Raw genomic sequence first — 55,557 nt, forward strand, 5'->3', positions numbered from 1 at the left:
AAACCGGCGCACCCAATGACCAACCGCACAAACTGTCCGGGACTTAGCGAAATGCCTGTCCGGGACTTTCTGAAATCACTGTCCGCGACTTACCGGAATCGCTGTCCGGGACTTTCCGAAACACGCATCGATGAAATTAGACCGCCCAAACACCTCATCCATGATGACCTTGAGGTAGTGCCCCTCATTGTCGTCGATGGACACCCAGATACTGCCGTCTTCCGCCAGCAGCTCGCGCAGCAGCACAAGGCGCGGATAGATCATGGCGAGCCACTGCGAATGTTCCAGATTGTCGTCGTAATGCTCGAAGGCCGACTTCGTGTTGTACGGCGGGTCGATGTAGACGCATTTCACCAGCCCCGCGTAGTACGGCAGCAGTGCCTTCAGCGCCTCAAGGTTGTCCCCCTGAATAAGCATGTTGCCCGCATCGGGATCGCCCGCGCCCAGTTCGGGCACTTCTTCCAACAGCCGATAGGGCACCGCATCCGCCGCCTTCACATCATCATCGCGGGTCCACCATTGAAGTGTGGGCATCAGTCATCCAGCGCAGGAGTTCACAAGTCGCTGGGGAGATAGACAAGAACGTGGGGGAAGGGGAAGGGACCTCCCCCCGTATTTCCAGAGTCGTCGCTACCAGAGGCGGTAGGCGATGGCGATCAGGGCGAAGGCGCTCAGGTAGGCCGGGATAACGAGGCTCCCGACCGCTGCTCGAACCTCCCCGACCCTGACGCGAAGTTCTTCAATGTCTCCGCACAGGTCGCCCTCTATCGCCCGCTGAATGCCTTCCAGTTCGCTGCACAGTTCCCGTGAGGACTTCCGATCATCGTATCGCTTCATGGCTTACGCTCCCGCCTGACGGACTTCTGCGCCCCATTCTCGACCGGCCAGCTTGCGAGCCAGATCATCGGCCCTCAGGTGGGCATAGCGGAACAGCATCCGTGGGTCTTTATGACCGGAAATCACTGACAATTCGGGAACGGATAATCCCAGCTCGCAGAATCGGGAGAGGGCTTCGTGTCGCAGATCGTGGAAGCGAAGGTCTTCAAGGCCTGAACGCTTCTGTACCCGTTTCCAAGCCTGCTTGAAGGCATTGAGAGTGATAGGGAACAGCCGATCATCGTCACCTTGGGGCAGGGCTGCGACGACGGTGAGGGCGCGGTCGGTAAGGGGGATGGTGCGCGATTGGCCTGTCTTCGTCTGGGGAATGAAGGCAACTCTGCGTGTTGCGTCCACGTTGCTCCATGTCAGTTCCAGCACTTCGCGCCTGCGCAGACCCGTCTCGATCGCAAGTTCGACAATCGGTTGGATGAAAGGATTGCGGTTGGCCGAGAGCGCCTTGCGCAGGGCTTCCGCTTCGCCGTCCTCCAAGCGCCGGTCCCTAGCGTCATTGGCAATGGGGAGGCTGATTAGACGGACAGGATTGCTGCGGAAGGGATAGCCCCATTCCTTCGTCGCAATGTCGACGGCGTTGGCAAACAGGTAGAGTTCCCGCCTGACCGTTCCCGGCTTGACCTGCGCCAGTCGCCGGTCGCGGTAGGCCGCAAAGTCTCCCGGCTTCAGGTCGATCAGGAGGCGGTCCATGATCAAGTCGCCCATCATGCGACCTAGCCGCAGGCGTTCCGATTCCGCGCTGCGCTTGGTGGGGGTAATGGTCGACCGATATTGTTCAATGAGCTGCGCCAGCCTCGTCACCTTGAGTTGGGCTTCGGAGACTGGAAGCTGGCCCTTGTCGATCAAGGCTTCCTGCTCCCGGCCCCATGCAAGGGCCTCTGATTTTGTCTGGAAGGTATTGTTCCGCGCCGCGTATCCCTTGCGTCGCACTTGAACGCACCAGCCGTTCTTCCGCTTGGTGATAGTCGCCATTCCTTGCTCCGTGTGATCGAGTTGTGATCGGAGCGCCGAAGACGCAGAAGTTGTGGCGACCGCCCTGCAATGAGCGGTGCGCCAACAACTTGATTTTTCAAAGAAATAAATGGTCGGGGAGAGAGGATTCGAACCTCCGGCCCCTGCCTCCCGAAGACAGTGCTCTACCAGGCTGAGCTACTCCCCGACCGGAGGGCGTTCCGAAGACCGCCCTGGGCAGGAGCGCGCCTATATAGGGGGACTTTGGGGGTGGCAAGGGGGCTGAGCAAAAAAGTTCGCCGCCGGCAAAACGGGGCGGCTCTCGCCGGCAGGGCGCTCTCGGGCTTCAACTTTCGGCGCAAGGCCGATAAGCCCGTGCTCATGACGACGACACCGCTCAACGCCGCTTCGACCACCGTGCCGCACTGGGAATGGCAGTATCTCGACCTGATGCGCCACATCTGGGAACACGGAGACGAGCGCGTGGACCGCACAGGCGTCGGCACGCGATCGATTATGGGCGCGACGATCCGGTTCGACCTGTCCGGCGGCGCCATGCCGCTGCTTACCACCAAGCGCGTCTACTGGAAGACCGCCACGCGCGAGATGCTCTGGTTCCTGACAGGCGATACCAATATCCGCCAGCTCTGCGCGCAAGGCGTGGAGATTTGGACGGACTGGCCGCTCGACCGCTACCGCCGGGAAACGGGCGAGGACATCAGCCGTCCCGATTTCTCCGCCCGGATCGTGGCCGACGCGGCTTTTGCTGCGGCCTGGGGCGACCTCGGACCGGTGTACGGGAAGCAGTGGGTCGACTGGGCCACGTACGAGCCGGTGCAGGATGGTCTGTTCCGGCGGGGGCCGGGCGTGAACCAAGTCGCGCAGGTGATCGACAGCCTGCGCAGCAACCCGGGTAGCCGCCGGCACATCATCGAAGGGTGGAACGTCGCCGAACTGGACGCCATGGCGCTGCCCCCGTGCCACAAGACCTACCAGTTCCACGTCGCGGGCGGACGGCTCTCCTGCCTCCTCTATCAGCGCAGCTGTGACCTTGGTCTGGGCTTTGCCTTCAACATGTGGTCGCTCGCGCTTCTCACGCGCATGATGGCGCAGCAATGCAACCTTGAACCGGGGGAGGTCGTTTGGACGGGCGGTGATGTCCATCTGTACCTCAACCATGCGGCGCTCGTGGAAGAGCAGCTCTCACGGCGGCCGGAAGGGGAAGCCAGGATGACAATCCTGCGGCAGCCCGATTCGATCTTCGGCTACCGCATCGAGGACTTCGAAGTGACGGATTACGCACCCCAGGCTCATATCGCGGCACCGGTGGCGGTCTGATTGACATTACCAAGGTTTGAAATATTATGACTTAACCGTAGAATTTTGCTTCTCAAGGTTCTGACGGCCCGACCTTGGCGGGAGAGTGTCAAATGGCCGAGAATACGGCACGGAAAGGCGGCAACCTGCCGCCGCTTGAACTTTATGTCCCGGAGCCGCGTTACCGGCCCGGAGACCTTGTGGATTACTCGCACCTTCCGGTGCCCCCGGCCGGCCAGCTGTCGCGACCGGACGAGAATTGCCCGGCCAGCGACACCTGGCCGATGACCACCGACATGATCCGCGTCCTCGACGAAGAGGATCAGGCGGTAGGCCCGTGGAATCCCGGCCTCGATCCCGAGACGTTGCGACGGATGCTGAGGAACATGGCGCTGACCCGCGCCTTCGACGACCGGATGTATCGCGGCCAGAGGCAGGGCAAGACCAGCTTCTACATGAAGTGTACGGGCGAGGAGGCGATCTCCGTCGCTCACGCCCAGGCGCTGGCGCAAGACGACATGGTGTTCCCGACCTATCGCCAGCAGGGGGTTCTCATCTCCCGGGGCTATCCGCTGGTGGAGATGGTCAACCAGATCTACTCGAATCGCGGTGACGCCCTGAAGGGGCGTCAGCTTCCGATCATGTATTCGTCGCGTGATTACGGGTTCTTTACCATCTCCGGCAATCTGGCGACGCAGTTCCCGCAGGCCGTGGGCTGGGCCATGGCGAGCGCCATCAAGGGCGATACGCGCATCGCCTCGGCCTTCGTTGGCGAAGGGTCGAGCGCCGAGGGTGACTTCCACGCGGCCATGACATTCGCGGCCGTCTACAACGCGCCGGTCGTTCTCAATGTCGTCAACAACCAGTGGGCGATCTCCAGCTTCTCGGGCTTTGCCGGGGCTGAACGGACGACATTCGCCGCCCGAGCGGTTGGCTATGGCATTGCCGGTCTTCGCGTGGACGGAAACGACGCGCTGGCGGTCTACGCCGCCTCGCAATGGGCGGTGGACCGTGCCCGCGCGAACCAGGGCCCGACGCTGATCGAGCATTTCACCTATCGCGCAGAAGGGCATTCCACTTCCGACGATCCCAGCGCGTACCGCTCTGCGCAGGAGCGCGAGGAATGGCCGCTGGGCGATCCCATAATGCGCCTGAAGAAGCACCTGATCGCTCTTGGCGAGTGGTCGGAAGAGCAGCAGGACGCCATGGACCGCGAGCTGGTCGAGCATGTGAAGGCGGCCACAAAGGAGGCCGAGAAGAACGGCGTGCTGGGCCATGGTCTCCATCATCCGTTCCACACCATGTTCGAGGACGTGTTCGAGGAGCTTCCCTGGCATCTCGAGGAGCAGGCCGCCCAGGCCATCCGCGAGCGGCAGATAAAATGGCCCGAGTGGAAGGAGGAGGGGGATGTCTGAGAAAAACCCCATGAACATGCCCGAAACCCTGACTGACGCGCCCGCGCGCGAAATGAACATGATCGAGGCCATCAACGATGCTCTCGACATCATGATGGAGCGCGATCCGGACATCGTCATCCTGGGCGAGGACGTCGGCTATTTCGGCGGCGTGTTCCGCGCGACGGCGGGCCTGCAGAAGAAATTCGGTCGCAACCGCGTGTTCGATTCGCCCATCAACGAGTGCGGCATCATCGGCGCGGCGGTGGGCATGGCGGCCTACGGCCTTCGCCCGGTGCCCGAGATCCAGTTCGCGGACTACATCTACCCGAGCCTGGACCAGCTGATCAGCGAAGCGGCGCGCATGCGCTACCGCTCGGCCGGACAGTTCACCGCGCCGATCACGGTACGGTCGCCCTTCGGCGGCGGCATCTTCGGCGGGCAGACCCACAGTCAGAGCCCGGAGGCGCTGTTCACGCACGTGGCGGGTATCAAGACGGTGATCCCGGCCACGCCCTACGATGCCAAGGGCCTCCTGATCGCAGCGATCGAGGACAACGACCCTGTCATCGTCTTCGAGCCCAAGCGCATCTACAACGGGCCTTTCGACGGGTACTACGACAAGCCGTCGCGCACCTGGAAAGGCCATCCCGGTGGTCTCGTTCCCGAGGGCTATTACCGCACCCCTCTCGGCAAGGCGCGCATCGTGCGGGAAGGGTCGGCGCTGACGGTCCTCGCCTATGGCACGATGATCCATGTGGCCGAGGCGGTCCTGGCGGAGAAGGGGGTCGACGCCGAGATCATCGACCTGCGCACCCTTGTCCCGCTCGACATCGAGACTGTGGAAAAGTCCGTGGAGAAGACCGGGAAATGCCTGGTGATACACGAGGCTACCCGCACCTCCGGTTTCGGCGCCGAACTCGTCACGCTGGTGCAGGAGCGTTGCTTCTATCACCTCGAAGCGCCTGTCGAGCGCGTCACCGGCTTCGACACTCCGTATCCCCACAGCCTTGAGTGGGCCTATTTCCCCGGTCCCGTCCGCATCGGCGAGGCGGTGGACCGGCTCTTGAAGGATTGATTGCATGGGACGCTATATCTTCAGGCTCCCCGACATCGGTGAGGGCATTGCCGAGGCCGAGATTGTCGCCTGGCACGTGAAAGTCGGCGACACGGTCGAGGAAGACGGCCGCCTTGCGGACATGATGACCGACAAGGCCACGGTCGAGATGGAAAGCCCCGTGTCGGGCACCGTCGTCGAAGTCGCTGGCATGGCGGGTGATGTCATTGCAATCGGCTCGCCTCTCGTCGTCATCGAGGTGGAAGGCAGCGGCAACGAGGAGGGCAAGGCGCCTGCGCCCAAGGCGGAAGCGGTTGCAGAGCGGATCGAGGCCGAGACGTCGGATGCCGGCGATGTGGACCGCGCTGCCGCTGCGGCACCGGACTCTGCCGCCAAGCCGCCCGCCGACCTTGCGCCCGAACCTGTCGCCGCCAAGGAGACTACGGAGACGGCGGAGGGCAGGAGCAGTGCCGCCAAGGTGCAGGCCAGCCCCGCCGTGCGCAAGCGCGCGCAGGATCTCGGAATCGACCTCGCCGAAGTGCGGTCGGCCGAGGATGGCCGCGTGCGTCATGGCGATCTGGACGCGTTCCTCTCTTACAACACCGGGGGAGGCTTCCGTGCTGCAGCCGGGCGCGGCAAGGACGAGCAGGTCCGCGTCATCGGTCTTCGCCGCCGCATCGCGGAGAACATGGCTGCGTCGAAGCGCAACATCCCGCACTTCACCTATGTCGAGGAATTCGACGTGACGGCGCTGGAGGAAACGCGTGCCCAGCTGAACGCCGGGCGTGGCGAGCGGCCGAAGCTGACGATGCTGCCGTTCCTGATTACCGCCATCTGCAGGCTGCTTCCGCAGTATCCGATGCTGAACGCGCACTACGACGATCAGGCCGGCGTGGTGACGCGCCACGGTGCGGTGCATCTCGGCATGGCGGCGCAGACGCCCGCCGGCCTCATGGTTCCGGTGATCCGCGACGCACAGGACCGCAACCTGTGGCAGCTGGCGACCGAGATCGCCCGCCTTGCCAATGCGGCGCGCGATGGTTCGGCCAAGTCGTCCGAACTGTCCGGCTCGACGATCACCGTCACCTCACTAGGCCCCATGGGCGGCGTGGCGACCACGCCCGTCATCAACCGGCCGGAGGTCGCGATCATCGGCCCTAACCGGATCGTGGAGCGGCCTATGTTCGTCAAGGGCGCGGACGGCGTCGAGCGGATCGAGAAGCGCAAGCTCATGAACATCTCGATCAGCTGCGACCACCGGGTCGTCGATGGCTGGGACGCAGCCAGCTTCGCGCAGGACCTGAAGACGCTTATAGAGGCTCCCGCGCTCATTCTTGCAGGATAAGTTACGACTTGAGATCGGGCGGGATCCGCGTGTGGACGAATACATCGTTGCAGCGGCGGATTTCGCCGTCCGATTCTCGAGCACCTGGGCGGCATGGCTCACGCCGCGCTGCCGGATGCCGAGGAGACGGTGAAGTGAGTATGCCGCACTTCACCGTTGCCGGCAGAAATGTGGCGGACGTGGCCCCATTCACGGCGCACTGCACGTTCGTCATCCACGGCGAAGATCAGCAGGGCGAGGCCGTAGGCCAGTTCGGCCACGTGCGAACCGGGTCCGATCTGCCATTGAAGCGGAACTGCGCGACAGACTCGCGGGGCGGCAAGGGCGTGGATCCCTTCAGGCGGCCTACGCCCGCCGCGTGCTCCAAAGCCTGATATTCCTATCCCGGAGAACTCGCCGCCTTGGCCGAAAATTCGGGTGCACAGCGAACGCTCGACGGCTTCGCTCCTTCGCACAGACGCGATGTCCTGAAATGGATCGCCGGGCCAGGACGGCGGTCGCCCGGTGGAGACCGATCGCACGGTTGTCGAGTGGCTGTCAGCGGGCAAGCGGCGCAACTGGGAGTACGAGAGAGCCCGACCATCGGTTTCGTGTGTGAAAGGCCTGCTGCCGGAATGCCTTGCCTGGGGAGGAATACTCCGGTTCACCCTCTGAAAAGACGGCCGAATTTTGCTTTTTCAGAAAAAATCGAAAAGCGCTTCGCAAAGCCGTTGACAGCCCTGCGAGGCTGGCCTAGTGGCGGCGCTCCCAAGCGGACGCAACCGCAAGAACGCGGGTGTAGCTCAGTTGGTTAGAGTGCCGGCCTGTCACGCCGGAGGTCGCGGGTTCGAGCCCCGTCACTCGCGCCACTTGGGAAAAATACCGGCTGCTTAGGCAGTCGGGCCGGGAAACCGGTAAACATGATATCGCTGCGCGGGTGTAGCTCAGTTGGTTAGAGTGCCGGCCTGTCACGCCGGAGGTCGCGGGTTCGAGCCCCGTCACTCGCGCCACTTCTTCTTGAAGTGGTCCCACAGCGATGGAGATGAAAAGGCCGGGCTTTGCCCGGCCTTATTCGTATCTGCACGTCTGGCTTTTTGAAGTCTGCCTCTATTCGGCGGCGGCGGGGGCGCTCCAGCGTCCGGTTTCCATCCAGATCAGGAAGCGCTTGAGAGGGAGCAGCCAGATCACGCCAAAGAGGATGTAGACGGGGGTCTGCGCCAGTGCGTGCCAGGTGCCGATCAGCGGCGGGACGAACGTGGCGACGGCGATCGAATAGATGCCCAGCGCGAGGACCAGCAGGAGCACCCCGAACGGAATTCGCCATGTGGGTGCTTCGCGCATTGCAGGGCCCTCTCTGTCTCTCAATCGTGTGCTTTGTATATCCGTGTCGGAGTGACCACGGCTGCCAGAGGCTGGTCGTGTGCTTCGACAGGCAGTTCCTCGGCCAACTGGCAGTCCCATGCAAGTCCGATCGCGATGGCGTCCGGATTTGCCGCGAGCCAGCGGTCGTAATGCCCGCCGCCCTGTCCGAGCCTGTGGCAGTCGGCGGTGAAGGCCACGAGCGGGACGATGACCGCGTCGGGAATGACACGCTCTTCGGGGCTGGAAGGCTGGAGCGTCCGCCACGGGCCGACCTCCAGGGCCTCATCATCCCACGGATTGCTCCAGGTGCGAAACTCCATCGCAGCATCCCGCGCGGCAAAGAAGGGCAGGGCAATGGGCCGGCCGTTCTCCGACAGCCACCGCGCCCAGCCCAACGCGGGCGCCTCGGCCCCTGCCGGATGATAGAGGCCGACAGTCGACCCCTCGGGCAGCATCGTGGCGATCGGCGCGGGCGGGCGATTGAGGATCAGGGCGCGCAGCGTCTGCGGCAGCGCCTTCACATGCTCGCTCCTAAGCTGCCGGAAGTGCTGGCGCAGCGCGGCCTTTGCCGCGGCCGCATCACCGGCGCGCGCCTCGCCGGTTGCCGGATCGATGGGGGGTGACGGGTCCACCATGGGTCGTTTTCCTAGAAATCCTCTGACGCCTCGACGTCAGGTGGGAACCATGTGCATCGGACCAGGATCCGGGCAGGGACAGCTCCCAATGGATTGCTTATAGCCTCAGGGATGTTCGAACGGCTCGTGCCGGGCAGATCCCGTCGAAACCTAGTTAGGCGTTCGGCGCGTCACTCTCAAGAAGGTCGGCAAGATTTTCAACACGCGCGGCAAGCGCGGCCAGGCGTTCTCCCACTTCATCGGGGATGGCGCTGACAGCGGGGCGAACGCGCAGTTCGTGGAGTTCGTCGGCCAGCATGAGCGCTGCGAACAGCAGCATGCGCGATTCGGTCTGTCCGACAGCGCCGGCAGCAGCGACCTTGGCGTCCACGACCTCGCCGAGCCGCCGGATATGGCCTTCCTCGCCGTCGGAGCAGGCCAAGGTGAACTCGCGAGAGCCGATGGAAAGCGTGACGTTGCCCATCAGCCGCGCCCTTCCAGAAGCTGGTCGAGCCCGGCAAGCGAACGCGCGACGCTCTGCTTGAGATCGTCGTGACGGCGGCGCAGGTCTTCGTCGCGACCGAAGTTGCTCGACGCGGCTGCCTCGATCCGCGCCAGGGCGGCGTCGATCCGGTCGAGCGCCAGCAGGGCAGGGGCCTTTTCCATGGTTCAGCGCTGGCTGCATTGTGGTCGCCAGGCAAGCAGTTGAGCCGCGTTGTTCACAACCTTTTGGGCAAGCATCGCGCCACAAGTGCGCCGAGCGCGACGATCTGACCTCGAAAGCATGGTCGACCGGGCGCGAACGGGTACGATTCAGGGCGTCAGCCACGCGAATAGGGGAGCCGAACTTGACGGGAGGCGACCTCTCCCTAAAGGGGTTCGCAAAGTACGAATCGCCCTGCATTCCCGCGTACCCGGAGTTTTTCAATGACCCTCGCTTCCGACCGCCTTGCGCCGATGGCCAACGCCATTCGGGCGCTGTCGATGGATGCGGTTCAGGCCGCCAACAGCGGTCACCCCGGCATGCCCATGGGCATGGCCGATGTTGCAACGGTGCTCTTCGCGAAGTTCCTGAAGTTCGATCCCTCGCAGCCCAAGTGGGCGGACCGGGACCGCTTCGTGCTCTCCGCCGGCCACGGGTCGATGCTCATCTACTCGCTGCTGCACCTCGCAGGGTACGCCAGCCCGACGCTGGACGACATCCGCAACTTCCGCCAGCTGGGCTCTGTCTGCGCCGGTCACCCCGAGAATTTCCTGATCGAAGCCGTCGAATGCACGACCGGTCCGCTGGGGCAGGGCGTGGCGATGGCCGTGGGCATGGCCATGGCCGAGCGTCATCTCGCTGCCACCTTCGGGGACGATCTGGTGGATCACAACACCTGGGTGATCGCCGGTGACGGCTGCCTCATGGAAGGCGTCAACCACGAAGCGGTCGGGCTTGCCGGTACGCTGAAGCTGGGCCGTCTCAAGGTTCTGTGGGACGATAACAAGATCACGATCGATGGCGACGCTTCGCTCTCGACCTCCGAGGACATCCCCGCGCGCTACCGTGCGTCCGGCTGGGACGTGTTCGAGTGCGATGGACACGATTTCGCTGACATCGAGCGGGCGCTCGGCCAGGCTGCGGCTTCCGGCAAGCCGACGCTGGTGGCGTGCCGCACGGTCATCGGCAAGGGCGCGCCCAACAAGCAGGGGGGCCATGATGTCCATGGCGCGCCGCTTGGCGACGCCGAGATCGCCGCAGCACGCAGTCACCTTGGCTGGACCTCGGCTCCGTTCGAGATCCCGGCCGAAGTGCTGGCCGACTGGCGCTCGCTGGGCGAACGGGGTGCGAAGCTCCGGGCCGAGTGGGAGGCGCGGCTTTCTGCATCGGACAAGGCGGCGGAATTCACGCGTCGCATGAACGGCGAGTTGCCCTCCGGTGACGAGGCTGCAAAGGCCTTCGCGGGTTGGCTTGAGGGCGAAAGCAACGTCGCGACCCGCAAGGCGTCGGAAAACGTGTTGAACGTCCTGGCACCGCTGGTGCCGGAAATGGTGGGTGGCTCGGCTGACCTCACCGGTTCGAACAACACCAAGGCGAAGTGTCAGGCGCCGTTCACGGCGGAAGACTACGCGGGCCGCTACGTGTACTACGGCATCCGCGAGTTCGGCATGTCCGCCGCGATGAACGGCATGGCGCTGCACGGCGGCGTCATCCCTTACGGCGGCACGTTCCTGATCTTCTCGGACTACGCCCGCAACGCCATCCGCATGTCGGCGCTGCAGCAGACCCGCGTGATCTACGTCCTGACGCACGATTCGATCGGTCTCGGCGAAGACGGACCGACGCACCAGCCGGTGGAAACGGTCATGTCGCTGCGCCTCATCCCCAATCTCAACGTCTTCCGTCCGGCCGACGTCATCGAGACCGCCGAGTGCTGGCAGCTTGCGCTGGAATCGGCGGAAACGCCCTCCGTCCTGGCGCTCACGCGTCAGAACCTGCCGCAGCTACGCACCTCGGGCGACATGCTCTCGGCTCGCGGCGCCTACACCCTTCGCCGGGCAAAGGGGGATCGCAAGGTCATCCTCATCGCCACGGGCTCCGAAGTGGAGCTGGCGGTCAAGGTGCGCGACGCCCTTGAAGCGCAGGCTATCGGCGCGGACGTCGTCTCGATGCCGTGCATGGAGCTGTTCGAGGCGCAGGACTCGGCTTACAAGCACGAAATTCTTCCCAACGATCCGTCGATCCTGCGCGTCTCGATCGAGGCGGGGGTCACGCACGGGTGGGAACGCTTCACTGCATTCAGCCGCAATGGCGGCCTGAACATTGGCCTGGACCGCTTCGGCGCGTCGGCCCCGGCCAAGGTCCTTTTCGAACGCTTCGGCTTCACGGTCGATGCCATCGTTCCCAAGATCATGGACCAGCTCAGCGCTTAAGTAGGAGGAGATATACATGGCGACCAAGGTTGCGATCAACGGTTTCGGACGTATCGGGCGTAATGTTGCCCGTGCCATTCTCGAGCGGACCGACCATGACCTCGAACTGGTTTCGATCAACGACCTCGCGAGCGCCAAGGCGAACGCTCTCCTCTTCAAGCGCGACAGCGTGCACGGCGCCTTCGCCGGCACCGTCGAAGTCGATGGTGACGACCTGATCGTCAACGGCAAGCGCATCAAGGTCACTGCCGAGCGCGATCCGGCGAACCTGCCGCATGCCGCCAACGGCATCGACATCGCGCTGGAGTGCACCGGCTTCTTCACCGACAAGGCTTCCGCCTCGAAGCATATCGAAGCCGGCGCCAAGCGCGTACTGATCTCGGCTCCGGCCAAGAACGTCGATCTGACAGTCGTCTACGGCGTCAACCACGACCAGCTCACCGCCGAGCACACCGTTGTGTCAAACGCTTCGTGCACCACCAACTGCCTGGCGCCTTTCGCCAAGGTCCTGCACGAGAAGATCGGCATCGAGCGCGGTCTGATGACCACGATCCACTCGTACACCAACGACCAGAAGATCCTCGACCAGATCCACTCCGATCCGCGTCGCGCGCGCGCTGCCGCGATGAACATGATCCCGACCAGCACCGGTGCCGCCGTTGCCGTCGGCCTCGTTCTTCCCGACCTCAAGGGCAAGCTCGACGGTTCGTCGATCCGCGTTCCCACCCCGAACGTCTCGGTCGTCGACCTGACCTTCGTGCCCTCGCGCGACACCACCGCCGAGGAAGTCAACGCACTGCTCAAGGCGGCTGCGGAAGGCGAACTCAAGGGCGTGCTCGGCTACACCGAAGAGCCGCTCGTATCGATCGACTTCAACCACGATTCGCACTCGTCCACCATCGACAGTCTGGAAACGGCCGTGCTCGAAGGCAAGCTGGTGCGCGTACTCTCGTGGTACGACAATGAGTGGGGCTTCTCCAACCGCATGGTCGACACGGCTGGCGTCATGGGCGGCCTGCTCTAAAACCTGCGATGGTGACGGGGCGCCTCATCGGCATCGCGCGGCGCAGACGTTCGCGTGCACCGATGGAGGATATGCGGTCCGTCACCGTAACTGCCGCCGCGGGAGTCCAGGGGGACTTTCGCGGCGCGGTGCGTCCGGGGCGCGCGCCGCGCCGGCAGATCTCCCTCATGGAGATCGAAAGCTGGGATGCGGCGCTCGATGAGCTGAACGTATCGGATCTCTTCGGAGAGCGTCCTTCGTGGCATTCGCGTCGTGCGAACCTGCTGGTCGAAGGGCTGCGTTTTCCGCGGCAGGCCGGTTACGTGGTGGCCATTGGCCCGACCCTGCGCATCGGAATAACCATGGAATGCGATCCGTGCAGCCGCATGGAGAATGTGGTGCCGGGCCTCGAAGGCGCGCTCATGCCGGACTGGCGGGGCGGCGTGCTGGGTACGGTGCTTGAGGACGGCGCTATCGCCGTGGGCGACGAGATAAGGATCGAGAGATGACCGCGTTCAAGACCCTTGATGACCTTGGTGACGTGACAGGGAAGGTGGCGCTCGTGCGCGTTGACCTCAACCTGCCCATGCAGGACGGGGCGGTAACGGACGACACCCGCATCCGTGCGGCGGCGCCCACCATTCTCGAACTGAGCGAAAAGGGCGCGAAGGTCCTGCTGCTGGCGCACTTCGGCCGCCCCAAGGGGGAGCGCGTGTCCACGCAGTCGCTTTCGATGGTGGTCGGAGCGGTCGAAAAGACGCTCGGCAAGGAAGTGATGTTCGTTCCCGAAATTGCGGGTGACGTGGTGAAGCAGGCCGTGGGCATCCTGCGCGCGGGTGACATCGCCATCCTCGAGAACACCCGCTTCTGGAAGGGCGAGGAGAAGAACGATCCGGAACTGGCGAAGGCCATTGCCGCCAATGCCGACTTCTACGTCAACGACGCCTTCTCGGCCGCGCACCGCGCCCATGCCACGACCGAGGGTCTGGCGCACGTCCTGCCCGCCTATGCGGGTCGCTCCATGCAGGCCGAACTCGAAGCGCTCGACAAGGCTCTCGGTGCGCCCGAGAAGCCGGTCGCGGCCGTGGTTGGCGGCGCCAAGGTGTCGTCGAAGCTGGATGTGCTGAAGCACCTCGTTACCCAGGTCGACCACCTGATCATTGGCGGCGGCATGGCCAACACGTTCCTTGCGGCGAAGGGGGTGGATGTGGGCAAGTCGCTTTGCGAGCATGACCTGACCGACACCGCAAACGCGATCCTCGCGACTGCGGACGCTTCGGGCTGCACGGTGCACCTGCCGTACGACGTCGTCGTGTCAAAGGAGTTCGCGGCCAATCCGCCGAGCCTGCGCACCTGCAACGTCCATGAAGTGGCGGCGGACGAAATGATCCTCGATGCAGGCCCGGCGGCAGCGGAAACGCTGGGCGACGTGCTGAAGACCTGCCGCACGCTCGTTTGGAACGGGCCGCTCGGCGCTTTCGAGATGGCACCGTTCGACGCGGCCACCGTCGCGTTGGCGAAGACCGCCGCCGCGCTTACGGCGGAAGGCTCGCTGATCTCCGTCGCCGGCGGTGGTGACACGGTGGCGGCGCTCAACCATGCCGGGGTTGCACAGGACTTCACTTACATCTCGACGGCCGGCGGTGCCTTCCTCGAATGGATGGAAGGCAAGGAGCTGCCCGGCGTCGCGGCGCTGTCTGCCTGATTGCCTCCTGGCCCCGCCCCACCGTCGGGCGGAGGACCTGAATTGCTCGCTGGCGGCGGAAACCCCTAAGAGGGATTTGCCGCCAGTCGAAGCCCGTCCCGGTGTGGGACGAACGATGACACGAAAGCCTTCGGAAGTGCCCCGCGCATGAACGCCAGTGACCGAGCAGCGCCGCCCTGGCAGGGCCGGTATGTTACCCTTGACGGCATGCGAGGCATTGCGGCGCTCGGCGTGGCGCTTTTTCACTACAACATCTCGCAGGCGCCGCACGGCTATGTCGCGGTTGACTTCTTCTTCGCGCTGTCCGGCTTTGTGTTGTGCCGCACGTACCTGCCGCGCTGGCGCGCCGGACTGACGAGCGTGCAATTCATGAAGCAGCGCCTCGTTCGGCTTTATCCGCTGTTCCTGGCGGGAATCGTCATCACCACGCTATCCGCCGTCTCGAACCGGTGGACGGGCAGGGGCGATATCTTCAGCTATGAGAAGATCGCGAGCTCGCTGCCCTTCAACGCGCTGATGCTGCCTTCACCGTTCACGCACACCCTTTTCCCTCTGAACGTGCCGGCGTGGTCCCTGTTCTTCGAACTTGTGGCCAGCCTGGCGCTGGTCCTTGTCCTGTTCCGGCTGCCCCGGAAGGGGCAGGTGGCGGTGGCGGCGGCGTCCGCCTGCATCTTCGTTCCCGCCGTGCTGGCGAATGGTGGCGGCAACATCGGTCCGCTCTGGAGCCAGCTTGGCATTTCACTGGTGCGTACGGCCATGTCCTTCACGGGCGGGGTTCTGCTCGCCCAACTGCCCGCCAAGGACATCCGTCACCCGGGATGGCTCGGCGTGTTCTGCCTCTTCGCCATAGTCACGATGCTCGTGGCGAATCCGCAGGCCATCCCGAAGGCGTGGTACGACCTTGCCTGCAGCCTGTTCGTGGCTCCCGCGCTGGTCTGGCTCGGATCGCGCGGAGAGCCGTCGCGGGTGCTGGTGCCCGTCGCGTGGTTCCTGGGAGAGGTGTCCTATGCAGTCTACGCGGTCCATTGGGGACTGATGGAGCCGCTTCGCTGGTTCAAGGATGATCTCGGCTGGAACCCTGCGCTCATGGGAGCGCTATACCTTTCCGCATGCGTGGGGCTGGGGTGGTTGTGTGTACGCTACATCGACATTCCGCTTCGCCGTCGTCTCAACATTCTGCTGCACGCCCGGGCACGCCACGTGCCCCCGCGCAGCGTACCGAATTAACGGATGCCTTAGTTGCGAACGAGGGGAGCGCAGCGTAGGCTAAGATCAAGTTACCGAACACCTCAGGAGGAGAAACCATGCAGTATTCGGAAATGACCGCCAAAATGGCCGCCGGTAACGGTTTTATCGCGGCGCTGGATCAGAGCGGCGGTTCTACGCCCAAGGCGCTCAAGGGCTACGGGATCGAAGAAGGCGCCTGGTCGAACGAGGAGGAAATGTTCGGCCTGATCCACGAAATGCGCGCCCGCATTATTTCGTCGGACGCGTTCACCGGTGAAAAGGTCATTGGTGCGATCCTGTTTGAGCGCACCATGGACGGCACCGTCAACGGAGTGCCCACCCCGCAGGCGCTGATCGCCAAGGGCGTGGTCCCGTTCATCAAGATCGACAAGGGCCTTGAGGATGAAGTGAACGGCGTGCAGCTGATGAAGCCGATGCCGACGCTGGACGAACTGCTCACCCGTTCGAAGGCGCTGGGTGTCTACGGCACGAAGGAGCGTTCGGTCATCAACTCCGCCAACGCCGAAGGCATCGCCGCCGTCGTCAAGCAGCAGTTCGAGGTCGGCAAGCAGGTGCTCTCGCACGGCATGATGCCGATGATCGAGCCGGAAGTGAACATCAAGAGCGAAACTCGCGCTGAGTGTGACACGATCCTCCTGGCCGAGATCCTGAAGAACCTCGACGCGCTGCCCGAGGGGCAGCAGGTCATGCTGAAGCTGTCGCTGCCGGTCGTTCCGGGCACTTTCGATCCGTTGGTCGAGCATCCGAAGGTGCTGCGCGTCGTCGCCCTCTCGGGCGGCTACTCGCGTGCGGAAGCGTGCGTTGAACTGTCGAGGAACAAGGGGATCATCGCGAGCTTCAGCCGGGCCCTGCTGTCGGACCTGCGCTCGCAGATGAGCGATGCGGAATTCGACGCAGCTCTGGGCGAAGCCATCGCCGAGATCCACAAGGGTTCGACGCAGAAGGCCGAAGCGGCAGCTGCCGTCTAATCTTCACGAACCTTCGTCAGTGAGGGCGGCATCCGAGCGGGTGCCGCCTTTGCTATGTTCAGTATCCGCCCACGAAGCGGAAGCCGAACCGGTAGGCGGCCGGATCGATGGCGCCGCTGCCGCTGCCCGTCATCTTGTCGGGGCTGGTCCGGACCAGTTCCAGCGTGCCGTCAGCCACCCGCGCCGGCTTGCCGGACGTCAGTTCCAGTTCGCCGCCGGTCCCGGTCTCGATGCGGATCCGCAACCGGACCTGTCCGGCCCAGACGCAGCGTGCGTTTATCGGGCAGCGGCTGTCCTCCAGCACCTGCAGCGGGGTGAGGCGCGGACCATCGACGGCGACGGTCTGGCCGAGTGCCGCGTATATGAGCCTGTCCTGCACGGCAGGCGGTGGGACAGGGTTGTAATCGACCGGCGGTGTATAGACAGGAGCGGGCGTGTAGGCGGGCACAGGCTGCGCTACCGGTGCGGCTCCGATGCGCGACGGGTCCGCAGGAGGAATAAGCGTGCAGCCGGCAAGGGCGAGCGCAGGGGCGAGAAGAAGGCCGGTCGTTTTCATTGAGCCGAGGATGTGCATTGCTCCCTGAACAGTTTTCGAATGCCGGTGTTACCGTGCGGCCTGCGGCATTGCCAGTAGAGCGCCCGAAGGAATTCCGAAGGCATGATCCAGCCGTGTCGTCGTGAGGGCTTCATGATGCTGTCCTGCCAACGAGGTCTTTTCCTGTCCGCCGCGAAGCGGTAGGGCCGACGCCATGACAGACGAAGCCGAGATCCCCCGCGAGCCCACGCAGCTTTACCTGATTTCGCCGTTGGACGTCGGCGGCGGCTTTCCCGATCGTCTTGCACGCGCGCTCGATGCCGCAGAAGTGGCGGCATTCCAGTTCCGGGTGAAGGATCTGGACCAGCATGCCGCAGCCCGGCTGGCAGAACCGCTGCAGAAGATCTGCGCGGATCGGGACGTAGCGTTCATCGTGAACGATTCGATCAGCCTTGCCAAACGGCTCGGCGCGGACGGGGTTCACATCGGGCAAGGCGACGGAACCGTGCAGGAAGCGCGGGAAGCGTTGGGACGCGATGCGCAGATCGGCGTGACCTGCCACGACAGCCGCCATCTTGCTATGGAGGCCGGTGAAGCGGGTGCGGATTACGTCGCGTTCGGTGCATTCTTCCCGACCACCACGAAGGAGACGAAGCACGTCGCCGGGCTTGACCTGCTGGAGTGGTGGCAGTCCATCTTCGAGATCCCCTGTGTCGCCATCGGCGGCGTGACGCCCACGAACTGTGCGGATCTTGCGCGTGCGGGTGCCGACTTCGTCGCCGCTTCAGGGGCGGTGTGGAATGGCGACGAAGAAGCCGCCGTCAAGGCCTTCCACGAGGCCCTGACGGCACTCTGAACCGAGCGGGGAAAGGCGGGCGCTCGGCCGGGGTCGGCCGCCAGGCCAACACAGCACATGGCGCTCAGAAGTCAATCTTCGCAATGACTTCTTCGCCGAACTTCTGTGCCTGGTCGAGGTATTCGGCGCGCGTTCGCGTGTAGATCGTCGCCCCTGAACCGTCCACCCCGAGGGACTTGAGGTGGGCGAAGTGGTCAAGCGCCTCCTGCGCGTTCCACCCGGCCTTCACGCTGTAGGTCGAGGACGCGATGACCTGGGGCGGGACGGTGCGGCCTACCTTTTCGCAGTGCTCTGCCATGTAGCCGATGGCGGCGAGGATGTCCTCGTCGCCCTCGAGATTGGCGGTGCGGGCCGTATCGGTCACGGCCTTTGGCACGAAGAACGGGTGCCATGCGTCGCCCAGCTCCACCGCCCGGCGAAGGGCGCGCTTTGAGTTGCCCCCCACGAGCAGCGGCGGGTGCGGGGTCTGCGCGGGCGTGGGCAGCACGCGGTTGCCCAGTGCGGTGTATCCGTTGCCTTCGAAGGTGAAGTCCTTGCCGGTCCAGGCGAGCTTCATCGCCTTCATGTACTCGTCCATGGTGTCGTTGCGGGTGTCGAAGTCCACCCCCAGCGCCTTGTATTCGGCTTTGAGGTAGCCCGCGCCCAACCCTAGAATCACGCGCCCGCCGGTGAAATGGTCGAGGCTGGAAATCGCCCGCGCGGTGATGAACGGATTGCGATACGGCAGGACGAGGATGTTTGTCTGGAGCCGCAGCGTCGTGGTGGCGGCTCCGAGCATGGAGAGCATCACGAAGGGGTCCTGCGCATAATGCCCACCGTTGTCAAGCCACCGGGAGGATGGCACCGGATGATCCGTGACGGAACCGGCGAAGAAGCCCGCCTTCTCCACCGCTTTTGCGATTTCGTGCAGCGCCTCCATCGTTCCCCATTCCCGAGGCTGGTCCACATGTTCGAAGGGCAGGCTGGTGCTGAGGGTGAAGGTCATCGCTCTCTCGTTCGTTACTCGGTGACGTCCGGCGGGAGGATCCAGGTGCCGCCGCGATCCCGCACCCAGCCGCTGGATGCCCAGGAGCCGCCGTCCACGGGGATGATGGTCCCTGTGACGTAGCTCGCCATGGACGAGGCAAGGAACACAGCCACGCGGCCGCACTCCTCGTCGATGCCGGCTCGCCCTGCGGGAATGCGCCTGGCGATGCCATCGGCCTGCGCGGTGCTTGGCTGATGCCAGGTGCTTTCATCCACACGTCCGGTGAGATTGCCGCGGGTTCCGGGTGTCACCGTATAGTCCGGTGCGATGGCGTTGACCCGGATACCGTGTTCGGCGAATTCAAGCGCGAAAGTGCGGGTCAGGTTGTTGATGCCGGCCTTACACGCGGCGTAGACGGCATAGCCGGGCGCCGCGCGGCTGGCCTCGATGCTGGTGACGTTCACGATCGCGCCCCCGCGTCCGCCTGCGATCATCACCGGCACCGCCGCCTGGGTGGCTGCAAGGTTGCTGATCAGGTTGAGGTCGACGTGGCGGCGCCAGTTCTTCTCCGTCATGTCCAGGAATCCGCGCCGGGTGACGCCGCCTGCGTTGTTCACGAGGATGTCGAGTCTGCCGAAAGTGTCTGCGGCGCGGGCAACGGCGCTCTGCAGGGCGTCGATATCCATCACATCGCCCGGGATGCACAGCGCCGTGCGGCCGCGTTCCTTCACCATCCGGGCGACCTGTTCGCAGCGCTCGGGAATGGTTTCGATCATGGCGATGTCGGCGCCCATGTCGGCCATGCACAGTGCGATCGCCCGCCCGATACCGCCTCCGCCGCCGGTCACGAAGGCCACTTGGCCGCTCAGGTCGAGGTCGCTTGCCTGCACAGATCCCCCTCCGCCTCCGAACCCTTTTCGGCTTTGTGATCCCACACCTGCGCTAGAGCGAAGGGCTGAACAGACGGCCAGCATCGGCCAAGTCCGAGGGCTCGTCTATGTCTTTCGCCAGCCCGGGCGAGGTGATCGTCACCGCGTTCAGTCGCAGCCGATCCGCCTCTGCCCTATGCCGGGCGGCGCTGCCTGCTCCATAGTGGAAGGCGAAGGCCGCCGCGTGAGGCAGGGGAAGCGAGAGCGCGTTGGTGCCCGTGCCATGGCGATCCGGCGCGATGCCGACGGTGGCTCCGGGGACCGATGCGAGCCGGACCATGTCCTCCGGCGCGAGCCTGGGAAGGTCGGCCGCCAGGACGACAAGCCGGTCGGGCGGGTTTACTGCCGCTATGGTGCGGAGGGCGTGCATCAAGGCCGGGTTCAGGCCTCCGCCCGGATCCTCGATGGTGTCCCATCCACCGCGGCGAGGCCCTGTCAGGAGCGTCCGGTCCGCCACGCCTTGCGCCACGCCGACGACATGGCGGAGCATGGCCTCCACCAGTGCGCCCCGCTCACGCGGCGACAGAACAGCGGCGAGGCGCGTCTTGCCCTGGCCCGGCGACTTGGCCGCGATGAGCGCCCATACGGTCACGGTATGGCCGGGGCTTCGGCCAGATTGGTGAAGCGGATACCGGCACCATCCGCCTTGTAGGTCCTGTTCATGTAGATGAGGATGGAGGTCAGCGCCTCCGCAGCGGCCGAGTTGGCGAGAGCACCGCCCGAGAGGCCGCGAAGGCCCATGCCAGGGCAGAGGTCGATCACGGTCTGCCGCGCCGCCACGTCGTCCGAGAAGACGAGCACGTCGCAGTCGATGGGATGGTCGGAATCAAGGTGATGGGCCGAGACGTTGTGGAAGGCCGTCACCAGTCGGATGTCGGCGCCGAGATGCGCTCGCGCCTGCATTGCCGCGCTGCCTTCGGCGGGCAGTTGAACACGCATCACCTTGGGCGGCACGAGCGGGACGGTTGTGTCCACGACGACCGCTTCACCCACCCGGTCGCGGATGCCGGCCAGCGTATCGGCCTGGGAGGAATGGGGCACGGTCACGATCACCACGTCCTTGCCTTCGGCCGCATCTGCGTTCGCGGCAAAGTCAGCGGCGCCAAGTTCCTGCGCGGTCGCTTGCGCCTTCTCGGCCGAGCGGGAACCGATGGTGACCTCGTGCCCGGCGCCGACCAAACGGCGCGCGATCCCCTTGCCGAGCGCCCCCGTGCCTCCGATGACAGCGATCCTGGCCATGTCCTGAAATCCCTCCCGCGAAATCTTGCCTCAGGCGATTGTCGTCCCGGGCCGCGCACGTATAAGCTTTGTCCGGGAGAACAGAATGAACCTCGTTCCAGAACTATCCGTGCGACCGCTGACCGGGTTGCCCATGTTCGCCGCCGGGCACTCCATTGCGCAAGCGATTTGCGCAGCCCTCGACGCCAAAAGGGACGCCTTACGCGACGGCGATATCTGTGTCGTCGCGCAGAAGATCGTATCCAAGGTGGAAGGCCGCACGGTGGCACTCGCATCCCTGCAGCCGGGCGCGGAGGCGCAGCGGCTCGCTGAGGCAACCGGTCGGCCAGCGCCGATGGCGCAGGCGATCCTCGACGAAAGTGCCGAGATCCTGCGGCCGCACCCTGCGGCCATCATCGCACGCCATCGCACCGGGCATGTCCTGGCCAATGCCGGTATCGATGCCAGCAACGTGGAAGGCGCGGACGCCGGGACGGTTCTGCTCTGGCCCGTCGATCCCGATGCGTCGGCGCGGCGCCTGCGGGATGAGCTGCAGGTACGGACGGGCGCCCGGATCGGCGTGGTGATTGCGGACTCGATGGGGCGGGCGTGGCGGATCGGCACGGTCGGCACCGCCATCGGCTGCGCAGGCCTCTCCATGATCGAGGATCGGCGCGGAAGGGGAAGCGATCTTTACGGGCGGACGTTGCAGGCCACCGTGATCGCGGTTGCGGATTCGCTGGCGGCCATGGCGAGCCTCGCCATGGGGGAAGGCGACGAAGGGACGCCTGTGGCGCTGGTCCGGGGTGCATCACGCTGGACCACGCAAGAGGACGGACCGGGCGCCGCAAGCGGGCTGCGACCGATTGAACAGGATATGTTTCGATGACGGGAAAGCACGTTCTGGCGCTTAGTGGTGGCGTCGGCGGGGCGAAGCTGGCGGCTGGCCTCGCGGCGACAGTTTCACCACAGGATCTGACACTTGTGGTGAATACCGGTGATGATTTCGAACACCTGGGGCTGACGATCTGCCCTGATATCGACTCCGTCGCTTATGCGCTCGCCGGTCTCAACGACACGTCCCGGGGCTGGGGCGTGAAGGACGAGAGCTGGCAGGCCATGGCGATGTTGCGGTCCCTTGGGGAAGCGGACTGGTTCAATCTTGGCGACCGCGACCTGGGAACGCACATCGCGCGCTCCTGGCGTCTGCGGCAGGGCGACAGCCTGTCCCAGGTCACCGCCGGACTGACCCGCGCGCTGGGTATCGCGCACGCGATAGTTCCGATGAGCGACGCTCCGGTCCGCACCCAGGTCGGCACGGCCGGAGGGTGGCTCGATTTCCAGCGGTACTTCGTGGCGGAGCAGTGCCGGCCCGTCGCCACGGGGGTCCGTTTCAGCGGCGCATCACGGGCTGCGCCGTCACCGGCCTTTGCCGCCGCGCTCGAGAGCCAGGACCTCGGCGCGATCGTGATTTGCCCCTCGAATCCCTACCTCAGCGTCGATCCGATCCTAAGCCTTCCCGGTGTGCGGGAAGCCCTGCGCCATCGCCGGGTGCCGGTGGTGGCGGTGTCGCCTCTCGTGGGCGGGGCATCGCTGAAGGGGCCGCTGGGCAAGCTGCTCGCAGAACTGGGCAGGCCGGTCTCCAACGCCTCCATAGCCGATCACTACGGCGATCTTCTCGACCACATCATCATAGACAGCGCGGACGCCGCCGATGCAGGGGGCTTGCAGGAGAGGGGCCTTTCAGTCACCGTCACGCCCACAGTCATGTGCGCTGCCGGTGACCGGGAGAGGCTAGCGCGCGTAGCACTGAGCGCAGCCGGTATCGAGACAGGATGACCATGGCACGCGACGACACTGCACTTGTATCGAGGCTGCTCACCACACCGCTGGATGAGCTCATGGCAGAGGCCCGCACGCGCCGCGGGTCGCGGTTCGGCAACTACACCCCCGCCAGGATGACCTATTCCCCGAAAGTCTTCATACCGCTTACCCGGCTCTGTGCCGACGTTTGCCATTACTGCACCTTCGCAACCACGCCGTCACGCCTTGAAGCGCCTTACCTCAGCGAGGACGAAGTGCTGCAGATCGCACGGGCCGGGGTCGCTGCCGGGTGCAAGGAGGCGCTGTTCACGCTGGGCGATGCGCCGGAGCGGCGCTACGCGGCCGCGCGCGAATGGCTGGCCGAAAGAGGGTTCAGCCGCACGATCGACTACGTGCGGCACTGCGCGGAGCGAGTGCTGCTCGAGACGGGGCTTCTGCCTCACGTTAACGCCGGTGTGCTGGAGGAGGAGGATTGGCGAATGCTGCGCCCGGTCGCCGCTTCGGTCGGGCTGATGCTGGAAAGCACGTCGGAACGCCTGATGGAAAAGGGCATGTGCCATCACGGCTCGCCCGACAAGGCGCCCGAGGTCCGTCTGGCGTCGTTGGCGGCGGCTGGTCGGGCGCGGCTGCCGACGACCAGCGGCGTCCTGATCGGGATCGGCGAACGTCCTGAGGAACGGATGGGTGCCTTGCTGGCCTTGCGGGATCTTCATGAAGAGCACGGGCACCTGCAGGAAATCATCGTGCAGAACTTCTGTCCCAAGCCCGGCACGAAGATGTCCGGGGCGGCGGAGGCCACGGAAAACGATTTCCTTCGTGTCGTGGCCGCGGCCCGGATCATACTGCCGGATACGGTCTCCCTGCAGGCGCCGCCCAATCTCAATGACGAGCGGCTGCAGGAACTGATCGAGGCGGGAATAGACGATTGGGGCGGGATCTCGCCCGTCACGCTCGACCACGTCAACCCCGAAGCACCCTGGCCCGAGATCGAGCGACTGGAAGCCGTGTGTGCCCGGGCCGGTCTACCGCTGGTGGAGCGCCTGACCATCTATCCCCGCTTCGTGGAGGAAGGCGGCTGGCTGGATGATAGCCTGCGACCGGCGGTCCTGCGGCTGGCGGATGCCGAGGCACTGGGGCGCGACAGCCGGTGGAGCCCCGGCATCGCCGATCGCGCGCCGGGTACGGTCAAGGCGCCTCTCGGCCGTCGCCACGAGGGGCCGGTGGCCTCGCAATTGCATCGCATCCTCGATCGGGCCGCAAGCGGCACGGGGCTGGATGAAGACCAGATCGCGGCACTGTTCGCCACACGTGGCGCGGCCGCGCAGGCGGTGATCGAAGCGGCGGATGTGCTTCGCGCCGAGGTGCAGGGCGACGATGTTACCTACGTGGTGAATCGCAATATCAACTACACCAATATCTGCACCCACGCCTGTTCCTTCTGCGCCTTCAGCAAGACCAGCAGCAAGGCGGGCTTTCGCGACAAACCCTATGACCTCGATCTGGAGGAGATCGCGGCACGCGCGCGGGAGGCGGTGGCGCGCGGCGCGACCGAGGTATGCCTTCAGGGAGGCATCCATCCCCGCTACACGGGCGAGACCTACCTCTCCATTCTGCGGGCGGTGAAGGACGCTTGTCCCCAACTCCACGTGCACGCCTTCTCCCCGCTGGAAGTGAGCCAGGGGGCGCGAACGCTGGAGATGCCGGTGAGCGATTACCTGTCCATGCTCCGGGACGCGGGCCTGGGTTCGCTGCCGGGGACGGCGGCCGAGATCCTTTGCGACGACATTCGCGAGAGGATCTGCCCGGACAAGCTCACCACGCAGGAGTGGCTCGACGTCGTGGCTTCGGCACATCGCGTAGGCCTGCCGACGACCTCGACCATCATGTTCGGTCACCTCGAAAGCCCGCGCCATTGGGCGAAGCACCTTCTTGCGCTGCGCGACCTCCAACTCGACACCGGCGGGATCACCGAGTTCGTGCCGCTTCCGCTGGTCCACATGGAAGCGCCGTTCTATCGCAAGGGCCAATGCCGGAAGGGGCCGACCTGGCGGGAGGCGGTCATGATGCATGCCGTCGCCCGGCTCGCGCTGCACGGAGCGATCGGATCGATACAGGTTTCGTGGGTCAAGCTGGGCATGCCGGGCGCGGCGGCGGTGCTGGCGGCAGGAGCCAACGACCTCGGCGGCGTTCTGATGGACGAGAGCATCAGCCGCGCGGCCGGTGCCTCGCACGGGCAACTCGCCGACGTGGCGGACATGCGCGCGGCCGCTGAAAGCGTCGGGCGCCGCCTGCGCCAGCGCACGACGCTTTACAAGGATGTCACCGCCGAAATGGCCTGATGATCGCCTGTGAGCGGCTGCCCCGGCACCCGGGGCAGCCATTCCTCACATGGCGCGAATGTGCTGCCACATGGGTTCGGGCATCCACGTGTACTCGATGTAGTGTCCGAAGACATTGCGGGCATCGAGGTAAAGGAATTTCAGCCCGCCCTCGGCTTCAGCCGAAAGGTCGCGCTCCATCGCGACGGGGAACTCCTGCGCATCGACACGGGACCGAAAGTCGGCCCAGTCCGGCACGCGAAAGCAGATGTGGTGGAACCGCAGGGGCCCGCCGTTCGACAGACAGTTGGCGTAAAGGCCCACCTCGTCGATTTCGTTCTCGATCAGCTCGTACTGCAGGTCGCCGATCCAGATGAAGCAGATGCGGCCCCTCTGGCGCTTCGGCCCCCCCGGCGTGACGACCGTCTGGTCGACCGGAATGATGACAGGGTCCTTTTCCAGCCCGCGGCCGCGAAAAAGGTCGATACCTGCCTCCAGGTCGTCACAGACGTAGGCGTTCTGGTAATGGAGCCCTTCCAGCATCTCAGCCCTCCCGCGCGATGTCGTAGCGCGAGAGATACCGTTCGAAGAGCGGCTCCAGGTCCGCCTTCGAAAGACCGTACTGAGCCAGCTTGTATTCGTGGCGGCCGAACTTGTCCTGCGGGTTGTCGTTCACCCACTGCTGGATGCCCACCTCGGCCTCGGAGGTCCATTCGTCCCCCAGGGCGGCGTAGACCTTCCTGGTGGCGGCCACCGGATCGCTGACGAGATCGGCGTAATGCACGTCGATGATCTTGTCCTCACCGTACATGTCGCGGAAATCCATGATCCGGTTGGCGTGCTCGGCCGCTTGCCAGGGGTAGTCTTCCTTGAGCCACTCGGCGTCGATCCTGCCCATGTGCGCCATATGGCTGAGCGAGATGATCGAACACAGCGATCCCGTGGCGGTGAACGGGTCGCGGTGCGTCCAGATGACACGGGCATCGGGGTAGACCTTGAAGATCGTTTCCAGCCACAGCGCATGGCTCGGCTTCTTGACGTTCCAGACGCCGCCCGCGTGGTGCTGCAGCACCTGCAGGAACTTCTTGTGGTACTCGTACGCGCTCGTCATGTCGCAGGAGAAGATGAAGTCCTTGTACAGCGGCAGCTTGCCCTTGGACTCGATCATCAGCGTCTTGAAATCGTGCGCCATGAAGAACACGCACTCGTTCGGATAGATGGCAGAGCCGCGGTAGTACTTGCCCATGGCCGGGTTTGCCGCCAGCGCGGCCTTTTCCTGTGCGAGACGGCTGGTCGCACGGGGATCCGTGGTCAGCAGCGCGTTGGACCCCACCGGCGGCACCGGGTCGTCGATCTCCCAGGTGAGGGGCGAACGGCGCGCGGGGTCGGCCGCAAGCAGGTTGGACATCAGCGTGGTGCCGGTGCGCGGCACGCCCATGACGAAGACCGGCCGCTCGACCGGGCGCTCGAGCAACTGGGGATTGTCGCGGAGGTACTGCGACACCTTGAGGCGGCCGCGCAGATAATGAAGGGTGTCGTTGCGCGCGCGCTCGATGCCGCCGTCGGTCATCCAGCCCCGGTCAATGCCTTCGTTGAACGAGCGCGTGAAAACGTCGAAGCCTTCGCGCCAGCTGTCGTTGTCGAAGCTGTCGATGCCGGTGTCCTTGATCGCCTGCTCGACCAGAGCGTCAGGTACGAGTCGTTCGGCGGCAGTCGTGGCCATGATGCGGTTGTCCTCTCCCATCGGCCTGTGCGGCCGTTCATGAGGGAAGAGTAATCGTCCCTCACACCTGCAAGGCAACGCGCTTGGAGTGCCAGATCCGGACGTTATGTCGATTTCCGGTCAAGACCCGACGGGCTGCTCAAGCGCACGCCCCTGCCGCTGCCGGAAGGTACTGGGGCTTGCTCCGACAGCGCGGCGGAAGGCGAAGGTGAAGCTGGAAGGGGACGCGAAGCCCATGGAAAAGGCGATCGTCTTGACGCTCTCGCCGTCCATGAGGAGTCGCTTGGCCGCCTCCATCCGGCGCTGTTCGATGTAGTCCCCGATCGAACAGGCGCGGCTGACCCGGAAGCCCCGCGTCAACTGCCGGATGGACAGCGAGCAGAGCCTGGCCAGTTCCTCCAGCGAGGGCGCCGCCGAGTAGTCGGCCAGGCGCTCGTCGATCAGCCGCAGGCGCCAGCCGGAAAGGCCGCCGGTCACGGGACGCTCCGCCACCTCCAGGCAATGACGGGCCAGTTCGATGGCCAGCTGGCTGCCAAGCAAGGCCAACATCTTCTGCCAGGCCAGCCCGGGGTGGCGCACCTCGGACGTGATGCGAAAGAGGAGGGCGCGGATCTGTGCGCTGCCGATGTCGAGCGCGGCGGCGAGGTGCGCGTCGTCCCAGCTGAGGCTCTGGCCCGCAAGATCGTGAACAAGCGCCGCGTCGATCGTACAGATCAGTGATACCTGCCGGCCGGTGCCACCCTTGATGGACAGCTCCTCGCCCGGAGGAATCACGAAGATGTCACCCAGCCGCTCCAGCCGGTGCGGCCCCCAACGGTGCCGATACCCTCCGCGAGACTGCAGCGGACGCGGGGTAAGGCACATGTTGACATGGTAGCCCTCTGCAACGGCGTGCCGGGTGTCCGTAGGTGTCGGTATGTCGAAACGCACAAGCTGGGCGCAGATGCCGTCGCTCTCAAGGCGAGCATCCACGCTCATGGAGGGGCGTTGCACTTCGTCAGGCATCATCGGCGTCTCTCCGGCGCAAGGGATCGCTATATGTCCCGAACGCCACGTTCCGACCGTATTTCTATGGCGCTCGGGCTTGCGGGACAACGCCCCGCCCCTGAACATCGCGGCCACGAATGCGCCGCCTGAAGGCGTGAACCGGGATCGAGGGAGAAAGTGATGGCCAAGGGCCTGTTTGACTGCACGGGCAAGGTGACGGTGGTGACCGGAGGCAACGGCGGCATCGGTTTCGGCTTTGCCATGGGTGTGGCCAAGATGGGCGGTGATGTCGCGATCTGGGCCCGCAACGCCGAGAAGAGCGCGAAGGCCAAGGCAGAGCTTGAAGCGGCCGGCGCGGGACGGGTGATCGCTTACCAGGTCGATGTCTCCGAAGAGGCGAACATCGTTGCGGGCTACAATCAGGTGATGGCGGACTTTGGCCGAGTGGACTGCGTGTTCGCCAACTCCGGCGCATCGCCGCGCTACAACTCGGTCTTCGACATGCCGACGGACCACTGGTATGACTTCCAAAAGACCGCGCTGCACGGCGCCTTCTTCACCCTGCGCGAAGGCGCGAGACTGATGAAGGAGCGCGTCGAGGCTGGAGACGAAAGCGGCGGCAGCCTGGTGGCCTGCGGATCGCTCTCGCTCTTTCAGGGACTGCCCGGCAAGATGGAGTATGCCGCATCGAAATCGGCGGTGGCCGCGGCGATCCGCTGTCTCGCCATCGAACTGGCGCCGCTCGGCATCCGCGCCAACGTCGTCGCGCCGGGCCTGATTATCACGCCAATGATGGGCGAGAGCGCGCAGGCGGAAGCGGTCGCGCAGCACTTTGCGCCGACGATACCGATGAAGCGCACCGGTCGGCCCGCGGATTTCGAAGGAATCGGCGCTTACCTGTGCTCGGACGCCAGCAGCTTCATGACCGGTGAGACCATCACCATCGACGGGGGATACATGGTCCGGCCGTGAGGGCGGCGGACCGGCGAGGAGAGAGGCGAATGGAACTGCTCAGGATCCATGGATCGGGTGACGTGCGGCTGGATGCCTACGAGCGCCCGCCCACCGGTCCCAATGATGTCGTCGTCCGGATGAAGTCAGTCGGGATCTGCGGATCGGACCTGTCCTACATCAAGATTGGCGGCATACCGACGCCCGGGACGCTTACGGCGCTCGGTCATGAAGGCGCTGGGGAGGTGATGGAGGTCGGCCCTTCGGTTGAAGGAATCGCCGTGGGAGACGCGGTCGTCGTCAATCCGATGATGACCCCGGGCAACATCGGGTCGGGCGGGCCGGAAGGCGCCTTTACCCAGGAGCTTCTCGTGCGTGAGGCCCGGCTCGGTGAGTCGATCCTGCCCATCCCCGAGGGGATCGACTTCGACGTCGCCGCCATGTGCGAACCGCTTGCGGTGGCCATGCACGGGGTCAACCGGGCCGAGGTCAAGCCGGGCGACAAGGTCGTCGTGTTCGGCTGCGGACCGATCGGGCTTGGCATGGTGCTGTGGCTGATCGACCGTGGCATTACCGACGTCGTTGCGCTCGATCTGGCGGAGGAGCGGCTGGAACGCGCACGCGCTCTTGGTGTGCAGGCCGCGCTTGATCCGACGAGGGTGGATCTGCGCGCGGAACTCGCACGTCTTCATGGCGAGGTGCCGAGTTACGGCCGCGTGGGCGTGGGTACGGACGCCTATATCGACGCCGCGGGTGCGCCCAACATCCTGACCGAGGTCATAATGATGGCCAAGCTTCACGCCCGGCTCGTCATTACGGCGGCGTATATGAAGCCGATCGAATTCCCCGCCGGGCGTATGCTGACCAGCGAGATGACGATCACGACGGCCGTCGGCTACCCGACAGAGATGCCCGCGGTGATCGCTGCCATGCCGCGCCTGAAGGACAAGATCGCCGGCATGATCAGCCACAAGCTGCCCTTCAGCGAAGTCATGAAAGGCCTTGAGATCGCCGCCATGCCGCAGTCGGCCAAGGTCATGATCGGATTTGAGGAGAACTGAAATGAGCGAGGTGAAAGACGCCGGGCCAAAGCTTGCCAATCTGGTGCGTTCGGGTGACGAGCAGACTGCGGCCATTGCCGTGACGGATTTCGTCTTCCAGGCGAACGACATCTCCAATGCCTATCTGGTGACCACCAGCGAAGGCGATGTGATGATCAATACCGGATTTATGGACAACGCCGAGCGGACGAAGCGGCTGCTGGAACCGCATCGCACGGGTCCGCTGGCCTTCATCATCCTGACGCAGAGCCACGCGGATCACTATGGTGGCGTACCCGACTTTGTGGAAGAGGGCACTCAGGTCGTGGGCGGTCCCGGCTTCAATGAAGCGCTTGGCGACATGATGAGGCTTCAGCCCTTCTTCGGTCCCCGCAGCGGAAAGCTGTGGGGGGCCACGCTGAAACGCGGCAATACCCCGAAGGCCGCTCCAGAGGTGAAGCCCGACATTCTTGTCGACCGCCGCCTGACCATGGAACTGGGCGGACGCTGCTTTGAACTGATCTCCACGCCCGAAGGAGAGACGATCGACAGCCTGACCGTCTGGATGCCGCGCGAAAAGATCGCCTTCACCGGAAACCTGTTCGGGCCGGTGTGGCTATCCATGCCCTTTCTCAACACCTTGCGCGGAGACAAGCCGCGTCTCGTCCGCAATTACCTGAAGTCCCTCGAGACGGTGCGTGATCTCGGCCCCGAGATCGTCATCACCGGCCACGGTGAAGCGATCCGAGGCAAGGACCGCATCCGGGCCGACCTCGACAGGCTGCACGCCGCCGTCTCCTACGTCCGCGATTACACACTGGGCGGCATGACGGAAGGGCGCGATGTTCATAGCCTGATGCGCGATTTCGCCTGGCCTGAGGGGCTTGCGATCGGCGAATACCACGGCAAGGCGAGTTGGGCCGTCAAGTCGATCTGGCGGGAGTATTCGGGCTGGCTGCATTACGAGGAGGGCACGACGGCCCTCTACGGTGTGCCCAGGACAAGCGTGGATGCCGACCTTGTCGAGCTTGCAGGCGGCGCGGACATCCTGGCCGCGCGCGCGCAGGCGAAGCTCGACGGCGGGGCTCCGTTGGAAGCCATACACCTTACGGACATCGCCTTGAGTGCCGAGCCCGCCAACGCCCGCTCGCTCGCCGTGCGCAAGGCGGCGCATGAGGCGTTGCTGAAGGAGAGCGGCGGGAGCAACCTGTCTGAGACGATGTGGCTGCGCTCCGAGATCGCCGCCATGGAAGCGAAGCTGGCGGACTGATCGCGGGCCCCCTCCCGGTCTTGACCGGGAGGGTTCGCAGTTCAGTCCTCGATTGTCACCATGCCGCCGAGAACCGGTCCTCCGGCCACGGCGATGGCCTCCCCCGTGATGTAGCTTGCGGCGTCGCTGACGAGGAACGCCACCAGCTGCGCCACCTCTTCCGGATAGCCGTACCGCCGCAGCGGAAACACGTGAGTGGCGCTGTCCGCATCGAAGCCAGCTTTCTCCCATCCGGCCCGGGCCTTCTCCGTCGCCGTCATGCCGGGCGCCACGGCATTGACGCGTATGCCCACGGGGCCCCACTCGGCGGCCGAGACGCGGGTGAACATCTGCAGCCCGGCCTTCGCTGCGGAATAGGCTGCCACACCCTGCGTGCCGTGCATTCCCGCGACGGACGATATGTTGACGATGCAGCCCCGCACTTTGCGCAGGTGGGGGAAGGCAGCTTGTGAGGCATACATTGCGGAGTTCAGATTCAGCGCGATGTCGCGCTCCCACTTGGCGGGCGGCATCTGGGCGATGCCGACATGCCCGTGAGCGCCCCCCGCGTTGTTGACCAGAATGTCAAGGCGCCCGAAGTGCGTCGCTGCGGTATCGACCATGTTCTGGACCGGGCCCAACTCGCGGACATCCGCCTCGACCGCCAGGCCCCTGCGGCCGAGCACCTCGATCTCTCGCACGACGGCATCGAGGGCAGGGCGCTTGCGTCCGACCGCCACGATGTCGGCACCGCGTTGGGCGAGGAGCAGGGCCGTCGCCCGACCGATCCCCGTGCCAGCTCCGGTAACCACGGCAACGCGGCCGCTCAGGTCGAATTCTTCGAACATGTCCTCTCCTCCCTCACCCGGCCACCGTCGCCGCGATATCCTCCGGAGCAGCGTGCTCTGCGCTTGGCATTGTGCGTGCGTGCCTCTTCACTAGCACCGAACCGCGAACGGCATCGCCCGGATGATCGCCATTGCCGGGCCACCATCCGGCATCGCCATCAAAGATAGTATATACTATCAAACAGTCAGGCAACAGGGACTGGAGCAGAGAGATGAGTGAGCACGATCTTCTGGATCTGGGAGGGCAGGTCGCGATCGTCACCGGAGCCGGGCAGAACGCGGGACGCGCCATCGCGCTGGAGCTATCCCGCCACAATGCCGCAGGCATCGCCGTCAACGACTTCGTTCCGGAGCGGGCCGAGGCAGTGGCGGAGGAAATCCGCAGGACCGGCGTTCCGGCGCTGGCGGTGCCGTTCGATGTCGGAGACCTCGACGCGATCCGCGCGGCGGACGCGGCGATCAAGGAGGCGCTTGGGCCCGCAACCGTGCTTGTCAACAACGCGGGAATGGCAGGCCCCACCGCCCTGCTGAGGCCGAGGGTGAACTTCTGGGAAGAGGATCCTTCGGCCTGGGACCAGTACCTGCGCACCAACCTCTACGGCGTGTACAATGCCTGTTTCGCCTTCATTCCGAACATGGTTGAAGCGAAGAAGGGCCGCATCGTGACGATCGTTTCGGATTCCGGTCGCGTGGGGGAGCCGAAGCTGGCGGTCTATGCTTCAGCGAAGGCCGGGGCCCAGGGCTTCGTGCGCTCCATCGCAAAGGAGGTCGGTCGCTACAACGTGACCTGCAACGCCGTTTCGTTGTCCTCCCTGATGCCAGACATGCCGGAAGAGAAGCTTGCCGAGATCATGGAGAGTGACCGCGCCAAGGCGCAGGTCGCACGCTATATCATCCGCCGCTACGGGAAGTCGACGGATGTGGCGGCGCTGGTTACGTTCCTCTGCTCCGACGCGGCCGAGTGGATCACGGGCCAGACCTATCCCCTCAACGGCGGATATGCGCCTTCGATGTGATGGAAAGCGGCGCGTCACCGGGACAATCCGGGGTGGAGCGCGCCGCTTTCGATAAAACTTAGTCTCCGTCGATCAGGTTGCCGAAGGAGCCAAGTATCGAGCCTTCGCCTCGATTCTGGCCACCGCGTGAACCGGCGGTCGACAGCATCCGACCCGCCAGGCGCGAGAAGGGCAGGGACTGGATCCACACCTTGCCCGGCCCCCGCAGGCGCGCGAAAAATACGCCTTCGCCGCCGAAAATCATCGACTTGACGGAGCCGGCGCGCACCACGTCGAATTCGACGCTGGGCTGGAAGGCGGCGACGCAGCCGGTATCGACGTGCAGTTCCTCGCCGGGGCGGAGCTCCCGCTCGATGACGGTGCCGCCCATCTGGACGAAGACCCAGCCGTCGCCTTCCAGATTCTGCATGATGAACCCTTCGCCTCCGAAGAGGCCGGTCATGATGCGCTGCTGGAAGTGAATGCCGATGGAGACCCCGCGCGCCGCGCAGAGGAAGGCGTCCTTCTGGCAGATCAGGCGGCCTCCCACGTCGTCCAGCTTGATCGGCAGGATCGCGCCGGGCACGGGTGCGGCAAAGGAGACGCGCGCCTTACCGTGGCCGCGATGCGTGAAGACCGTGGTAAAGAGGCTTTCGCCCGTAACGAGGCGCTTGCCCGCCCCCAGCAGCTTCCCCATGAAACCGCCGCCCTGGTCGGCCGAACCGTCTCCGAAGACCGTGGTCATATCGATCGACGAATCCTTCCAGACCATTGAACCGGCTTCCGCCACCGCGCTTTCCCCCGGATCGAGTTCAATCTCGACAAATTGCAGGTCCTGACCCTTGATCTCGAAGTCGACGTCATCCGAAATCGACGAATTACGGCTGTGACTCCAGGGGCTATTCGCCATCGTAAAACTCCAGTTACCGGCCTGCTTGCCGACATTTGCGATAAACTGGGTTTGGTTTCGCCAAGATGACTTGTCAAACCACGGCCGTCGGATATCTTCGGGCGTTCAACGAACACTGGCTGACGACTTGGCCTCATCAAAGAGCTCGGCGCAGACCGGCGCAGAACAGTGTCTCGGGAGAGGAAAATCGCTGATGAACGCTCGAATTGCGTCCTGTGTCCTGGCTTCCCTGCTTCTTGCCGGTGCGGCGCACGCCAACACGGCCACCCCTGCGCCCGCCAAGCTGGCCAGCAACAGCTTCAATGCCCCCGCGCGCGTCACGGACACGCGCTTCGACGCCGCAGCCCATGTGGAGCGCGGCTATAATCTTCTCCGGCAGGGCAAGCACGACCAGGCGGTGAAGATGTTCGACAAGGTCATCGCCGATTCGGAGCGGCAGTTCGCCGGGGACATGCGCCCGCGCCTGTGCCGCAGTGACGGGCAGGACGCCGCTGGAGCCATCGTGGTCGACAAGGCCCTGTGCGAGGCGCACTTCGGCAAGGGCTTCGCGCTCATCGATCTCGGCCGTGGCGACCTCGCGGAAAACGAGCTGCGGAAGGCATCGCAGATGGCGCCTGCCAACGCGCATTTCACGAATGAATACGCGGAACTGTTCAAGTCCCGGCGCGACTGGCAGCAGAGCTATGACCTCTTCGCGAAGGCCTGGGCCGTTGTCGACAAGACGACCGGCGGGGCAGACACCAAGGTCGCGGCACGCGCGCTGCGCGGAATGGGCTTCACCAAGGCGGCCATGGGACAGTTCGATGCAGCGAAGGGCTTCTACGAACAGTCGCTTCAGTACGATCCGGGAAGCGCAATCGCTCGGGCCGAACTCGGCAACATCGCCCGTCGCACCGCAATCGGTTCCTGATCGTTCGTTCGGCCGCCGCGCCGCCAGGAGGCGGCGGCCCTGACGTTGGTAATCAGCGGGGCTTCTCGGCCTTCTTCTTCTTCATCGCGTCGTGGAAGCGGTCCGCCCAGCCCGGCTTGACGAGCTGTTCCCCGCGCACGAGCCGCAGTTCGCCGTCCGCGACGTCTCGTGTCACGGCGCTGCCCGCCGCCACGATGGCATCGGCGCCGATCCGGAGCGGAGCCACGAGGGCGCTGTTGGATCCGATGAAGGCACGGTCGCCGATGACGGTCTGGTGCTTGAAGTACCCGTCGTAGTTGCACGTGATCGTGCCAGCGCCGATGTTCGCACCGGCACCGATGACGGCGTCACCCAGATACGTCAGGTGATTGGCCTTGGCGCCTTCGCCCAGCACCGCTTTCTTGACCTCGACGAAATTGCCGACTTTGGCGTTCGCCTTCAGCACAGCGCCGGGGCGCAGGCGGGCGTAGGGTCCGACCTCCACGCCACTCTCGAGAGTGGCGCCTTCAAGGTGCGAGAAGGCGTGGATCACGACCTTGTCCGCAACCGTCACGCCCGGACCGAATACGACGTTCGGCTCCACCGTGACGTCGCGACCGAGGCGCGTGTCCCACGCGAAGAACACCGTTTCGGGGGCGACCAGCGTGACGCCGTCCGCCATCGCCTGCGCGCGGCGCTTGTGCTGCCAGCGGCCTTCCGCCTCCGCAAGCTCGCCCCGGCTGTTGATCCCGGCCACCTCGTCTTCATCGTCCGTGACGATGACGGCGCAGGCGCGGTCTTCCAGCGTTGCGATGTTGACGATGTCGACCAGGTAGTACTCGCCCTGGGTGTTCTCATTGCCGACCTTGGCGAGAAGGCCGAAGAGATCGGCGGACTTCACCGCCATCAGCCCGGAATTGCAGAGGCGGCAGGCGCGCTGTTCGTCCGTCGCGTCCTTGTACTCGACCATCATGGCGATGCGGCCATCGTCGTGAGCGAGAATGCGGCCGTACTGCAGCGGATCCTGCGGTTCGAAGCCCAGCACCACGACGGCCGGCCCGTCGGGTGCGTGAAGGCGCTCGATCATGGCGCGCATGGTCTGCGGCCGCACGAAAGGCACGTCGCCGTAAAGGATCAGCACGTCGCCATCGAAGCCCGAGAGGGCCTCCTCGGCCTGCTGGACCGCATGGCCGGTGCCAAGCTGCGGGTCTTGTACCGCGATCGTCGCGCGGGTGCCGAGCGCCGTGGCCAGCTGCTCGCGCCCATGCCCCGCGATGACCACCTGCCGTTCCGGCGCAAGTTCGGCCGCGCTGGCGAGCAGGTGCTCGAGCATCGGGCGACCGGCAATGGGATGGAGCACCTTGTGCAGGTCGCTCTTCATGCGGGTTCCCTTGCCGGCGGCAAGAACGACGATGGCGAGCGGCGCGGTCTGGGTGGGGCTGGCAGATGTCATGCGCGCTCTAGTGCCAGCAAATTGTTGCGGTTTCCATCCCGTGCCGTCACTGCATCGCACCATGACTGATTTTCCTTTCGCGATAGTGGGGTTCGACCTTGACGGGACGCTGCTCGACACGCTGGGTGACCTCGATCACGCGGTGAACCACGCCCTCGCTCTGGAAGGACGGCGCGCCGTCGCGCGCGACGAAGTGCGCGGCTTTGTAGGCGGCGGTGCGCGCAGGATGCTGGACAAGGCGCTGCTGGCGACCGGCGGGCCGGTCGAGGCGAGGCGGTTCGAGGAACTGCACACCGCGCTGCTGGACTTCTACGCCGACAACATCGCGGTCGAGACGCGGCTGTTTCCGGGGGGTGAGGCGATGCTCGATGCCTTGGCGCAGCGGGGGGTGCGCATCGCCGTCGTGACTAACAAGCTTGAGCGCTTCGCCAGAGCGATCTTCGAGCAACTGGGTCTCTCGGAGCGGTTCTACGCCATCATCGGCGGGGATACGCTGGGCCCCGGCCGCGCGAAGCCCAGGCCTGACCTTCTTCACCTGATGCGTGAAAAGGGCGGAGCGGGCGCGGCGGCTTACGTGGGCGACACCAGCTACGATACGCTGGCGGCCGCCGCTGCGGGGCTGCCGTGCGTCGCGGTCAGTTTCGGATTCAACGACATGGCGCCGGCGGAGCTGGGCGCGGCGGCGGTGATCGACCACTTCGATGAACTGGTCCCGACGCTGGAGCGCATTGGCAACGCCCCGCCGATAAGCCGCTGAAGCTCTTCGTCCGGTACGCCCGCACGCTTGCCTGTTCGGGGGCGACGTGCGAGCCCTCGATCCCAGAGAGGGAGACAGGACATGCCGACACCGGGTGAAAAGCTGCGCGCGCTGATCGAGAGCGGCGAGCACTTCGTGGCTGCCGAAGCGTACAGCGCGCTTACCGGGCGAATCGTCCAGCACGTCGGGTTCAAGGCCGCCTACCTTGGCGGCCATGCCTGTTCGGCCTTCCACTACGCGGTGCCCGACAACGGCATCTTCAGCCAGATCGAGCAGATCGATCAAGCGGGAAGGATCGCGCAGGCCATGGATATCCCCCTTGTCGCCGATGCCGACACTTTGGGCGAGACAGTGGCGGACGCCTATCGCTTCACGAAGATGTACGTCGCAGCCGGGGTCGCCGGGTACCACGTCGAGGACGAGGTGAACCCCAAGCACTCCAAGCATGTGAACGGGCTCTGCCCGGTGGAAGAGATGCAGTGCCGGATCGAGGCCGGCGTCAAGGCGCGTGGCGATTCGGGCCTCGTCATCATCGCGCGCTGCGACGAGTTGTACACCAGTGCGAACGGCGGCGGCGGCACCGGATCTGTGGAAGAGGCCATCCGGCGGGGCAAGGCCTACGCCGAGGCGGGTGCGGATGCCATCGTCTTTGCCAGCGCTCCGCCCGAACAGCAGGCGCAGGTCATTCCGCACATGCCGATCCCCGTCTGCACCCTCGGCTTCAACTTGCCCGATACCCGCTTCACCCTTTCCACGGGCTGGGGCTGGGTCTCCGCCGCGGTCAACCACCTGAAGATGGCGCGGGATCTCATGGAAACCGGCTCGGTCGCGAGCGCAGCCGCCGCATTCGGCGACTTCAAGGAAAAGTACGAGCTGATCGACCAGAAGCTGTACGACGACCTGATCGTCGACTGGGCGGAGCGAACGGGCAGGGAAACCCGTCCGAACCACGCCCGCTAGGAGGTGGGAGCGGGTACTGCCGCATCCTTGGGCAGTGCCAGCACCTCGACTCCCGCGCCTTGCACGAGATAGCGGCGGGCAACAGCCTGCACGTCTGCCGGTGTAAGCGCCAGCAGCCGATCCCGAGCGTTCCGGAAACGCTCGATCCGGTCTGGTTGCGATTGCGCCCGGGCCGCCAGCGCCATCCAGCCGCCGTTGGTCTTCAGCGCGTTCTGGTAGGCTTCGATGAGCGGCTGCCGTGCGCGGCGCAGGATGTCTTCGCTTACCGGCGCGGCGCGCAGTTCGTCGACCACCTGTGCAATCGCCTTGCGCGTGGCGGGCACGTCCGTCACATCGATGGAGGCGTTGACGGAGAAGGTGCCGTAGCCCTTCCATCCGCGCGAGAGGCTGCTGGCTGCCGAGGGTGAGTAAGCCTTGCCCAGCGCTTCCCTCAGCTGGTCGGTGAGTTCGACGCGCATGACGCGCTCCAGCATCTCCAGCGCCAGCGCTTCGACCGCGTCGCTGTCGTCACGGGTGGGCCAGGTAATGCGCAGCAGCGCTTGGTCGGCGGGGCCGGAGTGCCGCACGATTCGCAGGGAGCGGTCGCGGGTGAACGGGCGCGGCGGGCCGGCCGACTCTTCGTGAAAGCCCCTTTCACGTGGCGGAAGCGCGCCGAACGTCCGAGCGACAAGGGCGATCGCGGTATCCTCGTCGATGTCACCGACAAGCGCGATTTCCACCGCACCTTTGGCAAGCCGGTCGCCGATATCGTTCCGCAGCTTCGCGTAAGTGAGTTGCCGGTACGCCTCAACGTCCCCAAGGCTGAAGCGCGGATCGCTGTCGCTCAGGATTGCGCCAAGCCGCGCGCCAAGAGCGGAGGCGGGCGTAGCGTCGAGCTGGGCAAAGAAGTTGTTGATGGCCTGCCGGTAGCGCACCTCTCCCTCAGGCCGGTAGCCCGGGTCGGTGATGAGCGCCGTCAGGAGCTGGAGCTGGATTTCCAGATCGCGCGGCGTGGTGACCAGACGCGTGTCGAAGCTGCTTTCTCCCCGGCCGAGACCCAGCGACACGCTGCGCCCCGCAAGGATCGTATCGAGTTCGTCGCGGCTGTGCCGGCCGAGGCCGCCATCCTCGAGGTTAGGCACCAGTTGCGTGGCGTGAGGGTTGTCGCGGGTGTTGAGCCGATCCCCACCGTCGATGGAGAGGCTGACGCGCACACGGTCCTTCTCGAGGTCCGTCCGTTTGAGGTTGAGCATCACGCCGTTCGCGAAGCGCACCTCCCGCAGGCCGAAATCGTCCCGGCGCGTGTCCGAGGTGATCTGTCCGGGCGGGCCAAAGTCCGTATAGGCGAACTGCGCGGTGTCGGCGGCGGTGGGCCTCTCCACCTTTCCGTGCATTACATCGTTCCAGGCCGCCTGCAGCGCCGCTTCGCCGCCTTCGGGCGCCTGACGCCCCTGGAAGCGGATGAGCGGAGCATCAAGCGCCAGCGCCTCGCGCTTCAGGGCGGCGAGCACGGCAGCGGGTGTGATGTCGGGGGCGAAAGCCTCGAACCGTTCGAGCGAGGACTGCGGCGTCGACGGCACGAGGCGGTCTTCAACGAGCGTGAGGGCAAGCTGCGCCAGCATGGCGTTGCTGCGGGTAGAGGCGGCGGCCGCCGCGTTCACGCTTGCCGTGCGAAGCTGCGCGACCTGCTCGGCCACTTCCGCCTCGGAAAAGCCGTAGGCGAGGGCGCGGCGGTACTCCCGGCCGGCGGCTTCGAGACCCGCGCGCCACTTGCCGTCGACGGTATCGACGATAAGTCGTGTCGACCGGGCGGCCTTGAACACGTCGCCCGTGCCGAAACCCGCGCCCCGAAAAGGAGGCTGTGCGCTGCGGGCGAGGCGCTGGAGCCGTCGGTTGACGATGTCGTAGCCGATCGAGCGCAGCAGCCTCTCGCGCCGCTCCGCGATCGTGTCGGGCTTGTGCAGCGATGTGCCGTTTCGCTGGACGGTGACGCGCTCGGACAAGGCGGGGTCGAGGTAGGCGGACGCGCGGTTCCTGTCCTTGCGCGAGAAGGGGCCTGGTGCGGGCTGAGGCTCGGCCGGCTTGGGCGCCCAGTCGTTGAAGTGCCGCAGAATGCCCGCTTCCACGGCATCCACGTCGAAGTCACCGACGATCACGAGGGTCGTGTGCGCGGGAACGTACTCGCGTTCGTAGAAGGCGCGCAGGCTTGCTGCGCTGGCGGCCTGGAGTGTTTCGGCCGTGCCGATGGGGAAGCGCTGCGCGTAAAGCGAACCCGGGTAGAAGAAGCGGGTGGACTCGATGGCGTTGCGCAAGGCCCAGGAATTGCGGTCCCGCATTTCCGAGAGGATGACCCCGCGCTCCCGATCAACCGCTGCCTGCGCGATGGTGAGGTTGCCGGCGGTCTCGCGCATCAGCATCAGCGCCGTGTCGATCAGCGCGGGATCATTGCGCGGCAGATCGAGCTTGTAGACCGTGCGCTCGAAGCTGGTGGAAGCGTTCGTGTCGGCACCAAAGGCAAGGCCCTCCCGCTCCAGAAGGGGCACCATCTGGCCTTCCGGCACGCGCGTGGAACCGTTGAAGGCCATGTGTTCGACGAAGTGCGCAAAGCCCTGTTCGGCAGGCCCTTCGTCCAGCGATCCCACCTCGACGTTCAGGCGAACGACGGCGGTCCCGGCGGGTGTCGCGTTGCGACGGATGACATACCGCATGCCGTTTTCGAGCCGTCCGAAGCGGAACGCGGGATCGACGGGTACGTCGCTGTGCTGGAAAGCCCAGGTCATGTCGGCGTGGGGGGCTTTCTCCTTCGCTGCCAGTGGCGGGGGCACCAGCACGAGGAGAAGCGCGATCAAGGAACCTCTCATCGCGCCACGACGTAGCGAAGGGGCGGCAGCGGTGGCAAGGGGGTGGTGGCGCAGCGTGCGGGAAAGTCGAAGCCGGCAGGCGTGAATCCGAAACGAGAGGAGCGGCGCCCGCAAAGCACCGCTCCTTCTTGTTCCATCTCTCGCCTGTGGCTTACTTGCCGCGCAGCTTGCGGTGCTTCGACAGGTCGAGCACCTCGCTCGGGCCGGCATCATCCTGGAGCAGGCCGAGACGGCGGGCGACTTCCTGGTAGGCTTCCTCCTCCCCGCCGAGGTCGCGACGGAAGCGGTCCTTGTCGAGCTTTTCGCCGGTGACCATGTCCCACAGGCGGCAGCCGTCCGGGCTGATCTCGTCGGCCAGGATCACGCGGCTGTAGTCGCCATCCCAGATGCGGCCGAACTCGAGCTTGAAGTCGACGAGGCGGATGTTGATGGCGGCGAACATGCCGGCCATGAAGTCGTTCACGCGGATCGCCATGGCGGCGATGTCCTGCATCTCGTCGTGGTTGGCCCAGCCGAAGCAGGCGATGTGTTCTTCAGCGACCATCGGGTCGCCGAGCGCATCGTCCTTGTAATAGTACTCGATAAGCGTGTGAGGCAGCATCTCGCCCTCGGCGATGCCGAGCCGCTTGGAGATGGAGCCGGCCGCCACGTTGCGCACGACCACCTCGATCGGGATGATCTCGACCTGCCGAACGAGCTGCTCGCGCATGTTCAGACGGCGAATGAAGTGGTTGGGTACACCGATGTGATTCAGGCGCGTGAACACATACTCGCTGATGCGGTTGTTAATGACACCCTTGCCCTGGATGGTGCCCTTCTTCTGCGCGTTGAAAGCGGTCGCGTCGTCCTTGAAGTACTGGATCAGCGTGCCGGGCTCGGGGCCTTCGTAGAGGATCTTGGCCTTGCCTTCGTAGATCTGGCGGCGACGGGACATGCGCGTGGTCCTTGAAACGATCAAAAGAGCAAGCCCCGGCGCCTTGGGGACGGCCGGGGCGTTCGAGCGCGCATATAGTGCAAGCGGGTGTAAAAGCAAACCGCGCTCAGGATTGCCCGCGCCGCTTCGGACGCAAAGGGGCGAAAGAGACAAGGCGTGGTGCCATTGTCACGCCTCTGCCGCGACGGGCGACGAGGCGCGAATCGCCGAAAGCGCTCCGGGGTGGCGGCGCGTTCCTGCGGCGGCCTTACGGTACGCGGTCCTTTGCGCTCTCCGCCAGTTCGAGCAGCATGTTCCGAACATCTGCCGATAGGAAAGGCTTGTTTAGCATCGGACGGTCGCAATGCGCCTGTGGCAGATGCTCGCGGTCGTAGCCGCTGATGAAGGCAAACGGTGTGCGCCGCCGGGCCAGCTCGTCGGCCACCGGGCCGATCTTCTCGCCGTTGAGGTTGCCGTCGAGAAGGGCAAGATCGGGGCCGGTCTCCTTGATGAGCGCAAGGGCCTGGTCGCAGGAAGTGGCAGGACCGAGTGGCACGCAGCCGCCGTCCTCTATCTCCATCATCAGTTCGATCGCCACCAGTGGCTCGTCCTCGACCACCAGGATGCGCAGGTGCGGGAGTGGCTCCGAAGCGGCGGGACGGTCCGGCCTGGCGCAGACTGGCGGCGGGGGCGGCTTGACCGCTCCGCCGACGACAGCGGGTCCGAGCGGAAGGGTCATCGTCCACGTCACGCCTTCCGGAGCGAAGTCCGACACGATCTGCGCCCCGTCGGCAAGCATGCTGTGCTCGATCAGGGTGGAGCCAAAGCCGCGCCGTTCTGGCGGCTGGACAGGCGGACCGCCCCGCTCGAGCCATTCCATGTGCAGGACATTGTCCGTGCAGGTCCACGTCAGGCGCACCGTGCCGACGGCATTGGAGAAAGCCCCGTACTTGTGCGCGTTCGTGGCCAGTTCGTGGAACACCAGAGAGAAGCGCAGCGCCAGTTCCGGCGAAAGATCGACATCGGGGCCGTCCAGCAGCAGGCGCTCCTCGCTCACGGCGCCGATGGCGACATGATCGGCAATGAGGCTGCGCAGTCCGGCGCTTTCCCAAGTGGTCGCACTCAGCATCGAGTGCGCTCTGGACAGAGCCTGGAGGCGGCCGGTGAAGGCGTCCTGGAAGTCCTTGTGCGAGCGGGCGTGTCGGAATCCCTGGGAAGCGATGGCCTGGACCGTCGCCAGCGTGTTCTTCACGCGATGATTCAATTCACCGATGAGCAACCGCTGCGTCTCCTCGGCGCGGCGGCGTTCGGTGATGTCGAGCATTTCGATCATCACGCTCCCGGGCCTCAGGCCGTTGCCCGCCAGGGAGGAGCAGTACCATTCCCCCTCGCGCAGCATGCCGTCTGCCCGGCAGTAGCTGTGTTCCTGCATGGCGCGGCGATCACCGCCCTCGATCAGGGCGGTCATGCCGTTGAGGAACTCCTCCCGTCCGGCATTCGGCGGCAGAAAAGGCGCATCGTGCAGCGACTGACCCAGCACTTCGGAACCCAGGTAGCCCAGCGTCCGCTCGGCGCTCTTGTACCAGCCGACGATGCGAAGGGAGGAATCGATCTCCAGCACTGCAAGCGGCGAATTGTCGCCATGCGCCCGCAGGCGGCTGAGCGCGGCGCCGAGTTCGTCCCGCTGGAACGCGAGTTCGCGTCGCTGGCGGGCCAGTTCGACGAACACTGCAACCTTGGAGTTGAGGACGGTGATGTCGATCGGCTTGAGGAGGTAATCGACCGCCCCGGCTTCGAAGCCCTGAAACTTGCGCCGTTCGTCCGTGGCGACGGCGGTCAGGAAGATGATCGGAACGCCGCGCGTACGCTCGGTGCCGCGCATCAGTTCGGCCAATTCGAACCCGTCCATCTCGGGCATCTGCACATCGAGCAGGGCGAGGACGAAATCGTGCTTGAGGAGCAATTCGAGCGCCTCAAACCCGGAAGATGCCGTCACAAGCTCGACGCCGGGCTGATCAAGCGCGGCCTCCAGCGCGACGAGGTTCTCGCGGATGTCATCGACCGCAAGGATTTTCAGAGGCTCATTCAGCAAAATTGGCCTCCAGCGCGTCGTGAGTCGTGCGCCGCCAGATCTTCTCCTGCGGCGCGAACTCAGCGAAGCTCTCGGTTTCGGCCGAGAAGTTGATGGTCTCCCGTGCGCCCAGGCCGAGGAAACCGCCGGGGGGGAGCGACCGGGCAAAAAGGCCGAGGGCGCGGTCCTGCAAGGCCCGGTCGAAGTAGATCAGGACGTTGCGGCTGGAAACCAGCTGGACCTCGGAGAAGACCGCGTCGCTGGCAAGGTTGTGGTCCGCGAAGACGGCGCGGCGACGCAGGGCGGGATCGAAGCGGGCGACACCGTAGCTGGCTGTGTAGTAGTCCGACAGCGAGCCCAGTCCGCCGGCCTCGATGTAATTGCGCGAGAACCCGGCGATGCGTTCGATTTCGTAGATGCCCGCTTCCGCCTTCGCCAGGGCTGCGCGGCTGATGTCGGTGCAGTAGAAGTGCGTGCGCTCCTCAAGCCCGGCCTCGCGGAAGAGGATCGCCAGCGAATAGAACTCCTCCCCGTTGGCGCAGCCCGCCACCCAGACCTTGACCGACGGCCATGTGGCAAGGTGCGGGATGACCTGCTCGCGGATCGCGCGGAAGTACGACGGATCGCGGAACATCTCGCTGACCTGGATGGTCAGGGTGCCGATCAGCACAGGCAGGCTCTGCGGATCATGCAGAATGACATCGAGAAGGCTGGACATGTGCGGCAGGCCGAAGTGGGCCTGCGCGTGCTCCAGCCTGCGGCGCAGCGATGCGCGCGAGTAGTCCCGGAAGTCATACTGGTACCGCCGCCAGATGGCCTCGACGATGAGGTCGAGCTCGATATCCGCAAGCGTGTCGTCGGATCGGATCACCATCATCGCGGCATCCAGACGCGCACCAGGCTGAGCAGCTTGTCCACGTCCAGCGGCTTGGAAAGATAGTCGTTCGCGCCGGCCTCAAGGCACTCGCGGTGGTCGCGCTCGGTGGCCTTGGCGGTGAGGGCGATGATCGGCAGACGCGACCATTGCGCATCCTTGCGGATCTCGCGCATGCAGGTGAGGCCGTCCATCTCGGGCATCATCACGTCCATCAGGATGAGATCGACCGCTGAACCGTCGCTATCGGCCACGCGGGCCAGTTCGCCCAGGGCCTCGATGCCGTTACGGGCGATCCGTACGGATACGCCATGCGGTTCGAGCACCGATGTGAGCGCATAGACGTTGCGAATATCGTCTTCGACCACGAGGACCTGCCGGCCTTCAAGCGCCTGATCGCGACCCAGGGAGCGGGCCAGAAGCTGTTGCTTTTCCGCCGGAAGGTCGGACACGACCTGGTGGAGAAACAGCGTCACTTCGTCGAGCAGGCGCTCGGGGCTCTTGGCTCCCTTGACGATGATCGACTTGGAGTAGCGCCGCAGCCGCATCTCCTCTTCGGCCGAGAGATCTCGACCGGTGTAGACGATGACCGGCGGGAAGCCGACGCTTTCGTCGTGGGAGAGGCGTTCGAGCAGGTCCAGCCCCGACATGTCGGGGAGGTTGAGGTCAAGGACCATGCAGTCGTAGGTTTCGGCGCCGAGGCTGTCGAGGCACTCCGCCGCCGAATGGACCTCGACCGTTTCGACGTCGCGCGAGGCGAGGAGATGGTGAATCGCCTGGGCCTGCTGCGCGTCGTCCTCCACCACAAGGACGCGGCGCAGACGCTGCGCCATCCGGGCTTCAAGCCCTTCCAGCATATCGACTAGCGTGTCGCGGCTGACCGGCTTGAACAGGTAGCCGACCGCGCCGCTTGCCAGGGCGGCGTGATCGTCGTGATCGGCAGAGACGATGTGGACCGGAATGTGGCGCGTGCGCGCGTCGCGCTTGATGCGGTCGAGCACGGAAAGCCCGGTGTGGTCGGGCAGGTGCATGTCGAGGATGACGGCCTGCGGAAGGTACTGGCGGGCAAGAAGCGCGCCTTCGTCGGCCGTACCTGCGATGAGGCACGAGAAGCCGACTTCGTGAGCCAGATCCGCCAGAATACGGGCGAATGCGGGATCATCCTCGACGATGAGGATGATGCGCGAATCGCCGCTCAGCGTCTCACGATCGTCCGGCACCGCGGCGATACGCCGGCTGACCGTGGGGCCGGGGACCGGCGGGCTGGCAAGCGGCGTGGGGGAGGGCTGGCGGACATGCTCAGGAGCGGAAGCCGCGTCGAAGCGCCGGGGCAGGGCGAGAGTGAACGCACTGCCCTTGCCGGGCGTGCTCTCCAGCGTAATCGCGCCGCCGAGAAGCTGCGCCAGTTCGCGGGAGATCGAAAGGCCGAGGCCGGTGCCGCCGTACTTGCGGGCAATTCCGCCGTCCGCCTGCCGGAAGGCCTCGAAGATGGTGCCCTGCTGGTCTTCCGGGATGCCCGTGCCGGTGTCGCGCACCGTAAAGGCCATCCGATCCCCGGCTTGCGTGACTTCCAGCGCGACATGGCCGCGCTCGGTGAACTTGATGGCGTTCGACAGGAAGTTCTTGAGAACCTGTTCGAGGCGCAGCGGGTCCGTTTCAATCTCGATCGGCGCGTCGCTGGCGATCTCAAGCCGCAGATCCAGGTTCTTCTTGGCGGCGGAAGCCGCGAAGGTATCGCGCAGCTTGGAGACGATGGCCGAGACCGGCACCGTCCGCGGCTCCAGGTCGAGCTTGCCGGCCTCGATCTTGGAGATGTCGAGAACATCGTTGATGAGGGTGAGCAGGTCGTTGCCCGAGGTTTCGATCGTCTCGGCGAATCGGACCTGTTCGTCGCTGAGATTGCCGCTGCGATTGTCCGCCAGAAGGCGCGCCATGATAAGCAGGGAGTTGAGCGGGGTGCGCAGTTCGTGGCTCATGTTCGCCAGGAACTCGCTCTTGTAGCGGCTCGCCTGTTCGAGATCCTCGGCCTGGCCGCGCAGCAGGGCCTGCGCGCGGGTCAGCTCGTCACGCTGCGCCTCGAGTGAGTTGGCCTGCTCCTCCAGCTGTGCGTTCGACCGTTCGAGTTCGGCCTGCTGCTCCTCGAGCTGAGCCTGCGAGTGGAGCAGGACCTTGCTCTGGGCTTCGAGCTCATCGTTGGTGGTGCGCAGTTCCTCGCTCTGGTTGGCGAGCTCCTCGGCCTGCTGCTGTGTTTCGGCAAGCAGTTGCTCAAGCCGGGCGCGGTACTTGGCCGCGCGCAGGCTGAGGCCAAGCGAGGCGCTGACGACATCGAGGAATTGCAGAGCTTCGGGCGCTCGCGATTCGGCATCGTCGAGGAAGCCGAGCTCGATCACGGCGTTGATCTTGCCGTCGATCACGGTTCCGCCAAGGACCAGCTTGTCGAGGGCGGCATGGCCGAGCGCGCTTCCGAAGGCGAGATAGCCAGCCGGCACTTTGGTGATGATCCGCGAGCGGCCATCACGCATCACTTCGCCCAGCAGACCGTCGCCAGGCTGTAGCTTGTGAGGCACGTCCGCGCTGGAGGGAACGCCATAGCTTGCGACACGATTGTAAGTGCCGTCCTGTTCGACGTAGATGACACCGGCCGAGGCGTCGAAACGCTCCGCAAGGAAGGTCAGGGCCCGCTGGGCAAGCTCCTGAAGCGCCAGGTTGCCCGCGACGTTGCGCGACAGCGTGGCTTCACCTTCTCGGACGGCCTGCAGCGCACGGGTCGCATTGCGGTACGAGATGAACGCCGCGCCGATGCCGGCGAGAAGAAGATTGGTGATCGTGCCCAGCGTACGATTGATGAGGGCCACGCTCTGCCCCACGCCCGTGGGGGCGACGTGATAGCCCACGACCACCAGCACCGTGGCCACGGCTGCCACCGCGATCGGCGCCAGACGGTGCGGTGCCAGATACGCCAGAACCGTTGGCAGCAGGTAGATCACCCAGATCGAGGTTCCCAGCGGCAGCAGCGTGTCGGCGACGAAAGTCAATCCGATTACAAGGGGAAGCAGGATGTAGAGGAGCTTTGAGTTATCCAGTCCGCGCGCCGTCGCCATTCACTCAACTCGCAGGGATAACTGCCTGGAATTCGGAACCGCCCCCCTGCGCGCGGTCCTTCGGATCGGGCAAACAACGCCCGAAGGGCATTGCTGGTTCCCGGCGATATAATTTTTTTCGCTCCGCCTGATGCCGCTTCTGGCGGGTGCCGCCGGAGCCGATGCGAAAACTTCCTTAAGATATTCGCGGTATTAACATCGGGAAGATCGGGACAAATGCAAGGACAGCTTGGTTGACGATGCGTAAAGCATTTGATTTCGCGGCGAAACTGTTTCGTGACACCTCAGGCAACGTCCTGCCGATCGCGGCAGCTGGCATGCTGGTGGCCGTTGCCATCGTGGGCTCCGCCATCGACATCAGCCGCAGTTACCTTGTGCGCAGCCAGATGCAGGCTGCGTGCGACGCCGGCGTTCTGGCCGGGCGGCGCACGGTCACGACTGCCGGTTTGGATGACACTTCGGTGAAAGCGGCCAAAGCATATTTCAAAACCAATGTTCGCAGCGCGAACTTAGAGGACGATCCTGTTCTCAACGTCACCTCGCCAGACAATGGGCAGACGGTGGTGGGCACCGCCACAACAGTTTTAAACACGCTTGTCATGCGTGTCTTCGGACGCAATACCTTCGACATCCGGGTGACGTGCAGCAGCTCCATGGGCGTGGGCAACTCGGACGTCATGATGGTGCTCGACACCACGGGTTCCATGAACACGGCCCTGACCGGCTCGCAGACCCGGATCCAGGCCCTGCGTGCGGCGATGAAGAACTTCTACGGCACGATCGCAGCCGCCACCGCCAGCAGCAACGCGCGCGTACGGTACGGGTTCGTGCCTTACAGCTCGTCGGTGAATGTCGGCCGGCTCATCATGGACCGCGATCGCCGCTATATCGTCGACAAGCAGACATACCAGTCGCGCGTGTGGGAGGCGTCGTACGGCACGCCGGGGAACTTTACCAACTGGTCGCGATCCAACACGACCGATTACACTACATTGGCGGAATGCAACGCCAATCGGCCGGCGAACTCCGCTGACTTCACCGACTTTAGCAGCGGCACGCAGCGCAAGTACGAGTATAGCTGTCAGGAGGAACGGTCCTGCTTCCTGGTCATCTTCTGCAGGACGGTCTACGTCCTCAACGTGCGCTATCAATCGCGCTCGGTGACGCAGGGCTGGTCCTATCAGCCTTACGAATATGACACGAGCGTGTACAAGACCTTCGCCCGCGTCACTACGCCCACCGGAACCAACGGTGCCAACGTCTCCTCCGTCTGGGCCGGCTGCATCGAGGAACGCCAGACTGTGGCGCAGAGCGCCTTCAGCTACTCGTCAATCCTTGGCATCAGCCCTGCGGGCGCGCTTGATCTCGACCTCGATGGTGCGCCCGACGTGAACCGCGATGCGACGAAGTGGAAGCCGATGTGGCCAGAAGTTGCATACCGCCGCTGGGACAGCCGCAGCAACTACACGACGGCCAACACCACGGACGGTGGCTCGGCGCCGTCCTACTGCCCGGTGCCCGCGCAGCTTCTGGCGCCGATGAGCCAGAGCGCCTTCAACGCTTACGCGGATTCCCTTCAGGCCGAGGGCAGCACCTACCTCGACATCGGCATGATCTGGGGTGGCCGCCTGCTCTCGCCGCAGGGGCTCTGGTCCTCGGTCGTGAACGAGGAACCCCGCAACGGCGGCGAAGTGTCGCGCCACCTCATCTTCATGACCGATGGTGAGATGGAACCGAACTACCTGATCCAGCAGGCTTGGGGCATGGAGTACTGGGACCGTCGCGTCACCAGCGACGGGTCTTCGGGCGACGCCGCGCGGCACACCTCGCGGTTCCGCGCCGTGTGTGAGGCCATCAAGGACAAGGGCATCCGCGTCTGGGTCATCGCCTTCACGACCAGCATCAACTCCGACCTGAAGGCCTGCGCGTCCGACTCAAGCTCCTATGTGGCGAACAACTCCGCGGAACTGAACGCGGCGTTCCAGGAGATCGCCAAGCAAGTCGGTGAACTGAGGGTGGTGGAGTGAGGATCCCGACCAGCCTCAGGCGGCTTCGCGACGACGCGCGGGGTGCCACCATCATCGAGTTCGCGGTCGCCGCGCCGGTTCTGATCCTGTTGCTGATGGGCATCTTCGACATGGCCTACAACGCCTACATCGTGTCGGTGCTGCTGGGCGCAGTGCAGGAAGCGTCGCGGCGCAACAGCCTGGAGATCGCCAATACCGCGCAGTCGGATGCCTACGTGGAGAAAATGGTCAAGACAGTCGCGCCTGCAGCCGCGGTCACCTTTAAGCGGGTCAGTTACTACGATTTCGCCGACATCAAGCGCGCCGAGCTTTGGAATGACAAGAACGGTAACGGGCGCTGCGACAACGCCGAGATCTACACCGACGAGAACAGGAACAACCGTTGGGATGCGGACGTCGGCACCAACGACAACGGCGGGGCGAACGACGTCGTCCTCTACACGGCGACCGTCAAGTACAAGCCTGTGTTCGTGGTGCCTTTCATGCCGAACGCCGGCGCGTTGCGCACCCAGAGCGCGACCGCCGTGCAGAAGAACCAGCCGTTTGCGCTTCAGGAAAAGTACGGCTCCTCGTCGGGAACCTGCTCATGATGTGCCAAGCGATGCGGTTCGCACGGCGCCTGAAGCGCGACCAGCGCGGCGTCTCGTTCATGGAGTTCGCGCTGATCCTGCCCATTCTGGTGACGCTGGGCTTCTACGGCACCGAACTGGCATGGATGGCCACGGTCAACATGCAGGTCGGCCAGATCGCCTCGACAGTGGCCGACAACGCCTCGCGCCTGGGGCAGACGGACAACAGTGCGGTCTCTCCGACCGTCACGGAGACCATGGTGGACTCGGTCATGACCGGGGCGCTGATTCAGGGCTCAAGCTTCAAGTTCGAGGACAATGGACGGATCATCCTGTCCAGCCTTGAGCGCGATTCGGCAACCGGGCGACAGTACATCCACTGGCAACGCTGCCGTGGCAAGCTGGCGGTCGTGTCGCGGTACGGCAGGGAGAAGGCCGGGTTGACCGGAACCACGTTGGCCGGGATGGGCAGTCCCCTGATCACCGCCGTGCCCAATTCGGCGGTGATGTTCGCCGAGGTCAGCTATACGTACCAGCCGCTGTTCGGCTCCTGGTTCGTCGGCCGGCCCACCTTCCGGCGCGAAGCCGCGTTCATCGTGCGTGACGATCGCGACCTTCGCGCCAGCACGGCCTCAGGCGTGACGGAAGGGACGAGCCCCGCCCAGTCGCGCTGCTCCTGAGGCCCTGGAAGCGGCTCAGTTCGGCTCAAACCGGATAGCGGTTCCACCGCCAGGCGCCAGCCATACGTCGAGACTGTCCCCCTTGCGCACCGTGCGCGTGTCATAGGCGATCCTGTGACGCGCTTCGGTTTCATAGGTGGCGCCTTCGCCGTCTTTCCAGACGCTTGCCTTGTAGGTCTTGCCCGGTTCGAGGAAGTCGAACCGCAGCGTGACGGTACGCGCTGTCGCGTCGTTGACGCCGCCCACGAACCAGCGCTCGGAGGTGCGATCCTTGCGTGCGAAGATGGCGTAGTCGCCCACTTCACCGGCAATGAGGTGGCTTTCGGACCAGTCGGTAGGAACGGACTCGATGAAGTTCATCTCGCGGGGATGCTTGTCCAACTGCTCGATGAAGTCCGCCGCCATCTGGATCGGCGAGTAGAGCGCGAGATAAAGGCCCAGCTGCTTGGCGAGCGTCGAGGCGAGCGGCCCTTGCGCACCTTCAAGGCTGAGCACGCCCGGGGTGAAGTCCATCGGGCCGGAAAGCATGCGCGTGTAGACGAGCGTGGGTTCGTGCTCCGGGCCGTTCGCGAACTTGCCCCAGGCGTTGTATTCCATGCCTCGCGCGCCCTCGCGCGACACCCAGTTCGGATAGGTGCGGCGCAGGCCCGTGTCCTTCACCGGCTCATGGGCGTCGATCGCGACGTGGTACTTGGCGGCCGTCTCCACCACGGCGAGGTGGTGCTGGACCATCCGCTGGCCGTCGTGCCACTCCATCCGCAGCGGCCCCACCGGCGCTCCCGGGTGATCCGTGTTGGCGATGATGCCGCCATGGTCGGCGACGTAACCGGTCTTTACCGTGTCCACGCCCAGCTTGCCGTAGAGCGCGAAGCCCGCGTCCATGTTGGCTTCGTAGTTGGCGATGTTGCCGCCTGTCTCATGGTGGCCGATCAGGCGGACACCCTTGCGGGCAGCATACTTCGTAACCGCTTCGAGGTCGAAGTCCGGCGTCGCTTCCGTGAAGCTGAATTCGTCGCCATGGCCGAACCAGTCGCCGTTCCAGCCCTTGTTCCAGCCTTCCACCAGCACACCGCGGAACTTGTGCTTTGCGGCATAGTCGATGTACTGCATCGTTCGCTTGGTCGTCGCGCCGTGCTTCGGACCTTCCGCCCAGCTCCAGTCGTTGCGGATCATGCCCCACCAGATGCCGATGTAGCGCGCCGGCTTCACCCAGCTGACATCGCCCAGCTTGTTCGGCTCGTTGAGATTGAGCTCCAGATCGCTTTCGACGAGGCCTGCCGCGTCGTCGGTGATGCGTACGGTCCGCCAGGGAGTGGCAAAGGGCAGGTCGCGCACGACGCGCGCGCCTTGGGAGGAGGGAGCCAGCGTGGTGCGGAATTTCTGGCCATCGGCACGCTTGAACCAGTACCCGGCATAGTCGACCAGCGCGGCCTCGTGGAACGACATGTGAGTGCCGTCCTCGAGCTTCATGGTGATCGGCGTGTGCGCCGTGGAAACGGCTTCGATCGGCGTCTCCTGATAGACCTGCTCGTAACGGTTCCATTCGCCGCCCGGAATCCACCAGGCCGTACCCTTGGGCACGATGTCGAACTCGGTCGTCTCGTCTGCGATCTTCATCGTCTTGAGCCCGGGCTGCTCGGGCAGTTCGTAGCGGAAGCCGATGCCGTCATCGAACAGGCGGAACGTGACGTTCATCAGGCGCGCGCCCTGGTTTTCCGCCTGGCGGAAGCGCACGGTCAGCTGGTTGTGAGTGTCCTTTACGAAGCGGCGTTCGCCCCAGGGCTGCTCCCAAGTCTGGTTGCCCTGCGCTGTCTCGCTGCCTGCGATGGCAAAGCCGCGAGTCATGTTCAGCCCGTCCGTCAGCACGAAGCCGAGCTTGCTAGGTGCGATCAGCAGCTTGCCCTTGCGGCTCACCGACCAGGTCGGGCGGCTGTCGTTATCGGTGGTGACCGTGAGGACGATCGAGCCGTCGGGCGAAGCCGCCGTGACGGAGGGCTTCGCGTCCTGCGCTATGGCGGGAGCGGAAAGGACGATACCGGCCGTTGCGAACAGGGCGAGCGGCGACTTCATGCGGTTTCTCCTTCGATGATCCAGATGCCGCCCCAGGCGGGCAGCGTGCCGGCTTCGGCGTCGTTGACGGCGGCGAGGGCTTCACCCGTGGTCGGCACTTCGGTCGGCCACGGCGTGGCTTGCGGTCCCATGTTGAACACGGTGAGGACGCTCTGGCCGTCCCAGGCGCGGCGCAGGACCAGGTGTGTCTCGTCGGCGACCACGACCTCGCAGGAACCGCGCCGAAGCGAGGCATTGCCGCTGCGCAGTGCAACGAGCCTCCGGGTGAGATGGAGCAGGGAGTCCGGATCGGCCTCCTGACGGTCGACGGCGCGAGCGAGGTTCTGCGCGCTCATCGGCAGCCAGGGCGTTGCGGCGGTGAAGCCGCCGTGTTCGTCCTGCGCCAGCCAAGGCAGGGGCGTGCGCACGCCGTCGCGCGAAAGGGTGAGCGGCCAGTTGGCGATGGCTTCCGGGTCGCGCAGCATCTCGAACGGAATCTCGTCCTGCAGCAGGCCGAGCTCCTCGCCCTGGAACAGGATCGGATTGCCCCGTAAGGAGAGCAGGAGCATCGTCTTCATCCGCGCAAAGGCGTCGATGTCCTCCGGCGCGCACCAGCGGGAGAGGGCGCGGGGCGCATCGTGGTTCTCAAAAGCCCAGCTGGGCCAGCCCACGTCCGCCTCGTCCGGCCAGTAATCCTGCGCTGCGGCGATGCGCCGGGGCGTCAGGTTCTCGGCGTACAGAAAATCGAAGCCGTACGCGCTGTCGAGACGGTCCGGCCCTTGCGTGAAGGTCTTCATCTCCTCGCCCGCGCGCGCGCCGCCCACTTCCGCAAGCGAGAAGGTGCCGGGATAGCTGGCAATCAGCGCCTGCAGCCGTTCGATGAAGCCGAACAGGTCAGGATGGGACTGGTTGTAGACCTGCACCTGGAAGTCATAGGGCCGGGTCCGGACGCGGGTGTCATCGGAAGCGGCGGGATTGTCGCGCAGGAGCGGGTCATGCATCGCGTGGTTGAGGGCGTCGATGCGAAAGCCCGAGACCCCCCGATCGAGCCAGAACTTCGCCACGCCCAGCAGCGCGTCCTGCACTTCGGGGTTGTGGCAGTTGAGCTGCGGTTGTTCGGCCAGGAAGTTGTGCATGTAGTACTGGCCACGCCGTGCGTCCCAGCGCCATGCCGGGCCGCCGAAGATCGACTGCCAGTTGTTCGGCGGAGTGCCGTCCGCCTTGGGATCGGCCCAGACGTACCAGTCCGCGCGCGGATTGTCGCGCGAGGTGCGGCTTTCGGCAAACCAGGGATGGCGGTCTGAGGTGTGCGCGTAGACCTGGTCGATGATGATCTTGAGGTTCAGCTCTTTCGCACGCGTCACCAGGGCGTCGAAGTCCTCAAGCGTGCCGAACATCGGATCGACCGCGCAGTAGTCCGAGATGTCGTAGCCGAAATCCGCCATGGGGGAGGCGTAGAACGGAGAGATCCATACGGCTTCGACGCCGAGCCGGGCGACATGGTCAAGCCGCGCGGCGATGCCCTTCAGATCGCCGATGCCGTCGCCGTTGGAGTCCGCGAAGCTGCGCGGGTAGATCTGATAAATGGCCGCGCCGCGCCACCAGGGGGCATTGGAAATCGTTTCTTTGGTCATCGCGTTTTTTCCGGGGAGGGAAAGTCAGGGGAGCGAAGGCGCTCAGGGCTGCGCCGCGCAGACCGTGAAGCCGAGGGGCGGGAGCGTCAGACCCAGCGAGCCGGGAGCCGTCGGGGCGGCCGGGCAGCCGGACCCGGCCAGTGAGCGGAACCGGGCGGAGCCGGGCTCCACGACCACATTGGCGCGCACTTCCTCGGTCGAGGTGTTGAAGGCCACCAGCACTTCCCGCCCGGTCTTCGGATCGAAGCGCGATACGGCGAAGAGGCCGGGCTTTTCGGAAGAGGCGCGGACCTTGGTGCTCCCCGCGTGAAGCGCAGGGGTATCGCGCCGCAGTCGGGCAAGCTGGGCAATGTGCCGGTAGAGCGGGTGCGCCGGATCGAAGTGCTCGGCGGTCGGCGCCCGGGCCGTTCCGAGGAGGAGTTCGTCGGTCAGCAGCGGGTCTTGCGAAGCGAACATGTCCTGGCGCGCCCACTGGTCGCCGCCGTGACCGACGAAGCCTTGCTCGTCACCGTAATAGATGGTCGGCACGCCCCGCAGGGTCAGCAGCATGGCGTGACCCAGCATCGAGCGGCGCAGCAGCTCGTCGTTGCTTGCAAGCGGTTGGCCCAGCTTCAGGAACATCGGCAGCCGGCCCGCGTCA

51 protein-coding genes and 3 tRNA genes (1 of these 54 only partly in view) are annotated in these 55,557 nt (G+C 65.1%); 26 read left to right on the forward strand and 28 right to left on the reverse strand.

All coding sequences use genetic code 11. From position 1 onward, the window contains the following. Positions 1-75 precede the first annotated feature (75 nt). From C2R25_RS18095 to C2R25_RS18110, 4 genes are all read right to left on the reverse strand, one after another. A complete protein-coding gene (locus C2R25_RS18095) occupies positions 76-534 on the reverse strand; it encodes a DNA methyltransferase (protein ID WP_369825722.1) in 459 nt (152 codons plus the stop codon). Positions 535-630: 96 nt separating this feature from the next. Continuing rightward, positions 631-837 (reverse strand): hypothetical protein, encoded by a 207-nt coding sequence (locus tag C2R25_RS18100; protein WP_103730513.1) that lies wholly within the window; start codon positions 835-837, stop codon positions 631-633. A 3-nt stretch (positions 838-840) separates the two neighbouring features. Next, the gene (locus C2R25_RS18105; RefSeq protein WP_103730514.1) at positions 841-1,863 is read right to left on the reverse strand and encodes a site-specific integrase; all 1,023 of its coding nucleotides are present in this window, start codon (positions 1,861-1,863) and stop codon (positions 841-843) included. Positions 1,864-1,973: 110 nt separating this feature from the next. Continuing rightward, a tRNA-Pro gene (locus C2R25_RS18110) sits at positions 1,974-2,050 on the reverse strand. A gap of 173 nt (positions 2,051-2,223) precedes the next feature. Here C2R25_RS18110 and thyA point away from each other — a divergent pair. From thyA to C2R25_RS18130, 4 genes are all read left to right on the forward strand, one after another. Continuing rightward, a complete protein-coding gene (gene thyA / locus C2R25_RS18115; RefSeq protein ID WP_103730622.1) occupies positions 2,224-3,180 on the forward strand; it encodes a thymidylate synthase in 957 nt (318 codons plus the stop codon). Between the two features lie 92 nt (positions 3,181-3,272). Beyond that, positions 3,273-4,574 (forward strand): 3-methyl-2-oxobutanoate dehydrogenase (2-methylpropanoyl-transferring) subunit alpha, encoded by a 1,302-nt coding sequence (locus C2R25_RS18120; protein ID WP_103730515.1) that lies wholly within the window; start codon positions 3,273-3,275, stop codon positions 4,572-4,574. Between the two features lie 52 nt (positions 4,575-4,626). Further along, the gene (locus C2R25_RS18125; RefSeq protein WP_103730623.1) at positions 4,627-5,631 is read left to right on the forward strand and encodes an alpha-ketoacid dehydrogenase subunit beta; all 1,005 of its coding nucleotides are present in this window, start codon (positions 4,627-4,629) and stop codon (positions 5,629-5,631) included. Between the two features lie 4 nt (positions 5,632-5,635). Further along, the gene (locus tag C2R25_RS18130) at positions 5,636-6,955 is read left to right on the forward strand and encodes a dihydrolipoamide acetyltransferase family protein (protein ID WP_103730516.1); all 1,320 of its coding nucleotides are present in this window, start codon (positions 5,636-5,638) and stop codon (positions 6,953-6,955) included. A 98-nt stretch (positions 6,956-7,053) separates the two neighbouring features. On the opposite strand, the gene C2R25_RS20575 is transcribed toward C2R25_RS18130, so the two are convergent. Continuing rightward, positions 7,054-7,215, reverse strand: a complete 162-nt coding sequence (locus C2R25_RS20575) for a hypothetical protein (RefSeq protein ID WP_158250717.1) — start codon at positions 7,213-7,215, stop codon at positions 7,054-7,056. A gap of 511 nt (positions 7,216-7,726) precedes the next feature. On the opposite strand from C2R25_RS20575, the gene C2R25_RS18135 reads away from it, so the two are divergent. Then, positions 7,727-7,803: transfer RNA gene (locus C2R25_RS18135), tRNA-Asp, on the forward strand. A gap of 64 nt (positions 7,804-7,867) precedes the next feature. Further along, positions 7,868-7,944: transfer RNA gene (locus C2R25_RS18140), tRNA-Asp, on the forward strand. A gap of 97 nt (positions 7,945-8,041) precedes the next feature. On the opposite strand, the gene C2R25_RS18145 is transcribed toward C2R25_RS18140, so the two are convergent. From C2R25_RS18145 to C2R25_RS18160, 4 genes are all read right to left on the reverse strand, one after another. After that, the gene (locus C2R25_RS18145) at positions 8,042-8,275 is read right to left on the reverse strand and encodes a DUF2842 domain-containing protein (protein WP_103730517.1); all 234 of its coding nucleotides are present in this window, start codon (positions 8,273-8,275) and stop codon (positions 8,042-8,044) included. A gap of 20 nt (positions 8,276-8,295) precedes the next feature. After that, positions 8,296-8,931 (reverse strand): 5-formyltetrahydrofolate cyclo-ligase, encoded by a 636-nt coding sequence (locus tag C2R25_RS18150; RefSeq protein WP_103730518.1) that lies wholly within the window; start codon positions 8,929-8,931, stop codon positions 8,296-8,298. A gap of 154 nt (positions 8,932-9,085) precedes the next feature. Continuing rightward, positions 9,086-9,394 (reverse strand): cell division protein ZapA, encoded by a 309-nt coding sequence (locus C2R25_RS18155; RefSeq protein WP_103730519.1) that lies wholly within the window; start codon positions 9,392-9,394, stop codon positions 9,086-9,088. Then, on the reverse strand, positions 9,394-9,576 hold the full coding sequence (locus C2R25_RS18160; protein ID WP_103730520.1) for a hypothetical protein: 183 nt from the start codon (positions 9,574-9,576) through the stop codon (positions 9,394-9,396). Before C2R25_RS18160 ends, C2R25_RS18155 begins: the two co-directional genes overlap by 1 nt. A 261-nt stretch (positions 9,577-9,837) precedes the next feature. Between C2R25_RS18160 and tkt the strand changes: the two genes are divergently transcribed. The 6 genes from tkt to C2R25_RS18190 all read left to right on the forward strand — a co-directional run bounded on the left by tkt (position 9,838) and on the right by C2R25_RS18190 (position 16,750). Next, complete coding sequence (gene tkt / locus C2R25_RS18165) at positions 9,838-11,826, forward strand: transketolase (protein WP_103730521.1); 1,989 nt, start codon at positions 9,838-9,840, stop codon at positions 11,824-11,826. Positions 11,827-11,842: 16 nt separating this feature from the next. Then, a complete protein-coding gene (gene gap, locus C2R25_RS18170; RefSeq protein ID WP_103730522.1) occupies positions 11,843-12,850 on the forward strand; it encodes a type I glyceraldehyde-3-phosphate dehydrogenase in 1,008 nt (335 codons plus the stop codon). 62 nt (positions 12,851-12,912) lie between these two features. Next, on the forward strand, positions 12,913-13,338 hold the full coding sequence (locus C2R25_RS18175; RefSeq protein ID WP_103730624.1) for an MOSC domain-containing protein: 426 nt from the start codon (positions 12,913-12,915) through the stop codon (positions 13,336-13,338). Further along, entirely contained in the window at positions 13,335-14,534 is a 1,200-nt protein-coding gene (pgk, locus tag C2R25_RS18180; RefSeq protein ID WP_103730523.1) for a phosphoglycerate kinase, read from the forward strand. The genes C2R25_RS18175 and pgk overlap by 4 nt, the downstream gene beginning before the upstream one ends. A 147-nt stretch (positions 14,535-14,681) precedes the next feature. Next, a complete protein-coding gene (locus tag C2R25_RS18185; protein WP_103730524.1) occupies positions 14,682-15,761 on the forward strand; it encodes an acyltransferase in 1,080 nt (359 codons plus the stop codon). Positions 15,762-15,838: 77 nt separating this feature from the next. Continuing rightward, complete coding sequence (locus C2R25_RS18190) at positions 15,839-16,750, forward strand: fructose bisphosphate aldolase (protein ID WP_103730525.1); 912 nt, start codon at positions 15,839-15,841, stop codon at positions 16,748-16,750. A 58-nt stretch (positions 16,751-16,808) separates the two neighbouring features. Here the strand turns inward: C2R25_RS18190 and C2R25_RS18195 are convergent, their stop codons facing one another. Then, on the reverse strand, positions 16,809-17,306 hold the full coding sequence (locus C2R25_RS18195; protein ID WP_199183871.1) for a hypothetical protein: 498 nt from the start codon (positions 17,304-17,306) through the stop codon (positions 16,809-16,811). Positions 17,307-17,499: 193 nt separating this feature from the next. Between C2R25_RS18195 and thiE the strand changes: the two genes are divergently transcribed. Beyond that, positions 17,500-18,141 (forward strand): thiamine phosphate synthase, encoded by a 642-nt coding sequence (gene thiE, locus C2R25_RS18200; RefSeq protein ID WP_103730526.1) that lies wholly within the window; start codon positions 17,500-17,502, stop codon positions 18,139-18,141. A gap of 64 nt (positions 18,142-18,205) precedes the next feature. On the opposite strand, the gene C2R25_RS18205 is transcribed toward thiE, so the two are convergent. From C2R25_RS18205 to npdG, 4 genes are read right to left on the reverse strand one after another with little or no spacing between them, the layout of a single operon-like run. After that, entirely contained in the window at positions 18,206-19,126 is a 921-nt protein-coding gene (locus C2R25_RS18205) for a TIGR03619 family F420-dependent LLM class oxidoreductase (protein WP_103730527.1), read from the reverse strand. 14 nt (positions 19,127-19,140) lie between these two features. Continuing rightward, on the reverse strand, positions 19,141-19,998 hold the full coding sequence (locus C2R25_RS18210; protein WP_233204131.1) for an SDR family NAD(P)-dependent oxidoreductase: 858 nt from the start codon (positions 19,996-19,998) through the stop codon (positions 19,141-19,143). A 52-nt stretch (positions 19,999-20,050) separates the two neighbouring features. Then, a complete protein-coding gene (cofC, locus tag C2R25_RS18215) occupies positions 20,051-20,629 on the reverse strand; it encodes a 2-phospho-L-lactate guanylyltransferase (protein WP_103730529.1) in 579 nt (192 codons plus the stop codon). Further along, entirely contained in the window at positions 20,626-21,276 is a 651-nt protein-coding gene (gene npdG, locus C2R25_RS18220; RefSeq protein WP_103730530.1) for an NADPH-dependent F420 reductase, read from the reverse strand. The genes cofC and npdG overlap by 4 nt, the downstream gene beginning before the upstream one ends. Before the next feature lie 85 nt (positions 21,277-21,361). On the opposite strand from npdG, the gene cofE reads away from it, so the two are divergent. Genes cofE through cofH form a run of 3 tightly spaced genes read left to right on the forward strand, consistent with a single transcriptional unit; the run spans position 21,362 to position 25,418 of the window. Next, positions 21,362-22,144 carry a coenzyme F420-0:L-glutamate ligase gene (gene cofE / locus C2R25_RS18225; protein ID WP_103730531.1) on the forward strand — a complete coding sequence of 261 codons (783 nt, stop codon included), beginning with the start codon at positions 21,362-21,364 and terminating at the stop codon, positions 22,142-22,144. Further along, a complete protein-coding gene (gene cofD, locus C2R25_RS18230; RefSeq protein WP_103730532.1) occupies positions 22,141-23,094 on the forward strand; it encodes a 2-phospho-L-lactate transferase in 954 nt (317 codons plus the stop codon). The genes cofE and cofD overlap by 4 nt, the downstream gene beginning before the upstream one ends. After that, entirely contained in the window at positions 23,091-25,418 is a 2,328-nt protein-coding gene (gene cofH, locus C2R25_RS18235) for a 5-amino-6-(D-ribitylamino)uracil--L-tyrosine 4-hydroxyphenyl transferase CofH (RefSeq protein WP_233204133.1), read from the forward strand. The genes cofD and cofH overlap by 4 nt, the downstream gene beginning before the upstream one ends. A gap of 45 nt (positions 25,419-25,463) precedes the next feature. Here the strand turns inward: cofH and C2R25_RS18240 are convergent, their stop codons facing one another. The 3 genes from C2R25_RS18240 to C2R25_RS18250 form a co-directional block, all read right to left on the reverse strand. Further along, a complete protein-coding gene (locus C2R25_RS18240; RefSeq protein ID WP_103730533.1) occupies positions 25,464-25,940 on the reverse strand; it encodes a VOC family protein in 477 nt (158 codons plus the stop codon). 1 nt (position 25,941) lies between these two features. Then, entirely contained in the window at positions 25,942-27,120 is a 1,179-nt protein-coding gene (locus C2R25_RS18245) for a sulfotransferase (protein WP_103730627.1), read from the reverse strand. Positions 27,121-27,240: 120 nt separating this feature from the next. Next, a complete protein-coding gene (locus tag C2R25_RS18250; RefSeq protein ID WP_233204135.1) occupies positions 27,241-28,098 on the reverse strand; it encodes an AraC family transcriptional regulator in 858 nt (285 codons plus the stop codon). 189 nt (positions 28,099-28,287) lie between these two features. Between C2R25_RS18250 and C2R25_RS18255 the strand changes: the two genes are divergently transcribed. The 3 genes from C2R25_RS18255 to C2R25_RS18265 are packed head-to-tail and all read left to right on the forward strand — an operon-like array spanning position 28,288 to position 31,368. After that, positions 28,288-29,079, forward strand: a complete 792-nt coding sequence (locus C2R25_RS18255) for an SDR family NAD(P)-dependent oxidoreductase (RefSeq protein ID WP_103730535.1) — start codon at positions 28,288-28,290, stop codon at positions 29,077-29,079. Between the two features lie 29 nt (positions 29,080-29,108). Continuing rightward, positions 29,109-30,119, forward strand: a complete 1,011-nt coding sequence (locus C2R25_RS18260; RefSeq protein ID WP_103730536.1) for a zinc-binding dehydrogenase — start codon at positions 29,109-29,111, stop codon at positions 30,117-30,119. 1 nt (position 30,120) lies between these two features. After that, on the forward strand, positions 30,121-31,368 hold the full coding sequence (locus tag C2R25_RS18265) for an MBL fold metallo-hydrolase (protein WP_103730537.1): 1,248 nt from the start codon (positions 30,121-30,123) through the stop codon (positions 31,366-31,368). Between the two features lie 41 nt (positions 31,369-31,409). On the opposite strand, the gene C2R25_RS18270 is transcribed toward C2R25_RS18265, so the two are convergent. Continuing rightward, a complete protein-coding gene (locus tag C2R25_RS18270) occupies positions 31,410-32,195 on the reverse strand; it encodes an SDR family NAD(P)-dependent oxidoreductase (RefSeq protein WP_103730538.1) in 786 nt (261 codons plus the stop codon). A gap of 212 nt (positions 32,196-32,407) precedes the next feature. Between C2R25_RS18270 and C2R25_RS18275 the strand changes: the two genes are divergently transcribed. Next, positions 32,408-33,211, forward strand: a complete 804-nt coding sequence (locus tag C2R25_RS18275) for an SDR family NAD(P)-dependent oxidoreductase (RefSeq protein ID WP_103730539.1) — start codon at positions 32,408-32,410, stop codon at positions 33,209-33,211. A 58-nt stretch (positions 33,212-33,269) separates the two neighbouring features. Here the strand turns inward: C2R25_RS18275 and C2R25_RS18280 are convergent, their stop codons facing one another. Continuing rightward, entirely contained in the window at positions 33,270-34,100 is an 831-nt protein-coding gene (locus C2R25_RS18280; RefSeq protein WP_103730540.1) for a TIGR00266 family protein, read from the reverse strand. Between the two features lie 193 nt (positions 34,101-34,293). On the opposite strand from C2R25_RS18280, the gene C2R25_RS18285 reads away from it, so the two are divergent. Next, positions 34,294-35,010: a lipopolysaccharide assembly protein LapB gene (locus C2R25_RS18285; RefSeq protein ID WP_103730541.1), complete on the forward strand. Its 717-nt coding sequence runs from the start codon at positions 34,294-34,296 to the stop codon at positions 35,008-35,010. Between the two features lie 52 nt (positions 35,011-35,062). Here C2R25_RS18285 and glmU read toward each other — a convergent pair whose 3' ends face one another. Beyond that, a complete protein-coding gene (glmU, locus tag C2R25_RS18290; RefSeq protein ID WP_103730542.1) occupies positions 35,063-36,442 on the reverse strand; it encodes a bifunctional UDP-N-acetylglucosamine diphosphorylase/glucosamine-1-phosphate N-acetyltransferase GlmU in 1,380 nt (459 codons plus the stop codon). A gap of 61 nt (positions 36,443-36,503) precedes the next feature. On the opposite strand from glmU, the gene C2R25_RS18295 reads away from it, so the two are divergent. Beyond that, positions 36,504-37,199 carry an HAD-IA family hydrolase gene (locus C2R25_RS18295; RefSeq protein ID WP_103730628.1) on the forward strand — a complete coding sequence of 232 codons (696 nt, stop codon included), beginning with the start codon at positions 36,504-36,506 and terminating at the stop codon, positions 37,197-37,199. Positions 37,200-37,280: 81 nt separating this feature from the next. Next, positions 37,281-38,159, forward strand: coding sequence for an oxaloacetate decarboxylase (locus C2R25_RS18300; RefSeq protein WP_103730543.1), 879 nt, complete (start codon positions 37,281-37,283; stop codon positions 38,157-38,159). Here C2R25_RS18300 and C2R25_RS18305 read toward each other — a convergent pair. The 5 genes from C2R25_RS18305 to C2R25_RS18325 all read right to left on the reverse strand — a co-directional run bounded on the left by C2R25_RS18305 (position 38,156) and on the right by C2R25_RS18325 (position 47,958). Further along, a complete protein-coding gene (locus C2R25_RS18305; RefSeq protein ID WP_233204136.1) occupies positions 38,156-40,987 on the reverse strand; it encodes a pitrilysin family protein in 2,832 nt (943 codons plus the stop codon). The genes C2R25_RS18300 and C2R25_RS18305 overlap by 4 nt on opposite strands. A gap of 163 nt (positions 40,988-41,150) precedes the next feature. Continuing rightward, positions 41,151-41,933, reverse strand: coding sequence for a phosphoribosylaminoimidazolesuccinocarboxamide synthase (gene purC / locus C2R25_RS18310; RefSeq protein ID WP_103730545.1), 783 nt, complete (start codon positions 41,931-41,933; stop codon positions 41,151-41,153). Between the two features lie 247 nt (positions 41,934-42,180). After that, a complete protein-coding gene (locus tag C2R25_RS18315) occupies positions 42,181-44,004 on the reverse strand; it encodes a response regulator (protein ID WP_103730546.1) in 1,824 nt (607 codons plus the stop codon). Beyond that, a complete protein-coding gene (locus tag C2R25_RS18320; protein ID WP_103730547.1) occupies positions 43,994-44,860 on the reverse strand; it encodes a protein-glutamate O-methyltransferase CheR in 867 nt (288 codons plus the stop codon). Before C2R25_RS18320 ends, C2R25_RS18315 begins: the two co-directional genes overlap by 11 nt. Continuing rightward, positions 44,857-47,958: a response regulator gene (locus tag C2R25_RS18325; RefSeq protein WP_103730548.1), complete on the reverse strand. Its 3,102-nt coding sequence runs from the start codon at positions 47,956-47,958 to the stop codon at positions 44,857-44,859. The genes C2R25_RS18320 and C2R25_RS18325 overlap by 4 nt, the downstream gene beginning before the upstream one ends. A 239-nt stretch (positions 47,959-48,197) precedes the next feature. Here C2R25_RS18325 and C2R25_RS18330 point away from each other — a divergent pair, with 239 nt between their 5' ends. The 3 genes from C2R25_RS18330 to C2R25_RS18340 are packed head-to-tail and all read left to right on the forward strand — an operon-like array spanning position 48,198 to position 51,234. Then, complete coding sequence (locus C2R25_RS18330; protein ID WP_103730549.1) at positions 48,198-49,985, forward strand: pilus assembly protein TadG-related protein; 1,788 nt, start codon at positions 48,198-48,200, stop codon at positions 49,983-49,985. Further along, on the forward strand, positions 49,982-50,575 hold the full coding sequence (locus tag C2R25_RS18335) for a TadE/TadG family type IV pilus assembly protein (RefSeq protein ID WP_103730550.1): 594 nt from the start codon (positions 49,982-49,984) through the stop codon (positions 50,573-50,575). The genes C2R25_RS18330 and C2R25_RS18335 overlap by 4 nt, the downstream gene beginning before the upstream one ends. Continuing rightward, positions 50,572-51,234 carry a TadE/TadG family type IV pilus assembly protein gene (locus C2R25_RS18340; protein WP_103730551.1) on the forward strand — a complete coding sequence of 221 codons (663 nt, stop codon included), beginning with the start codon at positions 50,572-50,574 and terminating at the stop codon, positions 51,232-51,234. The genes C2R25_RS18335 and C2R25_RS18340 overlap by 4 nt, the downstream gene beginning before the upstream one ends. Before the next feature lie 15 nt (positions 51,235-51,249). On the opposite strand, the gene C2R25_RS18345 is transcribed toward C2R25_RS18340, so the two are convergent. The 3 genes in view from C2R25_RS18345 to C2R25_RS18355 are tightly spaced (at most 42 nt apart) and all read right to left on the reverse strand, a layout consistent with a single transcriptional unit that may run on beyond the window. Beyond that, entirely contained in the window at positions 51,250-53,304 is a 2,055-nt protein-coding gene (locus tag C2R25_RS18345) for a glycoside hydrolase family 97 protein (protein ID WP_103730552.1), read from the reverse strand. Next, positions 53,301-54,917 (reverse strand): alpha-amylase family glycosyl hydrolase, encoded by a 1,617-nt coding sequence (locus C2R25_RS18350; protein WP_103730553.1) that lies wholly within the window; start codon positions 54,915-54,917, stop codon positions 53,301-53,303. Before C2R25_RS18350 ends, C2R25_RS18345 begins: the two co-directional genes overlap by 4 nt. Positions 54,918-54,959: 42 nt before the next feature. Further along, positions 54,960-55,557, reverse strand: the end of a protein-coding gene (locus C2R25_RS18355; RefSeq protein ID WP_103730629.1) for an alpha-amylase family glycosyl hydrolase. Its footprint extends 1,226 nt past the window's final position; 598 of the gene's 1,824 nt are visible here — the last part of the coding sequence; the start codon falls outside the window, past its right edge; it ends in the stop codon at positions 54,960-54,962.

The organism is Novosphingobium sp. HII-3, from assembly GCF_002916655.1.
Taxonomy (GTDB): Bacteria; Pseudomonadota; Alphaproteobacteria; order Sphingomonadales; family Sphingomonadaceae; genus Novosphingobium; species Novosphingobium panipatense.

What these genes read in the sequence shown, in the direction of transcription:
- C2R25_RS18095 (WP_369825722.1), bottom strand. Translation starts at nt 534, where the DNA reads ATGCCCACACTTCAATGGTGGACCCGCGATGATGATGTGAAGGCGGCG.
- C2R25_RS18100 (WP_103730513.1), bottom strand. Translation starts at nt 837, where the DNA reads ATGAAGCGATACGATGATCGGAAGTCCTCACGGGAACTGTGCAGCGAA.
- C2R25_RS18105 (WP_103730514.1), bottom strand. Translation starts at nt 1,863, where the DNA reads ATGGCGACTATCACCAAGCGGAAGAACGGCTGGTGCGTTCAAGTGCGA.
- thyA (WP_103730622.1), top strand. Translation starts at nt 2,224, where the DNA reads ATGACGACGACACCGCTCAACGCCGCTTCGACCACCGTGCCGCACTGG.
- C2R25_RS18120 (WP_103730515.1), top strand. Translation starts at nt 3,273, where the DNA reads ATGGCCGAGAATACGGCACGGAAAGGCGGCAACCTGCCGCCGCTTGAA.
- C2R25_RS18125 (WP_103730623.1), top strand. Translation starts at nt 4,627, where the DNA reads ATGAACATGATCGAGGCCATCAACGATGCTCTCGACATCATGATGGAG.
- C2R25_RS18130 (WP_103730516.1), top strand. Translation starts at nt 5,636, where the DNA reads ATGGGACGCTATATCTTCAGGCTCCCCGACATCGGTGAGGGCATTGCC.
- C2R25_RS18145 (WP_103730517.1), bottom strand. Translation starts at nt 8,275, where the DNA reads ATGCGCGAAGCACCCACATGGCGAATTCCGTTCGGGGTGCTCCTGCTG.
- C2R25_RS18150 (WP_103730518.1), bottom strand. Translation starts at nt 8,931, where the DNA reads ATGGTGGACCCGTCACCCCCCATCGATCCGGCAACCGGCGAGGCGCGC.
- C2R25_RS18155 (WP_103730519.1), bottom strand. Translation starts at nt 9,394, where the DNA reads ATGGGCAACGTCACGCTTTCCATCGGCTCTCGCGAGTTCACCTTGGCC.
- C2R25_RS18160 (WP_103730520.1), bottom strand. Translation starts at nt 9,576, where the DNA reads ATGGAAAAGGCCCCTGCCCTGCTGGCGCTCGACCGGATCGACGCCGCC.
- tkt (WP_103730521.1), top strand. Translation starts at nt 9,838, where the DNA reads ATGACCCTCGCTTCCGACCGCCTTGCGCCGATGGCCAACGCCATTCGG.
- gap (WP_103730522.1), top strand. Translation starts at nt 11,843, where the DNA reads ATGGCGACCAAGGTTGCGATCAACGGTTTCGGACGTATCGGGCGTAAT.
- C2R25_RS18175 (WP_103730624.1), top strand. Translation starts at nt 12,913, where the DNA reads ATGGAGGATATGCGGTCCGTCACCGTAACTGCCGCCGCGGGAGTCCAG.
- pgk (WP_103730523.1), top strand. Translation starts at nt 13,335, where the DNA reads ATGACCGCGTTCAAGACCCTTGATGACCTTGGTGACGTGACAGGGAAG.
- C2R25_RS18185 (WP_103730524.1), top strand. Translation starts at nt 14,682, where the DNA reads ATGAACGCCAGTGACCGAGCAGCGCCGCCCTGGCAGGGCCGGTATGTT.
- C2R25_RS18190 (WP_103730525.1), top strand. Translation starts at nt 15,839, where the DNA reads ATGCAGTATTCGGAAATGACCGCCAAAATGGCCGCCGGTAACGGTTTT.
- C2R25_RS18195 (WP_199183871.1), bottom strand. Translation starts at nt 17,306, where the DNA reads ATGAAAACGACCGGCCTTCTTCTCGCCCCTGCGCTCGCCCTTGCCGGC.
- thiE (WP_103730526.1), top strand. Translation starts at nt 17,500, where the DNA reads ATGACAGACGAAGCCGAGATCCCCCGCGAGCCCACGCAGCTTTACCTG.
- C2R25_RS18205 (WP_103730527.1), bottom strand. Translation starts at nt 19,126, where the DNA reads ATGACCTTCACCCTCAGCACCAGCCTGCCCTTCGAACATGTGGACCAG.
- npdG (WP_103730530.1), bottom strand. Translation starts at nt 21,276, where the DNA reads ATGGCCAGGATCGCTGTCATCGGAGGCACGGGGGCGCTCGGCAAGGGG.
- cofE (WP_103730531.1), top strand. Translation starts at nt 21,362, where the DNA reads ATGAACCTCGTTCCAGAACTATCCGTGCGACCGCTGACCGGGTTGCCC.
- cofD (WP_103730532.1), top strand. Translation starts at nt 22,141, where the DNA reads ATGACGGGAAAGCACGTTCTGGCGCTTAGTGGTGGCGTCGGCGGGGCG.
- cofH (WP_233204133.1), top strand. Translation starts at nt 23,091, where the DNA reads ATGACCATGGCACGCGACGACACTGCACTTGTATCGAGGCTGCTCACC.
- C2R25_RS18240 (WP_103730533.1), bottom strand. Translation starts at nt 25,940, where the DNA reads ATGCTGGAAGGGCTCCATTACCAGAACGCCTACGTCTGTGACGACCTG.
- C2R25_RS18245 (WP_103730627.1), bottom strand. Translation starts at nt 27,120, where the DNA reads ATGGCCACGACTGCCGCCGAACGACTCGTACCTGACGCTCTGGTCGAG.
- C2R25_RS18250 (WP_233204135.1), bottom strand. Translation starts at nt 28,098, where the DNA reads ATGAGCGTGGATGCTCGCCTTGAGAGCGACGGCATCTGCGCCCAGCTT.
- C2R25_RS18255 (WP_103730535.1), top strand. Translation starts at nt 28,288, where the DNA reads ATGGCCAAGGGCCTGTTTGACTGCACGGGCAAGGTGACGGTGGTGACC.
- C2R25_RS18260 (WP_103730536.1), top strand. Translation starts at nt 29,109, where the DNA reads ATGGAACTGCTCAGGATCCATGGATCGGGTGACGTGCGGCTGGATGCC.
- C2R25_RS18265 (WP_103730537.1), top strand. Translation starts at nt 30,121, where the DNA reads ATGAGCGAGGTGAAAGACGCCGGGCCAAAGCTTGCCAATCTGGTGCGT.
- C2R25_RS18270 (WP_103730538.1), bottom strand. Translation starts at nt 32,195, where the DNA reads ATGTTCGAAGAATTCGACCTGAGCGGCCGCGTTGCCGTGGTTACCGGA.
- C2R25_RS18275 (WP_103730539.1), top strand. Translation starts at nt 32,408, where the DNA reads ATGAGTGAGCACGATCTTCTGGATCTGGGAGGGCAGGTCGCGATCGTC.
- C2R25_RS18280 (WP_103730540.1), bottom strand. Translation starts at nt 34,100, where the DNA reads ATGGCGAATAGCCCCTGGAGTCACAGCCGTAATTCGTCGATTTCGGAT.
- C2R25_RS18285 (WP_103730541.1), top strand. Translation starts at nt 34,294, where the DNA reads ATGAACGCTCGAATTGCGTCCTGTGTCCTGGCTTCCCTGCTTCTTGCC.
- glmU (WP_103730542.1), bottom strand. Translation starts at nt 36,442, where the DNA reads ATGACATCTGCCAGCCCCACCCAGACCGCGCCGCTCGCCATCGTCGTT.
- C2R25_RS18295 (WP_103730628.1), top strand. Translation starts at nt 36,504, where the DNA reads ATGACTGATTTTCCTTTCGCGATAGTGGGGTTCGACCTTGACGGGACG.
- C2R25_RS18300 (WP_103730543.1), top strand. Translation starts at nt 37,281, where the DNA reads ATGCCGACACCGGGTGAAAAGCTGCGCGCGCTGATCGAGAGCGGCGAG.
- purC (WP_103730545.1), bottom strand. Translation starts at nt 41,933, where the DNA reads ATGTCCCGTCGCCGCCAGATCTACGAAGGCAAGGCCAAGATCCTCTAC.
- C2R25_RS18320 (WP_103730547.1), bottom strand. Translation starts at nt 44,860, where the DNA reads ATGATGGTGATCCGATCCGACGACACGCTTGCGGATATCGAGCTCGAC.
- C2R25_RS18325 (WP_103730548.1), bottom strand. Translation starts at nt 47,958, where the DNA reads ATGGCGACGGCGCGCGGACTGGATAACTCAAAGCTCCTCTACATCCTG.
- C2R25_RS18330 (WP_103730549.1), top strand. Translation starts at nt 48,198, where the DNA reads ATGCGTAAAGCATTTGATTTCGCGGCGAAACTGTTTCGTGACACCTCA.
- C2R25_RS18340 (WP_103730551.1), top strand. Translation starts at nt 50,572, where the DNA reads ATGATGTGCCAAGCGATGCGGTTCGCACGGCGCCTGAAGCGCGACCAG.
- C2R25_RS18345 (WP_103730552.1), bottom strand. Translation starts at nt 53,304, where the DNA reads ATGAAGTCGCCGCTCGCCCTGTTCGCAACGGCCGGTATCGTCCTTTCC.
- C2R25_RS18350 (WP_103730553.1), bottom strand. Translation starts at nt 54,917, where the DNA reads ATGACCAAAGAAACGATTTCCAATGCCCCCTGGTGGCGCGGCGCGGCC.